The organism is Actinophytocola sp. (assembly GCF_009379765.1).
In the GTDB taxonomy this organism is placed as follows: domain Bacteria; phylum Actinomycetota; class Actinomycetes; order Mycobacteriales; family Pseudonocardiaceae; genus Actinophytocola.
Genome location: NZ_WHTD01000023.1, coordinates 1 through 56,816, shown reverse-complemented (window position 1 = coordinate 56,816; position 56,816 = coordinate 1). Strand labels below are relative to the sequence as shown.

Annotated in this window: 50 protein-coding genes, 1 tRNA gene and 5 pseudogenes (1 of these 56 running past the window's edge); 22 read left to right on the top strand and 34 right to left on the bottom strand. The window is 71.1% G+C overall.

Going from position 1 to position 56,816, the window contains the following annotated elements; all coding sequences use genetic code 11:
- A protein-coding gene (locus tag GEV28_RS09920) for a VOC family protein (protein WP_291410923.1) crosses the window boundary here: on the top strand, positions 1–552 show its 3' portion. The gene continues 363 nt to the left of window position 1, outside the view; 552 of the gene's 915 nt are visible here — the last part of the coding sequence; its start codon lies off the left edge, out of view; the stop codon is at positions 550–552.
- Between the two features lie 573 nt (positions 553–1,125).
- On the opposite strand, the gene GEV28_RS09915 is transcribed toward GEV28_RS09920, so the two are convergent.
- Entirely contained in the window at positions 1,126–2,082 is a 957-nt protein-coding gene (locus tag GEV28_RS09915; protein ID WP_291410922.1) for a YafY family protein, read from the bottom strand.
- Positions 2,083–2,145: 63 nt separating this feature from the next.
- Here GEV28_RS09915 and GEV28_RS09910 point away from each other — a divergent pair, with 63 nt between their 5' ends.
- Positions 2,146–3,294, top strand: a complete 1,149-nt coding sequence (locus GEV28_RS09910; protein WP_291410920.1) for an epoxide hydrolase family protein — start codon at positions 2,146–2,148, stop codon at positions 3,292–3,294.
- Positions 3,295–3,318: 24 nt separating this feature from the next.
- Positions 3,319–4,431: a winged helix DNA-binding domain-containing protein gene (locus GEV28_RS09905; protein WP_367115076.1), complete on the top strand. Its 1,113-nt coding sequence runs from the start codon at positions 3,319–3,321 to the stop codon at positions 4,429–4,431.
- A 17-nt stretch (positions 4,432–4,448) separates the two neighbouring features.
- Here GEV28_RS09905 and GEV28_RS09900 read toward each other — a convergent pair whose 3' ends face one another.
- Complete coding sequence (locus GEV28_RS09900) at positions 4,449–5,729, bottom strand: FAD-dependent monooxygenase (protein ID WP_291410918.1); 1,281 nt, start codon at positions 5,727–5,729, stop codon at positions 4,449–4,451.
- A 69-nt stretch (positions 5,730–5,798) separates the two neighbouring features.
- Between GEV28_RS09900 and GEV28_RS09895 the strand changes: the two genes are divergently transcribed.
- Complete coding sequence (locus GEV28_RS09895) at positions 5,799–6,383, top strand: TetR/AcrR family transcriptional regulator (protein WP_291410916.1); 585 nt, start codon at positions 5,799–5,801, stop codon at positions 6,381–6,383.
- A 352-nt stretch (positions 6,384–6,735) separates the two neighbouring features.
- Here GEV28_RS09895 and GEV28_RS09890 read toward each other — a convergent pair whose 3' ends face one another.
- On the bottom strand, positions 6,736–7,527 hold the full coding sequence (locus GEV28_RS09890; protein WP_291410914.1) for an SCO1664 family protein: 792 nt from the start codon (positions 7,525–7,527) through the stop codon (positions 6,736–6,738).
- A gap of 1 nt (position 7,528) precedes the next feature.
- Positions 7,529–8,101, bottom strand: coding sequence for a DUF3090 domain-containing protein (locus GEV28_RS09885; RefSeq protein WP_291410912.1), 573 nt, complete (start codon positions 8,099–8,101; stop codon positions 7,529–7,531).
- 118 nt (positions 8,102–8,219) lie between these two features.
- On the opposite strand from GEV28_RS09885, the gene GEV28_RS09880 reads away from it, so the two are divergent.
- Both GEV28_RS09880 and GEV28_RS09875 read left to right on the top strand, forming a co-directional pair.
- Complete coding sequence (locus tag GEV28_RS09880) at positions 8,220–10,157, top strand: prolyl oligopeptidase family serine peptidase (RefSeq protein WP_291410911.1); 1,938 nt, start codon at positions 8,220–8,222, stop codon at positions 10,155–10,157.
- Entirely contained in the window at positions 10,154–11,065 is a 912-nt protein-coding gene (locus GEV28_RS09875; protein WP_291410909.1) for an LD-carboxypeptidase, read from the top strand. The genes GEV28_RS09880 and GEV28_RS09875 overlap by 4 nt, the downstream gene beginning before the upstream one ends.
- Positions 11,066–11,223: 158 nt before the next feature.
- Here GEV28_RS09875 and GEV28_RS09870 read toward each other — a convergent pair whose 3' ends face one another.
- The gene (locus GEV28_RS09870) at positions 11,224–12,009 is read right to left on the bottom strand and encodes an MBL fold metallo-hydrolase (protein WP_291410907.1); all 786 of its coding nucleotides are present in this window, start codon (positions 12,007–12,009) and stop codon (positions 11,224–11,226) included.
- 67 nt (positions 12,010–12,076) lie between these two features.
- On the opposite strand from GEV28_RS09870, the gene GEV28_RS09865 reads away from it, so the two are divergent.
- Positions 12,077–13,357 (top strand): aminotransferase class V-fold PLP-dependent enzyme, encoded by a 1,281-nt coding sequence (locus tag GEV28_RS09865; RefSeq protein ID WP_291410905.1) that lies wholly within the window; start codon positions 12,077–12,079, stop codon positions 13,355–13,357.
- Positions 13,358–13,470: 113 nt separating this feature from the next.
- Here GEV28_RS09865 and GEV28_RS09860 read toward each other — a convergent pair whose 3' ends face one another.
- Together GEV28_RS09860 and GEV28_RS09855 are read right to left on the bottom strand one after the other, a co-directional pair.
- Positions 13,471–14,286 (bottom strand): metalloregulator ArsR/SmtB family transcription factor, encoded by an 816-nt coding sequence (locus GEV28_RS09860; RefSeq protein ID WP_291410903.1) that lies wholly within the window; start codon positions 14,284–14,286, stop codon positions 13,471–13,473.
- A gap of 99 nt (positions 14,287–14,385) precedes the next feature.
- Positions 14,386–15,324, bottom strand: coding sequence for a LysR family transcriptional regulator (locus GEV28_RS09855; RefSeq protein WP_291410901.1), 939 nt, complete (start codon positions 15,322–15,324; stop codon positions 14,386–14,388).
- 85 nt (positions 15,325–15,409) lie between these two features.
- Between GEV28_RS09855 and GEV28_RS09850 the strand changes: the two genes are divergently transcribed.
- Entirely contained in the window at positions 15,410–16,738 is a 1,329-nt protein-coding gene (locus GEV28_RS09850) for an aspartate aminotransferase family protein (RefSeq protein ID WP_291410899.1), read from the top strand.
- 22 nt (positions 16,739–16,760) lie between these two features.
- On the opposite strand, the gene GEV28_RS09845 is transcribed toward GEV28_RS09850, so the two are convergent.
- Both GEV28_RS09845 and GEV28_RS09840 read right to left on the bottom strand, forming a co-directional pair.
- Complete coding sequence (locus GEV28_RS09845) at positions 16,761–17,816, bottom strand: winged helix DNA-binding domain-containing protein (RefSeq protein ID WP_291410897.1); 1,056 nt, start codon at positions 17,814–17,816, stop codon at positions 16,761–16,763.
- A 157-nt stretch (positions 17,817–17,973) separates the two neighbouring features.
- Positions 17,974–18,135: pseudogene (locus GEV28_RS09840) on the bottom strand (epoxide hydrolase N-terminal domain-containing protein); the annotation flags it as partial.
- A 62-nt stretch (positions 18,136–18,197) separates the two neighbouring features.
- On the opposite strand from GEV28_RS09840, the pseudogene GEV28_RS09835 reads away from it, so the two are divergent.
- Positions 18,198–18,919: pseudogene (locus tag GEV28_RS09835) on the top strand (helix-turn-helix transcriptional regulator).
- Between the two features lie 21 nt (positions 18,920–18,940).
- On the opposite strand, the gene GEV28_RS09830 reads toward GEV28_RS09835, so the two are convergent.
- From GEV28_RS09830 to GEV28_RS09800, 7 genes are all read right to left on the bottom strand, one after another.
- The gene (locus GEV28_RS09830; RefSeq protein WP_291410895.1) at positions 18,941–19,477 is read right to left on the bottom strand and encodes a GNAT family N-acetyltransferase; all 537 of its coding nucleotides are present in this window, start codon (positions 19,475–19,477) and stop codon (positions 18,941–18,943) included.
- Complete coding sequence (gene mptB / locus GEV28_RS09825) at positions 19,477–20,988, bottom strand: polyprenol phosphomannose-dependent alpha 1,6 mannosyltransferase MptB (protein WP_291410893.1); 1,512 nt, start codon at positions 20,986–20,988, stop codon at positions 19,477–19,479. The genes GEV28_RS09830 and mptB (GEV28_RS09825) overlap by 1 nt, the downstream gene beginning before the upstream one ends.
- A complete protein-coding gene (mptB, locus tag GEV28_RS09820) occupies positions 20,978–22,498 on the bottom strand; it encodes a polyprenol phosphomannose-dependent alpha 1,6 mannosyltransferase MptB (protein WP_291410891.1) in 1,521 nt (506 codons plus the stop codon). Before mptB (GEV28_RS09820) ends, mptB (GEV28_RS09825) begins: the two co-directional genes overlap by 11 nt.
- Before the next feature lie 136 nt (positions 22,499–22,634).
- Positions 22,635–23,252: a DUF6461 domain-containing protein gene (locus tag GEV28_RS09815; RefSeq protein ID WP_291410889.1), complete on the bottom strand. Its 618-nt coding sequence runs from the start codon at positions 23,250–23,252 to the stop codon at positions 22,635–22,637.
- A 9-nt stretch (positions 23,253–23,261) separates the two neighbouring features.
- Positions 23,262–23,879, bottom strand: a complete 618-nt coding sequence (locus GEV28_RS09810; protein WP_291410888.1) for a NucA/NucB deoxyribonuclease domain-containing protein — start codon at positions 23,877–23,879, stop codon at positions 23,262–23,264.
- Positions 23,880–23,946: 67 nt separating this feature from the next.
- Positions 23,947–24,144, bottom strand: coding sequence for a DUF397 domain-containing protein (locus tag GEV28_RS09805; RefSeq protein ID WP_291410886.1), 198 nt, complete (start codon positions 24,142–24,144; stop codon positions 23,947–23,949).
- A 21-nt stretch (positions 24,145–24,165) separates the two neighbouring features.
- The gene (locus GEV28_RS09800) at positions 24,166–25,038 is read right to left on the bottom strand and encodes a helix-turn-helix transcriptional regulator (RefSeq protein ID WP_291410884.1); all 873 of its coding nucleotides are present in this window, start codon (positions 25,036–25,038) and stop codon (positions 24,166–24,168) included.
- Between the two features lie 153 nt (positions 25,039–25,191).
- On the opposite strand from GEV28_RS09800, the gene GEV28_RS09795 reads away from it, so the two are divergent.
- Positions 25,192–25,473 (top strand): hypothetical protein, encoded by a 282-nt coding sequence (locus GEV28_RS09795; RefSeq protein WP_291410882.1) that lies wholly within the window; start codon positions 25,192–25,194, stop codon positions 25,471–25,473.
- Positions 25,474–25,477: 4 nt separating this feature from the next.
- On the opposite strand, the gene GEV28_RS09790 is transcribed toward GEV28_RS09795, so the two are convergent.
- From GEV28_RS09790 to GEV28_RS09775, 4 genes are read right to left on the bottom strand one after another with little or no spacing between them, the layout of a single operon-like run.
- Positions 25,478–27,103 (bottom strand): ABC transporter ATP-binding protein, encoded by a 1,626-nt coding sequence (locus tag GEV28_RS09790; protein WP_291410881.1) that lies wholly within the window; start codon positions 27,101–27,103, stop codon positions 25,478–25,480.
- Positions 27,104–27,106: 3 nt separating this feature from the next.
- Positions 27,107–28,009: an ABC transporter permease gene (locus GEV28_RS09785; RefSeq protein WP_291410879.1), complete on the bottom strand. Its 903-nt coding sequence runs from the start codon at positions 28,007–28,009 to the stop codon at positions 27,107–27,109.
- A complete protein-coding gene (locus tag GEV28_RS09780; protein ID WP_291410876.1) occupies positions 28,006–29,031 on the bottom strand; it encodes an ABC transporter permease in 1,026 nt (341 codons plus the stop codon). The genes GEV28_RS09785 and GEV28_RS09780 overlap by 4 nt, the downstream gene beginning before the upstream one ends.
- An 8-nt stretch (positions 29,032–29,039) precedes the next feature.
- Positions 29,040–30,923: an ABC transporter substrate-binding protein gene (locus GEV28_RS09775; protein WP_291410874.1), complete on the bottom strand. Its 1,884-nt coding sequence runs from the start codon at positions 30,921–30,923 to the stop codon at positions 29,040–29,042.
- Positions 30,924–31,023: 100 nt separating this feature from the next.
- On the opposite strand from GEV28_RS09775, the gene GEV28_RS09770 reads away from it, so the two are divergent.
- Entirely contained in the window at positions 31,024–31,851 is an 828-nt protein-coding gene (locus tag GEV28_RS09770) for a M55 family metallopeptidase (protein WP_291410872.1), read from the top strand.
- 62 nt (positions 31,852–31,913) lie between these two features.
- Positions 31,914–33,215 carry a M20/M25/M40 family metallo-hydrolase gene (locus GEV28_RS09765; protein ID WP_291410952.1) on the top strand — a complete coding sequence of 434 codons (1,302 nt, stop codon included), beginning with the start codon at positions 31,914–31,916 and terminating at the stop codon, positions 33,213–33,215.
- A gap of 14 nt (positions 33,216–33,229) precedes the next feature.
- On the opposite strand, the gene GEV28_RS09760 is transcribed toward GEV28_RS09765, so the two are convergent.
- From GEV28_RS09760 to GEV28_RS09750, 3 genes and pseudogenes are all read right to left on the bottom strand, one after another.
- Positions 33,230–33,961: an N-acetyltransferase gene (locus tag GEV28_RS09760; protein ID WP_291410869.1), complete on the bottom strand. Its 732-nt coding sequence runs from the start codon at positions 33,959–33,961 to the stop codon at positions 33,230–33,232.
- A pseudogene (locus tag GEV28_RS09755) lies at positions 33,954–35,811 on the bottom strand (ABC transporter ATP-binding protein). Before GEV28_RS09755 ends, GEV28_RS09760 begins: the two are co-directional and overlap by 8 nt.
- 57 nt (positions 35,812–35,868) lie before the next feature.
- Positions 35,869–36,720, bottom strand: coding sequence for a hypothetical protein (locus GEV28_RS09750; RefSeq protein WP_291410867.1), 852 nt, complete (start codon positions 36,718–36,720; stop codon positions 35,869–35,871).
- 73 nt (positions 36,721–36,793) lie between these two features.
- Between GEV28_RS09750 and GEV28_RS09745 the strand changes: the two genes are divergently transcribed.
- A complete protein-coding gene (locus tag GEV28_RS09745; protein WP_291410865.1) occupies positions 36,794–40,096 on the top strand; it encodes a GH92 family glycosyl hydrolase in 3,303 nt (1,100 codons plus the stop codon).
- A 72-nt stretch (positions 40,097–40,168) separates the two neighbouring features.
- Here GEV28_RS09745 and GEV28_RS09740 read toward each other — a convergent pair whose 3' ends face one another.
- The 4 genes from GEV28_RS09740 to GEV28_RS09725 all read right to left on the bottom strand — a co-directional run bounded on the left by GEV28_RS09740 (position 40,169) and on the right by GEV28_RS09725 (position 43,635).
- A complete protein-coding gene (locus GEV28_RS09740; protein WP_291410863.1) occupies positions 40,169–40,849 on the bottom strand; it encodes a hypothetical protein in 681 nt (226 codons plus the stop codon).
- A gap of 131 nt (positions 40,850–40,980) precedes the next feature.
- Entirely contained in the window at positions 40,981–41,670 is a 690-nt protein-coding gene (locus tag GEV28_RS09735; RefSeq protein WP_291410861.1) for a histidine phosphatase family protein, read from the bottom strand.
- A gap of 30 nt (positions 41,671–41,700) precedes the next feature.
- A complete protein-coding gene (locus GEV28_RS09730; RefSeq protein WP_291410859.1) occupies positions 41,701–42,540 on the bottom strand; it encodes an undecaprenyl-diphosphate phosphatase in 840 nt (279 codons plus the stop codon).
- A gap of 45 nt (positions 42,541–42,585) precedes the next feature.
- Entirely contained in the window at positions 42,586–43,635 is a 1,050-nt protein-coding gene (locus GEV28_RS09725; protein WP_291410857.1) for an LLM class F420-dependent oxidoreductase, read from the bottom strand.
- A gap of 103 nt (positions 43,636–43,738) precedes the next feature.
- On the opposite strand from GEV28_RS09725, the gene GEV28_RS09720 reads away from it, so the two are divergent.
- From GEV28_RS09720 to GEV28_RS09700, 5 genes are all read left to right on the top strand, one after another.
- Entirely contained in the window at positions 43,739–44,716 is a 978-nt protein-coding gene (locus tag GEV28_RS09720) for an aldo/keto reductase (protein ID WP_291410855.1), read from the top strand.
- Positions 44,717–44,801: 85 nt separating this feature from the next.
- Positions 44,802–45,497: a carbonic anhydrase gene (locus tag GEV28_RS09715; RefSeq protein ID WP_291410853.1), complete on the top strand. Its 696-nt coding sequence runs from the start codon at positions 44,802–44,804 to the stop codon at positions 45,495–45,497.
- 113 nt (positions 45,498–45,610) lie between these two features.
- Positions 45,611–45,796 (top strand): hypothetical protein, encoded by a 186-nt coding sequence (locus GEV28_RS09710; protein ID WP_291410851.1) that lies wholly within the window; start codon positions 45,611–45,613, stop codon positions 45,794–45,796.
- Between the two features lie 229 nt (positions 45,797–46,025).
- Positions 46,026–47,036, top strand: coding sequence for a hypothetical protein (locus GEV28_RS09705; RefSeq protein ID WP_291410849.1), 1,011 nt, complete (start codon positions 46,026–46,028; stop codon positions 47,034–47,036).
- Positions 47,033–47,248, top strand: coding sequence for a DUF5703 family protein (locus tag GEV28_RS09700; protein ID WP_291410847.1), 216 nt, complete (start codon positions 47,033–47,035; stop codon positions 47,246–47,248). Before GEV28_RS09705 ends, GEV28_RS09700 begins: the two co-directional genes overlap by 4 nt.
- Positions 47,249–47,255: 7 nt before the next feature.
- Here the strand turns inward: GEV28_RS09700 and GEV28_RS09695 are convergent, their stop codons facing one another.
- Both GEV28_RS09695 and GEV28_RS09690 read right to left on the bottom strand, forming a co-directional pair.
- On the bottom strand, positions 47,256–47,819 hold the full coding sequence (locus GEV28_RS09695) for a DUF2231 domain-containing protein (protein WP_291410845.1): 564 nt from the start codon (positions 47,817–47,819) through the stop codon (positions 47,256–47,258).
- A gap of 229 nt (positions 47,820–48,048) precedes the next feature.
- Positions 48,049–49,383 carry a M20/M25/M40 family metallo-hydrolase gene (locus GEV28_RS09690; RefSeq protein WP_291410843.1) on the bottom strand — a complete coding sequence of 445 codons (1,335 nt, stop codon included), beginning with the start codon at positions 49,381–49,383 and terminating at the stop codon, positions 48,049–48,051.
- Positions 49,384–49,446: 63 nt separating this feature from the next.
- On the opposite strand from GEV28_RS09690, the gene GEV28_RS09685 reads away from it, so the two are divergent.
- Both GEV28_RS09685 and GEV28_RS09680 read left to right on the top strand, forming a co-directional pair.
- Positions 49,447–49,533 (top strand) — tRNA-Leu (locus GEV28_RS09685).
- Positions 49,534–49,784: 251 nt separating this feature from the next.
- Positions 49,785–50,165, top strand: a complete 381-nt coding sequence (locus tag GEV28_RS09680; RefSeq protein WP_291410958.1) for a hypothetical protein — start codon at positions 49,785–49,787, stop codon at positions 50,163–50,165.
- Here GEV28_RS09680 and GEV28_RS09675 read toward each other — a convergent pair.
- The 5 genes and pseudogenes from GEV28_RS09675 to GEV28_RS09655 form a co-directional block, all read right to left on the bottom strand.
- Positions 50,116–50,250 carry a hypothetical protein gene (locus GEV28_RS09675; RefSeq protein ID WP_291410841.1) on the bottom strand — a complete coding sequence of 45 codons (135 nt, stop codon included), beginning with the start codon at positions 50,248–50,250 and terminating at the stop codon, positions 50,116–50,118. The two genes, GEV28_RS09680 and GEV28_RS09675, sit on opposite strands and share 50 nt — an antisense overlap.
- 95 nt (positions 50,251–50,345) lie before the next feature.
- Positions 50,346–50,483, bottom strand: a pseudogene (locus GEV28_RS09670) (sulfite exporter TauE/SafE family protein); the annotation flags it as partial.
- Positions 50,484–50,633: 150 nt separating this feature from the next.
- Positions 50,634–51,075: pseudogene (locus tag GEV28_RS09665) on the bottom strand (nitrate reductase subunit alpha); the annotation flags it as partial.
- Positions 51,076–51,208: 133 nt separating this feature from the next.
- Positions 51,209–51,700 (bottom strand): hemerythrin domain-containing protein, encoded by a 492-nt coding sequence (locus tag GEV28_RS09660; protein WP_291410839.1) that lies wholly within the window; start codon positions 51,698–51,700, stop codon positions 51,209–51,211.
- On the bottom strand, positions 51,693–52,859 hold the full coding sequence (locus GEV28_RS09655) for an MFS transporter (RefSeq protein WP_291410837.1): 1,167 nt from the start codon (positions 52,857–52,859) through the stop codon (positions 51,693–51,695). Before GEV28_RS09655 ends, GEV28_RS09660 begins: the two co-directional genes overlap by 8 nt.
- 296 nt (positions 52,860–53,155) lie before the next feature.
- Between GEV28_RS09655 and GEV28_RS09650 the strand changes: the two genes are divergently transcribed.
- Together GEV28_RS09650 and GEV28_RS09645 are read left to right on the top strand one after the other, a co-directional pair.
- Positions 53,156–55,738 carry a multicopper oxidase domain-containing protein gene (locus GEV28_RS09650; RefSeq protein ID WP_291410835.1) on the top strand — a complete coding sequence of 861 codons (2,583 nt, stop codon included), beginning with the start codon at positions 53,156–53,158 and terminating at the stop codon, positions 55,736–55,738.
- Entirely contained in the window at positions 55,735–56,184 is a 450-nt protein-coding gene (locus GEV28_RS09645) for a hypothetical protein (protein WP_291410833.1), read from the top strand. Before GEV28_RS09650 ends, GEV28_RS09645 begins: the two co-directional genes overlap by 4 nt.
- Positions 56,185–56,816: the final 632 nt, after the last annotated feature.

The window sequence follows — 56,816 nt, the reverse complement described above, 5'->3', positions numbered from 1 at the left end:
CCGGTGGCCGCGCCCGACGCGCCCACCACCTTCAGCCATACGCTGCACCTGGAGGTCGCCGACGTCGACGGGGTCACCGAGAAGGCGCGGCGGCGCGGTGCCGTGGTGGAGCGGGAGCCGGTCGATCAGCCGTATGGCCGCGGCTCGGTGATCGTCGACCCGTTCGGCCACCGGTGGATGCTCCTCCGGCCGCCGGGCCGGGCCACCCGGGCGCGGCAGGGCGACATCGCGCACGTGACGATGGTCGCCGCCGACGCGGTCCGAGCGAAGGACTTCTACGAGGCCGTGCTGCAGGTGCCGTTCACCCCGGGCGCGTCGCCCGGCGCGTGGGGCGCGGAGGACGTCACCCCGCAGTTCGGCATGTGGTCGCCGCCGGACCAGGAGCCGCAGGTGGAGCTGTGCTACCGGGTCGACGACATCGCCGAGGCGCTCGACCGGGTCCGCGCGGCGGGCGGCACCGCGGCCGCCGCCGAGCGCAAGCCGTACGGCCTGCTCGCCGAGTGCGTGGACGACCAGGGCGCGCGGTTCCAGCTCTGGCAGCCCACGGACTAAACGTCATGCACCGGCCAACCGGAGTTGGTCCCACGCCGACTGCCGGGGTTGGAAACAGCGTCCATGACCATCGATCGAGGTGTCACCCGGCGGACGCTGCTGCGCGCCGGAGGGGCCGGGGCGGCATCGCCGCGGCCGGGCTCGCCCTGCCGGGCATCGCGCAAGCCGCTCCGGCCCTGGTGGGGCGGGCCCGGCCTGACGGTTTGCTCGACCAGCCAGGCGAGTGCTCCACCCGGAGTTGCTCACCCGAGCAAGCGAGCCTTCAGTCGGTGCTCACCATCCGGTAGGTGCCCCAGTCGAGCACGGTCTCCTTCTCGACCACCGCCGCCCGCCAACCGAGCCGCGCGTCGCGCGGGAGTTCGGGCAGGGCGCAGGTGCCCTCGGCGGCGAGGTAGTCGTGGCACTCGCCGTGCGAGGTCGAGGCAGGCGACGGCTCCGCGCTACCAGACCTACTACTCGATCTTCACCCGCGGCCAGCACATCCCGCATGTGCCCCAGGGTCTCGCCTACTGGGCCGACTACAAGGTCCAAACGATCCACCACGGACCGCTCGTCGAGCTCATCCCCTGACGGTCAGCCGCCCGCGGCCCGGCCGAACACGCCGGCGAGCACGCGGACCTGGTCGACCAGCTCCGGCGGCGAGAGCACCTCGAAGTCGAACCCGATCTGCGCGATGTAGATCGGGAACTCGGCGAGCGAGGGCCCGCCGACGTGCAGCAGGCAGGTGTGCTCGTCGACCGCCTCGACCACCCCCGACGCGGGCGACACCCGCTCGGCCGCGACCTCGGCCGGCGCGTGCAGCCGGATCGTGGCCTGCACCCTGTACGGCGCCGTGGAGATCGCGCGAGAGATGTAGCCGGCGACGTCCTCGGCCGGCGGGTCGCGTGGTGGGAAGCGCGGGCCGGGCGAGGGCGGGCCGGCGATCCGGTCCACCCGGAACGTGCGCCAGTCGGCCGGCTCGCGGTCCCATGCCAGCAGGTACCAGCGCCGTCCGGTGCACGCCAGCCGCACCGGCTCGACCAGCCGCCGCAACTCGGTGCCGTCGGCCCGGGCATAGCGCAGCCGCAGAGACTCGTGGTCCCGGCACGCCGTGGCCAGAATCGTCAGCAGCGACGAGTCGACGGTCGGGCCCCGTGCGGGCAGCGACACCGTCGAGGAGCCCAGCGCGTTGACCCGCCGCCGCAGCCGCGCCGGCAGCACCTGCTCGAGCTTCGCCAGTGCCCGCACCGACGTCTCCTCGATGCCGGAGATCGTGCCGTTCGCCGCGGTGCGCAGGCCGACGGCGACCGCGACCGCCTCGTCGTCGTCCAGCAGCAGCGGCGGCATCGCCGCGCCCGCCTCCAGCCGGTAGCCGCCGGCCGCGCCTGGGGTCGCGGTGACCGGGTAGCCGAGGTCGCGCAGCCGGTCGATGTCGCGCCGCACGGTCCGCAGCGTCACCTCGAGCCGCTCGGCGAGCTGGGTACCGGTCCAGTCGCGGCGTGCCTGCAGCAGCGACAGCAGCTTCAGCAGCCGCGCCGACGTCTCCCACATGCCAGAAATCATCGCAGAGAATGGTGACCGACCCTGTCACCATTGGTCGATAGCGTCCTTGTCATGACCAACACCGAGATCCGCCCGTTCCGCGTCGACATCCCGCAGGCCGACCTGGACGACCTCGACCGGCGCCTGGCCGCCACCCGCTGGCCCGACGAGCTGCCCGGCGTGGAGTGGACCTACGGCGTGCCGCTCGGCTACCTCAAGGAGCTCGCAGAGTACTGGCGGACCGGCTACGACTGGCGGGCGCAGGAGAAGCTGCTCAACGAGCTGCCCCAGTTCGTCACCGAGATCGACGGCCAGACCATCCACTTCGCCCACGTCCGCTCCCCCGAGCCGGACGCGCTGCCGCTGGTCATGACGCACGGCTGGCCCGGCTCGATCGTCGAGTTCCTCGACGTCGTCGGCCCGCTCGCCGGCCCCCGCGCGCACGGTGGCGACCCGGCCGACGCCTTCCACCTGGTGATCCCGTCGATGCCTGGCTTCGGCTTCTCCGGCCCCACCGGGGAGCCCGGCTGGCACACCAAGCGGATCGCGCAGGCCTGGGCCGAGCTGATGCGCCGCCTCGGCTACGACCGGTACGCCGCGCAGGGCGGCGACTTCGGCGCGATGGTCACCCCGGACCTCGGCCGGGTCGACGCCGAGCACGTCGTCGGCCTGCACGTCAACGCGGCCACGGTCGGCTTCATCCCGTTCGGCGGGGTGGACGAGGAGTCGCTGACCGAGGTCGAGAAGGCGCGCTGGGCCCGCCAGCAGCTGTACCAGAACGACGGCAACGCCTACTTCCAGCTGCAGGCCACCCGCCCGCAGACGATCGCCTACTCGCTCGTCGACTCGCCGGTCGGGCAGCTCGCGTGGATCGTGGAGAAGTTCAAGGAGTGGACCCACCCGGCCGCCGACCTGCCCGAGGCGTCGGTCGACCGGGACCGGATGCTCACCAACGTGATGCTGTACTGGCTCACCGGCACCGCGGGCTCGGCGGCGCGGATCTACCACGCGACCACGCACTCCGCCGAGTCGCCTTACCGCACCGAGGTGCCGACCGGCGTGGCCGCGTTCGCCGAGGACATCCCGATCCGCCGCTACGCCGAGGAGACCAACACGATCACGCACTGGAGCGACGTCGAGACCGGCGGGCACTTCGCCGCGATGGAGGTTCCCGACCTGCTGGTCGGCGACGTGCGAGAGTTCTTCCGTGGTCTGCGCTGACGGTCTGTGCTGAGGAGGGTGACGGTGACGGTGACGGTGCTGAGCCTGCGGGCGATCAACCGGGCGACGCTGGCCCGCCAGCTGCTCGTCGAGCGCGACACCCGTTCCGCCGAGGACGCGGTCGAGCACCTGGTCGGCATGCAGGCTCAGGCACCGTTCCCGCCCTACACCGGGCTGTGGACCCGCCTGGTCGACTTCCGGCCCGCGGCGCTGGCGGACGCGTTGCTCGAGCGGCGGGTGGTGCGGATCGCGCTGATGCGCGGCACGGTCCACCTGGTCACGGCGGCCGACGCGGGCTTCCTGCGCCCGCTGGTCCAGGTGATCATGGACCGGGACCTGCGGACCAACACCTTGCACGCGCGCAACCTCGACGGCGCGGACCTCACCAAGATCGCCGACGCCGCCCGGCTCGCGCTCGAGGAGAAGGCGCACACCGCGAAGGAGCTCGGCGAGACGCTGGCCGAACGCTGGCCGAACATCGTGCCGAGCTCGCTCGCGCACGTCGCCCGCGGGCTGCTCCCGCTGGTGCAGGTGCCACCGCGCGCGGTGTGGGGCCGCGCCGGGCAGACCGCGTACCGCACCTCGGAGCACTGGCTGGGCCGCCCGCTCGACGCGTCGCCCGACCCGGCCCGGCTGGTGCGGCGCTACCTCGGCGCGTTCGGCCCCGCCACGGTCAACGACATCCAGGCCTGGTCCGGGCTCACCCGGTTGCGCGAGGTGGTCGAGCCGCTGCGCCCGACCCTGCGGGTGTTCGCCGACGAGCAGGGCCGGGAGCTGCTCGACCTCCCCGACGCGCCCCGGCCGCCCGCCGACCTGCCGGTGCCGGTTCGGTTCCTGCCCGAGTTCGACAACGTGCTGCTGTCCCACGCCGACCGGACCCGGGTGATGTCCGAGGAGCACCGCAAGCGGCTGTTCGCCGTGAGGAACGGTGTCATTCCCGGCACGGTCCTGGTGGACGGCTTCCTGCGCGGCGCGTGGCGGATCACCAGACAACGCAAGGCGGCGACACTGACGATCACCCGGTGGGCGAAGGTGTCCAAGAAGGACACCGCGGCCCTGGTCCGCGAGGGCGCACGGATGCTCGAGTTCGCCGCGACCGACGCGGACACCCGCGACGTGGTCGTGACGGCCCTCTAACCTCGCGAGTCCAACACTCACGACCCGCGAGTCCAACGTTGCGGACCGCGCCCGCGTGGGTCCGGATGGGGATTGTGGTTGTGCACGGACAGATCAATCATGTGGGTGGGGCGATGGGGGTGGCGGAGCCAGTCGGGATTGTACTTCGGCAGTGCGTCGGATTTCCTGGCCTGTGTAAGACGTTCTATCGTGCCGAGGGCGCGCATCAGCGGCAGCCGGGCGATGGTGTCGCGAACTCGTCTGCCGGTGTCGGTCTTGGGCACCATGAGCCGGACGTTGGGTCCGATCTGCTGCTTCGTGCGGACGAGGGCGCGGTGGCTGTCCTGGTAGCGGGGGAATGCAACCTGATGGTCTCCTCCGGCTGCGGCGAGTTCCCCGGCGAGCCGGTACGCGCCGACCAGGGCCAGTTCCGCGCCCGCGCCTGAGGCTGGGGAGGCGCAGTAGGCGCCGTCGCCGGCCAGCGCGACCCGGCCGGCCGACCACGAGTCCATGTGCACCTGGCTCAGCGCGTCGAAGTAGAAGTCCGGATCGGCCAGTGCGGCGGCCAGCAGTTCCTTGATCCGCCAGGACGGTTCGCTCCCGAACACGTCGCTCACCAGGCGCTTGTGCTGCGCCACATCGCGGTGGTCGTAGGTCAGAGGGCCGGATCGGAAGATGAAGTATGCCTTGGCCTGGGCGTGGTTGCCGGACCGGTAGATCCCGGCCATCCTGCCCGGACGGGGGTTGTGCATCGTCACCCAGCGGTTCTCGCCCAGCGCCGCGTCGGTGTTGGCGAACGCGAAGTAGTGGTCCTTGTACCGGAGGAATCGTGACTCCGGGCCGAAGGCCAGCTTGCGGACCGTGGAGTGCAGGCCGTCGGCGCCGATGACCAGGTCGAAGCGGCGGGTGTCCGCGCGGTCGAAGGTGACAGTGACGCCGTTGTCGTCCTGTTCCAGGCGGCGGATGGAGTCGTCGAAGATGTACTCGACGTCGGTCGCCTCGTGCAGCAGCGCGACCAGGTCGTCGCGCATGATCTCGACCGCGCCGGGGTCCCGGGTGTCGATGTGGGCCACGCTCCGGTCGTCGGCGTCGACGAACTTCATGCCCATCACGTCGGTGGCCGCCGCCTGGACGCGCGGCATAATGCCCATCCGCTCGACCACACCCGACGCCATGTCCCGCACGTCGACCCCGTTGCCGCCGGCTCGCAATCCGGGGGCGCGCTCGACGACGGTGGGCTGGAAGCCGTACCGGGCCAGCCAGTGCGCCAGCGTCAGCCCGGCGATGCTGCCTCCCGAGATCAGAATCCGCTTGGTCATCTGGGGCTCCCTTGCGATAGAGTAAGTGAAATGAACATTCCACTTGACTATATGGAAGGACCGTTCCAGATGTCAACGTCGGGAGAGCGTGGCCGCAGGGCCGATGCGGTGCGCAACAGGCGGCTCGCGCTGGAGGCGACCACGGCGCTGCTGGCCGAGCCGGGCACCTCGCTCACCGTCGAGGCCATCGCCAAGAAGGCTGGCCTCGGGGCGGCGACCGTGGTACGTGCCTTCGGCGGTAAGGACGCGCTTCTCGACGCCGCCGTGTCCGGCCTGCTCGAACCCGTGGTCCAGCGCGCCAGGGACCTGCTGGAGGAGACCGATCCGGAACGAGCGCTACGCACGTTCCTCGCCGAGCTGATCGCCTTCCAGTCCGCGCACCACGCCATCAGCGACCAGTTGGACGGCCTGGACGTGCCCGCCACCACAGCGTTGCGGGCCACACTGGTTCGGGTCGTGTCGGAGATGATCGCCGGGGCACGGCAGGACGGCGCGATCCGCACCGACATCGATCCCGCCGCCACCACCGCCCTGGTCGGCCAGACCGCCTACGCGATCGCCCGATCACAACCCGCGTCCCAGGAACTCACCGACGCCTTCATCACCGTCATCATGGACGGCCTGCGCCCACCCGTCGCTCGCCAAGGTCGGTGAGACCAGGCGCTGGCACCATGCGGATCCGGCGCGTTGCGTGGCACTCATCGCTGCCCACCGACCACAACCCGGAGGTGACCACGGCGGGCGGTACGTCATACGGCGCGGCCGTGGATGACCGGTGCTTGTTCGCAGTGAGCGGGGTTCGGTGGGAGGGCCGCGCGTTGACCGTCAACGGGCACGGTGCGATGTGCAGGCCGGCTGGTGCCGATGTTCGATGTCACAAATAGGTCACCAAATGCGTATTAGCCTTCCGGACCGCCGAGTCCCCCGTTCGCGCGCCGCGAACGTCGAACTCGGACCACCCGAGTGTTGGACTCGCGGTACCCGAGCGTTGGACTCGCGGGCGTGGCTAGAAGGCGGGCCAGGGGATGGCCCGGTAGTCCGCGCCCGGGGTGGGGAACTCGGCGGTCCGCTCGAGCTCGTCGAGCCGCGCGCCCAGGGCGCGGATCTCCGCGCGGGTCAGGTGCTCGGCCAGCGACTCGGCGAGGGCCGGCATCGCGGCGCGCAGGGTGCCCAGCATCTCCAGGACGTCCTCGGGGAGCGGCTCGCCGACCCAGCCCCACAGCACGGTCCGCAGCTTGTGCTCGGTGTGCAGGCAGATGCCGTGGTCGACGCCGTAGACGTTGCCGTCGGTGCCGTGCAGGACGTGGCCGCCCTTGCGGTCCGCGTTGTTGATCACCACGTCGAGCGCGGCCATCAGCCGGATGCTCGGGTGGTCGGAGTGCGCGAGCACGGCAGGCTCGCCGAAGCGGTCGTGCGCGCGCAGCACCCGCCGCCAGCCCTTCGGCACGTCGTCCGGGCCGATGACGTCGACGAGGTCGTCGCCCTCCTTGGTGTCCACCCACAGCTGCACCATCCCGGGACCGAACGGCCCCGCGCGCAGCACCGTCGGCGGGACCAGATGCAGCCCGGTCGCCTCGGAGACCAGGTAGGCGCCGACCTCCCGGCCGGCGAGCGTTCCGTCCGGGAAGTCCCACAACGCCCGTTCGCCGGACACCGGCTTGTAGACGCAGTGCGCGACCTCGCCCGCACCGCTGATCGCGCAGAACAAGGTGGCGTTGGACGCGTCCACCAGCCGACCCTCGACCTCGATGCGACCGCGGGTGAGCAACTCGGCGACGGCCGGATCGGACGGGAACAAGTTATTCCGTCTCGTCCTCGGTGCGCCGGTACCCGTTCTGCCGCGGGCACACGTGCCCGGCCGGGTCCAGCGGCTCGCCACACAGCGGGCACGGCTTGCGGCCGGCGTTGATCACCCGGTCGGCTCGCTCGGCGAACGCCCGCGCCCCGGCCGGGGTGAGGAACACCCGCACCGCGTCCGGGCCCTCCTCGGTGTCGTCGAGCACGACCGACTCGTCGACCTCGCCCTCGGTGATCGCGAGCAGCTCGATGACCACCGCGCGGGTCTCGGAGTCCCAGCCGAGCCCCATGGTCCCGACCCGGAACTCCTCCTCGACGGGCACCGTCAGCGGGCCGGCGTCGACCTGGTCGTCGGGCGTCTCGTCCGGGAGGTCGGCCCCGAAGCGCCGGTGGACCTCCTCCAACAGTGATCCGATGCGCTCGGCGAGCACGGCCATCTGCTGCTTCTCCAGCGTGACGCTGATGGTCCTCGCGCTCTCCGAGGCCTGCAGGTAGAACGTACGGTCGCCAGGTTGACCGACCGTCCCGGCGACGAACCGATCGGGCTGGCGGAACACATGAATGACACGAGCCATGGCACCTCCGACCCTACGGCAACAACAAAGTCGAGCAGGCCTGTTCCCCCCAGGCCGACGTGTTGGCGCCACGTTATCGGAGGTCACCTTCGGCGGCCGACCGGTTAGGGTTGCCCGCGTGGTGAAGATCGCACAGTTCGGGACCTGGGAGTCACCGTTGGGTGCCGCGTCGGTGGCGGCGTCGGGCGGTGAGCCGAAGTGGGTCGACGTGCACGGCGGCCGGGTCTGGTGGGCGGAGACGCGCCCGACGGAGGCCGGCCGCGTCGCGTTGCTCCACGAAGGACCGGACGGTCACCCGGTCGAGGTGCTGCCGGCGCCGTGGAACGTCCGCAACCGGGTGCACGAGTACGGCGGCCGGCCGTGGACCGTGCTCGACAGCCCGGGCGGCGAGCTGGTCGTCTTCACCAGCTGGGCCGACCAGCGGCTCTACCTCCTCGAGGTCGGCGCGCCCAGTGAGCCGCGGCCGATCACCCCGGCGCCCGATCGGCACCACGGTGTCCGGTATGCCGACCTCTCCCCCGGGCCGGACGGCTCGGTGCTGTGCGTGCGCGAGACGGTCACCGGCGACGGGCCCACCGACATCCACCGGGACCTGGTCGCGATCCCGGTCCACGGCGATCCCGACGGCGGCGGGGCCCGGGTGCTCGTCGCGAGCCACCGGTTCATGACCGGCCCGCGGCTCTCGCCGGACGGCACGCGGGTCGCCTGGATCGGCTGGGACCACCCGCGCATGCCGTGGGACGGCGCCGAGCTGTGTGTCGCCCCGCTCGCCGGCCCCGGTGCGTACGAGGTGCTCGCCGGGGGGCCGCGGGAGAGCCCGTGCCAGGTCGAGTGGGAGTCGCCGGAGTCGTTGCTGGCACTGTCCGATCCGGACGGCTGGTGGAACCTGTTCCGCATCGGGCTGGACGGGTCGCGCCGTAACCTCGCGCCGTGCGCCGAGGAGCTGGGCGGGCCGCTCTGGACGGTCGGCGCGCGCTGGTTCGCGACCCTGGGCGACGGCCGGTACGCGATCCTGCGGTCCGGCCGGCTCGCGGTGCTCGACGAGAACGCCGCGACGGTGACCGATGTGGACACCGACCGGACCATGTGGACACCGGACGTCGCGGTGCTCGACGGCGCGATCGTGTCGGCGGCCGGCGGGCCCACCCGGGACCTCGCCGTGGTCAAGCTCGCCGGTGGCGCGCTGACCACGCTGACCGCCGAGCGCACCGGCCTGCCGGACGAGACGTACCTGCCGGTGCCCGAGGAACGGCTGTTCGCGGGCCCGGACGGCCGCCAGGTCCCGGCGCTCGTGTACCCGCCGACCAACCCCGACTTCGCCGGGCCGGACGGTGCCGCGCCGCCCTACCTCGTGTACGTGCACGGCGGGCCGACCGGCAAGGTGCGCGGCACGCTGAACCTCGAGATCGCCTACTTCACCAGCCGCGGCTTCGGTTACGCCGCGGTCAACTACGGCGGCTCGGCCGGCTACGGGCGCGAGTTCCGCGAGTCGCTCAACGGCGAGTGGGGCGTGGTCGACGTGCACGACTGCGCCGCGGTCGCCACCGCCCTCGCGGAGGAGGGCTCCGCGGACGGCACGCGGCTGGCGATCCGGGGCGGCTCGGCGGGCGGCTGGACGTCCGCCGCCTCGATGACCACAGTGGACACCTACCGGTGCGCCACGATCATGTACCCGCTGCTGGACCTGCTGGGCTTCGCCGACGAGACGCACGACTTCGAGTCGCGCTACCTCGACGGCCTCGTCGGCACACTCCCCGAGCACGAGGCCCGGTACATCGAACGGTCGCCCATGAACCGGCTGGACCGGCTCGCCGGCCCGGTGCTGTTGCTGCAGGGGCTCGAGGACCAGGTGTGCCCGCCGGAGCAGGCCAACCGGTACGTCGCGGCGCTGGACGGCAGCGGCGTGCCGCACGCGTACCTGACGTTCGAGGGCGAGCAGCACGGGTTCCGCCGCGCGGACACCGTGACGGCAGCGCTGGAGGCCGAGCTTTCCTTCTACGGCCAGGTGTTCGGGTTCGCCACGCCCGGGGTGCCCGTGGTGGAGCTGCGCCGGTGACCCGCACGCGGCCCGCGCGGCTGAAGCCCGGGGACACCGTCGCGGTCGTCGCGCCGGCCGGGCCGGTGCCCGCCGAGCCCCTGGACGCCGGCGTGGCCGTGTTGCGGGACTGGGGCCTGCGGGTCGAGGTGGGCAAGCACGTGCTGGACCGCCACCCCGACGTGCCCTACCTCGCCGGGCACGACGCGCACCGGGTGGGCGACCTGCAGCGCGCGTGGTGCGACCCGGACGTCGCCGCGGTGATCTGCGCGCGCGGCGGCTACGGCGCGATGCGGATGGTCGACCTGCTCGACTGGGACGCGATGGCCGAGGCCGGGCCGAAGGTGTTCACCGGGTCGAGCGACATCACCGCGCTGCACCAGGCGATCGGCGACCACCTCGACCTGGTGACCGTGTTCTCGCCGATCGTCGCGGGCGAGTCGTTCGACCCGACCGCGCAGAAGTACCTGCGCGCCACCCTGTTCGAGCCGGAGTCGATGCTGTCGCTGACCGGCCCCACGGTGGCGACGATGAACCACGGCACCGCGACCGGCCCGGTGGTCGGCGGCAACCTGAGCCTGCTGTCCTCGTGCGTCGGCTCGTCGGCCCGGCCACCCGACGACGCGATCGTGTTGCTGGAGGACGTCAACGAGGAGCCCTACAAGGTGGACCGGATGCTCACCCAGCTGTTGCGGGCGGGCTGGTTCACCGGGGTGTCCGGCATCGCGCTGGGCTCGTGGACCGGCTGCGGCGAACCGGCCGAGGTGTACGCCGTGCTGGCGGACCTGCTGGGCGGCCTCGGCATGCCGACCGTGTGGGACCTCGGCTTCGGCCACGTCCCGGCCCAGCTCACCATCCCTCTCGGCGTGGAGGCCACGTTGAACGCGGACGCCGGCACCCTCACCCTGACCGAGCCGGCCCTGGTCTAGTGTCGCGTGACCCTGAAACCTTTACGCCGCTGCGGCCAACGCGGCCCCTGGCCGCGTTGGAGAAAAACCCAAGTACACCCAGTACGAGCGACTTTCCTCCGCCTAGCCAGGAACCACGTGGATCCACAGCGGACGCAAAGGAACAGGATCACGCGACACTAGGCAGGTCCCAGCGGGTTCGTGGTCTCGTCCACAACCTGATCGGCGCTGAACACACCGACCGCGACTCCGAGTATCGCGACAACCCGGTCCGCTGTTGAGATGTTGCCCGGATCAACGGCCGCGCCGGTGACGACCGGGCCGCCGTGGCCGATGCAGGCGGTCTCCACGTCCAGGGCGGCCATCCGGTGGAAGCTCTCGAGCTGCTGGTCCTCGTCCTGGTTGAACACGCCCAGTATCACCACGCCGTCCGGGGTCGTGCCGATCGTGTCGCCGGTGAACAGGACCCGCGGCTCCGGCAGGTACACCGCGACGCTGCCCGGCGTGTGGCCGGGGATGCTCAACACCCGTGCCCCGCCGCCGAAGTCGAGCTCGTCGCCCTCGTGCAGCAGAACGTCCACCGTGGTCGGTGGGGTCGACGCGAGGCCCAGCGAGCTGATCTGCTCCCACAGGTGCGCGTCGAACTCGGTGACCACCGGTTCCGGCCGCGGCGTCTCGCCGGTGACGAACGGCGCGTCGGCCTCGTGCACGTGGACCGGGGCGCCGTGCCAGGACCGGACTTCCTCCGCGGCGCCCGCGTGGTCCTCGTGGCCGTGGGTGATCACGATCCGCTCGACCGCGGAGGGCGCCAGCCCCAGGCTCGCCAGCGCCTCGGCGATGGCCGCGGCCGAGCCGGGCACACCGGTGTCGACCAAGGTCACAGCGTCACCGTCGCGCCACAGGTACAGCTGGCCGAACTCCACCCGCACCATGTACAGGCTCGGCCGCAACTCGGTGATCTCCATGCACCCCACGCTAGTGGGGCGCGCCGAACCCGCCCGCGGTTTCGCTGTCAGCACATACGATCGCGGGATGGACCCGATACGTCGGCGCAGTCTGCTCACCGCCGGACTCCTCGGGGCCGGCGCGGCCATGGCCGGTTGCACGACCGAGCAACCAACCAGGGGTGAGGCGCCGCCGGGCGGGTCGACCGAGTTCGACCCGATGGACTGGGACGACGTCCGTGCGCAGTTCCCGCTCGACCCCGACCTCGTCCACCTCGCCGCGTTCGTGCTCGCCACGCACCCCAAGCCGGTCAGCGAAGCCATAAGCCAGCACCGGGAGGGGCTCGACAAGGACACCGAGCACTACGTCCAGGCGCACCACGGCGCGGAGGACGAGGTCCGCCGAGCCGCCGCCGAGTACCTCGACACGCAGCCCGCGAACATCGCGCTCACCGACAGCACCACGATGGGTCTCGGCATCCTCTACTCCGGCCTGAAGCTGCGTCGGGGCCAGGAGATCCTGACCACCGAGCACGACTTCTACGCCACCACCGAGGCCCTGCGCCTCGCGAGCGAACGGTCCGGTGCCACGGTCCGCCGCGTCCGGCTCTACGACGAGCCGGCCACGGCGAACGAGACCCAGATCGTCGACCGGCTCCGCGCCGCGATCGGCCCGCGCACCAGGGTGGTCGCCGTGACCTGGGTGCACTCCGGCACCGGCGTCCGGCTGCCGGTCCCGGCCATCGGGCAGGCGGTCGCCGAGGCCAACGCCGGCCGCGCGCCCGCCGACCGGGCACTGCTGTGCGTGGACGGCGTGCACGGCTTCGGCGCGGTCGACGCCGACATCGACGACCTGGGTTGCGACTTCCTCGCCACCGGCACCCACAAGTGGCTGTTCGGGCCGCGTGGCACGGGCCTGCTGTGGGGCCGTTCGTGGGAGGCGCTCGCCGCGCTCATCCCGACGTTCTCCGGCGGCGCCAACCCCGGCGCGGCATTCACCCCCGGCGGCTACCACTCGTTCGAGCACCGGTGGGCGGCCCGCGAGGCGTTCGAGTTCCACCAGCGGATCGGCCGCGGCCGGATCGCCGCCCGCATCGCCGAGCAGGCGAGCCAGCTCAAGGAGGGTCTCGCCGGCATCGACGGGATCCGGCTCGTCACCCCCACCTCCCCCGACCTGTCCGCCGGGGTGGTGTGCTGCGAGGTGTCCACTATGGACGCATACGCCGCGACGGCGACGCTGCGCGCGGACCACCGGATCGCCGCGAGCGTCACGCCCTACGCCCAGCGGTACCTGCGGTTCGGCCCGAGCATGGTGACCACCCCCGAACAGATCGACCGCACGATCGAGGCGGTCGGCACGCTCGTCTAGTACTACAGGGCTAGATCAACTTCTGCCGGCCCGAAGCTCGCTGGTCACGGTCGTGTCCGGTGGTTGGCTCCCCGGGCATTGCCGCAGGTCGCGCGAAGATCTGTCCCTGTAGTCTAGACGGGTTCCGGCAGCGGCGCGCCGGTCTCCAGCAGCGTCTTCATGCTCGCGACCAGGTGTGGCCAGCCGCCGCTCTGCTCGAGCCGGCCGCTCACCGCGCGGTACATCTCGGTCTCACCGGCGAAGCCGTCGTGGGTGACGGTGAGCTTCACGACCGGCCCGGCCTCCTCGATGTCGAACGCCACCCGGGTCCGCGGCTCCTGGACCAGCTCGGCGAACTTCTCCGCCGACCAGCCGAACAGCTCGGCGTGCTCGGGCTGGTAGTTGTGCCAGCTGTAGGCGAGGCGCCGGTGCGGGTCGGACTCGAGCACGACCTGCCCGTGGTCCTTGGCGGCCTCGTCCGGCGCGTAACGCAGCAGCACCGGCGAGCCCACCCGCCAGTCCGACTCGAGCTCGAGGCCGCCCCAGTACCGACGGGTGAACGCCGGGTCGGTGAGCGCCTGCCAGAGCCGCTCGGCGGTCGTGTCGATGAACGTGGTGTAGACGAACACGGGGTTGCCCATCGGTTCCTGCTCCAATGCTGTCTTGAGGTCGGCCAGCGCGTGCACCCGGTCCCGGTCGTACCGGTGGATCCAGCGCTGCGCGATGGCGTTGATCGGCTCCGCGTTGAGGTGGTGCAGCTTCTCCCGGCCGCGCCACACGGAGGTGACGAGGTTGGCCTCGGCGAGCACCGCGAGGTGCTTGCTCACCGACTGCCGGGCCATGTCCAGACCGGCGCACAGCTCACGCAGGCTCTGCCCGTTGCGCGCGTTCAGCCGGTCCAGCAGGCGCCGCCTGCTCGGGTCGGCCAACGCTCGGAACACCTCGTCCATACACCCACCTCGACATGCAGCCATTTGGCTGCCTAAATATAGGCAGCCAAATGGCTGCATGTCAACGCGGTGCTCAGCCGGCTGCCGAAAGAGGTGTCCTCACGGGGGCGCGGGCCGGCCACTCCGAGAGCCCGTTCTCGGCCCTGTCAGCTCGGCCGGCACCGGCAGCCGGCGCACCGTTTCGAGCACCAGGTTGACCGCCGCCCGCGACCGCGCGCCGCGCCGGATCACCGCCGTGATCGTGCGGGTGACGGCCGGGGTCAGCTCGCGCGTGGCGACCCGGTAGCGGGGATCGACCGCGAGCGCGGGCAGCAGCGCGACCGACAGCCCGGCCTCGACGTGCTGCAACGTCATCATGTAGTTGCTGAACCGGCAGACCACCCGCGGCTCGAAACCCGCCTGGCGGCACAGCCGGGTCGCGAGGTTCGCCATGTAGGACTGCGGCATGTCGAACGCCCAGGGCTCACCGGCGTGGGCGGCGAGGTCGGCCGGGCCGCGCCCGGCCGACTCCGGCGGCACGACGAGCACGATCGGGTCGGTGGCCAGCGGGACGATGTCGACGTCCGGGCCCAGCGGCAGCTCGACGAAGTCCGGCGTGGTGATGATCAGGTCGGCGTCGCCGACGCGCAGCGCCGGGATGCTCTCGTGCGGTTCCAGCTCCAGCAGTTCGACGTCGACGTGCGGATGCGTGCGCGCCAGCTCGGTCACCGCCGGGACGGCGAGGGTGTGGATCGCGCTCTGGAACGCACCCAGCCGCACGAGCCCGGCCGGTTCCTCACCGAGGCCGCGCAGCTCCGCCTCGACGGTTTCGATGTGGTCGAGGATCGCCCTGGCCCGCCGCGCCAGGATCAGCCCGGCGGGCGTGAGCCGGACCCGGCGTCCGGTGCGTTCCAGCAGCTGGGTGTGCGTTTCCGCCTCGAGGACCGCGAGCTGCTGGGACACGCTCGACGCGCTCAGGTTGGCCGCTTCGGCGACCGCGCGCACCGTGCCCAGGGTGTCCAGCCGGCTCAGCAGCCGCAGCCGCCACGGGTTCAGCATGCGTCCATTGTTGTACGGCTCTGCCGAACAGCACGCTCGGAATCGTGAGATGGACGTGGCGCTCGGGCGGTCCTAGCTTCGAAGCATGGCTGCTCCGACCACCGCATCGCCGTCCACCGAGTTCTGGGCCGACGCCGGACGGCACCTCGTCCGCTACGGTGGCGAGTTCACCCCCGAGATCATCGACCGCGCCGCCGGGAGCTTCCTCTACACCGAGGACGGGCGCCGCATCCTCGACTTCACGTCCGGCCAGATGAGCGCGATCCTCGGCCACTCACATCCGGAGATCGTCGACACCGTGCGGCGCCAGATCGGCTCGCTGGACCACCTGTTCAGCGGAATGCTGAGCCGCCCGGTCGTCGATCTGGCCCGGCGGCTGGCCGAGACGATGCCCGCGCCGCTGGCCAAGGCGCTGCTGCTGACCACCGGCGCCGAGTCGAACGAAGCCGCGATCCGGATGGCGAAGCTCGTCACGGGCAAGCATGAGATCGTGTCGTTCGCGCGGTCGTGGCACGGCATGACGCAGGCCGCGGCGAGCGCGACGTACAGCGCGGGCCGCAAGGGCTACGGCCCGTCCGCACCGGGCAACTTCGCTATCCCGGCACCGAACTCCTACCGGCCGGACTTCACCCACGCCGACGGCTCGCTCGACTGGCGGCGTCAGCTCGACTTCGGGTTCGACCTGATCGACGCCCAGTCCGTGGGCAGCCTGGCCGCGTGCATCGTCGAGCCGATCCTGTCCTCGGGCGGCGTCCTCGAGCCGCCGCCGGGCTACTTCGCCGCGCTGCGGCAGAAGTGCCGCGAGCGCGGGATGCTGCTGATCCTCGACGAGGCCCAGACCGGGCTCTGCCGCACGGGCACCTGGTACGCGTTCGAGCGCGACGGCGTCGTCCCGGACATCCTGACGCTGTCGAAGACGCTCGGCGCCGGCCTGCCGCTGGCGGCGGTGCTGACCAGCGCCGAGATCGAGCAGGAGGCGCACGACCGCGGGTTCCTGTTCTTCACCACACACATCTCGGACCCGCTGGTCGCGGCGGTCGGCAACACGGTGCTCGACGTCCTGACCCGCGACCGCCTCGACGAGCGCGCGCGCCGGCTCGGCGGGTTGCTGCGGCACGGCCTCGAGCGGATCGCCCACCGGCACGACGTCGTCGGGGACGTCCGGGGCCGGGGCCTGCTGGCCGGACTCGAACTGGTCGTCGACCGGGACACCAAGGAGAGCTCCGACGAGCAGGGCGCGGCCGTCACCCGCCGCTGCCTCGAGCTCGGCCTGCACATGAACATCGTCCAGCTGCCGGGCATGGGCGGGGTGTTCCGGATCGCGCCGCCGCTGACCGCGACGGAGGAGGAGCTGGCGCTGGGCCTGGAGATCCTGGACCAGGCCATCGCCGACACCTCGGCCGAGCTGTCGTGAGTGGAAGGACAGCAGTGGTGCATCACCGCAACGTCAGCGTCCGGTCGAGGTCCGGGGCGGCGAGCTCGAGCAGCCGGGTCGCCTCCGCCGCCACCTCGTCTTGGTCCACACGCGACAGTCGCTCGAACAGCTCGACGGTCAGCGTGGCGGAGTCCTTGGCCCAGCGCAGCTTCCACGTGCCGCGGACCGTCCCGTCCACGAGCACGGTCGGGTGGATCATCGAGCCGACGCAGATCCGCCTGCGGTACTCGTCAGGCATCAGCCGGGTCCGGTCGGCGTAGGCGATGACCAGGTTGTCGAACTCCGGCAGCAGCCGCACCGGCGCCGGCGTGTCCGGGTCCGGGTAGGTCTGGCCGGGCAGGTCGTACCGGTCGCCGGCGCGCACGAGGTCGGTCATCCCGTCGACGACCTCGGTCAGGCCCGGCACGCCGGACCACGTCTGCACGTCCTTCACCGTCGCCGGGCCGTAGCCGGTCAGGTAGCGGCGGACCAGCCGCGCCGGGTCGAGCCGGGTGTCGAGCGGGCGGCCCAGCCACTCGGTCGCCAGCGTGAACGGGGTCGTGCCGCCTCGCCGCCACGTGCCGCTCGGCGGCGGGTGCACCACCGGCACCAGCGCCTGCACCGACCACGCCAGCGGGTCCGGCGCCACCGACGGCCACCGGCGGGCCAGCTCGTCCCGCAGCTGCGGCCGGGTCAGCGTCCGGCCGGCCAGCAGCGACTCCCCGACGGAGGCCAGCTCGGCCAGGTCGACGCCGGCCATGATCCGGCCGAACGAGGCTCGCTGCGCCCGCGCCAGCGTCGGCGCCACCAGCGGCCGCAGCCAGCCGTAGTCCTCCCCCAGCACCAGGTGCTGCGTCCCGCGCAGCACCGACGAGCGCACCACCGTCCGGTCCGCCAGCAGGTCGGTCAGCGAGAGCTCGGCGAGCCGCGACCACAGGCCGAGGTACGGCGCGTTGACCGACTGCGCCTGCAGCCCCACCAGCCGCCGCACCGCGTCCACCGTGGACATCGTGGACCGGTGCAGCAGCAGCTGGCGGGACAGCGTCGCGCGGTTCAGGGCGCGGTCAGCGGTGGTCACCGAAGAACTCTCGCAGCTCGCCGGCCAGCAGGCGGGGCGTCTCCAGGCCCGGGAAGTGCCCACCTTGGTCGAACTCCGTCCACCGCGCGACCTCGCCGTTGGGGCCCAGCATCGAGCGGATCGAGCTGTCGCCGGCGAACACCGACACGCCGAACCGGGTCCGCCAGTACTCGGCGAGGTCCCGCAGGTAGTCCACCGGCACGCCGCGCTCCCAGCCCACCCCGGGCAGCGGGGTGGGCCAGCGGGTGGCGGCGAGGCGGGCGGCGAGGTCGTCCAGGTCGGCCTGCGGGATGTCGATGCGGAAGCTCTCGATGTTCATGGACCCAGGCTAGGAACCATTGCGGAACGGTTCGTTCCGCAATCGGGGCCAGAATGAAGGCCATGTTGGACACCTCGGCGCGGCTGCTGCGCCTGCTCTCACTCCTGCAGGCCCGGCGCGACTGGACCGGCCCGGTGCTGGCCGAGCTCGAGCAGGTGCTCCCCGCGCGGCTGCGGCACCGGGTGCACGCCCTGCACACCGCGACCGTCCCGGTGTCCGGCCGCGGTCCTACCGTCGACGCCGAGGTGCTCAGCACGCTCGCCGCGGTGTGCCGCGACCACGAGCGGCTGCGCTTCGACTACGCGAGCCACGAGGGCACCGAGTCGGTCCGGACGGTCGAGCCGCACCGCCTCGCGCACGCCCGCGGCCGCTGGTACCTCGTCGCGTACGACCTCGACCGGCGGGACTGGCGCACGTTCCGGGTCGACCGGCTGCGGCCCAAGATCCCGACCGGTCCCCGGTTCGCGCCGCGCGAGCCACCCGCCGGCGACCTCGCCGCGTACGTCGCCGCCACGCTCGGCACCGCGATGTGGCGCTACCGGGCCACCGTACGGGTGTTCGCCCCACCCGACGAGCTGGCGAGGAAGCTGCCGCCGGTGTCGAGCTCGTGTCGTCGACCGAGCACGAGTGCGTGGTGGCCGTCGGCTCGGACACCCCGCAGATGCTGGCCGTCTACATCGGACTGATGGACGCCGACTTCGAGGTGACCGGCCCGCCGGAGCTCCTGGTGCAGCTCGAGAGGCTGTCCACCCGCTACGCCCGAGCGGCAAGACCCCACCCCTGACGGAGCGAGCCAATGTTCCAGTCACCGCCTGAGTTCCCAGACCACGTCCACGCCGACCTCGCCCGACGTCAGCATCTCCCGGGGCGGGGTGCGGCGGGCGACCTCGGTGAAGCCCAGCCGCCGCGGGACGCCCTCGCTCGCCGTGTTCGCCGCGTCGTGCCAGATCTGCACCGCGTTGACCCTCGACAGCGTGAAAGCCACGCCCACCAGTGCGGCGGTCGCCTCCGTCGCGTAGCCCCTGCCGGTGCGCGAAGGGTGCAGCCAGTAGCCGATCTCCAGCGTGTTCGGGACCCCGTTGTTCGCCAACCCGCACGCGCCCACGACGGCGCCGTCGACGGTGATCGCGTAGCTGAACGCCTTGCCTCGCTCCCAGCTCGCCTGGGTGCCCGCCAGGAAGTCGGCCGCCGCGGTGCGGTCGTAGGTGCCGAGCGACCACGGCATCCACGGTCGCAGCGACGGCTGCGCGGAGACGACCACCCGCCGCAGCTCGTCGACGTCGGTGTCGCGCCAGCGGCGCAGCACGAGCGGGCCACGCCCGACCGTCGACGCGGGAGCCATCAGTCGCGCACCGGGCGGATCGCCCAACGCAGCGGATCCGGGCGGACCAGCGACACCGCGGCCAGCACGGACAGCGCGATCGCCAGGAACATCCACGGCCACACGTACAGCAGCGTCTCGCCGTCGGCCGAGTACGGCGCCACCATGAACGCCGAGACGCCCACGAACACGGCCAGCCGGCGCGGCTTCCACGGCAGGCCCGCGGCCAGTGCCAAGCCCCAGGTCAGGTACCACGGAAGCATCGTCGGCGACAGCAGCGCCACCGCGAACAGCGCGATCGCCGCGCGGCGCACCGCGTCCGGGCCGCCGTCGCGGGCCCGCCACCACTGCCGGACCACCACGTACAGCAGCAGCGCGGTGCCGAGGAGCCGGGTCACCGTGATCACCCAGTCCCGCGGCACGTCCACCGCGATACCGATGATCCCGTGCAGGACCTCCCCCGCCGCGGTCGGCACGGACAGCCAGTTCACCAGCCGGGAGGACGCGTTGAGCATCGTCACCCAGCCCAGGTCCACCCCCGCCAGCACGGTCACCGCCGCGAACACCGCGCCGAACACGGCCACCGCACCCGCGCACGCGCGGACGAAGGCACGCCACCGGGTCGAGGACAGGTGCCCGGCCCACACCCACACCAGGAACGGCAACGCCACCGCCGCGCTCGCCTTCACCGCGACGCCGAGGGTCACCAACGCGATCCCGGCGACGTGGTGGCGGTCGAGCACGAGCACCGCGCCCGCGGCCATGAACCCGATCATCATCAGGTCGTTGTGCGGCCCGCCGACCAGGTGCACCACGGTGAGCGGGCCGGCGAGCAGCATCCACGCGGCCACCGGGAGCCGGCCGCCGAGGTGGCGCACCAGGCCGGGCAGCGCCCACAGCAGCAGGCCCAGCCCGACCAGCTGGGTGAGCCGGGTGAGGAGCACGCCGGCCACGATGTCGGTGCCGGTGAGCCACACCGTGGCCTTGGTCAGCAGGATGAACAGCGGCCCGTACGGCGCGGGCTGGTCCTGCCAGAACGGGTGCACGTTCTCGATGAGCTCCGGCGAGTCGAGCACGGTCGGGCCCACGGTGAACGGGTCGAGCCCGGCCAGCGCGATCGCGCCCTGCGCGAGGTAGGAGTACACGTCCCGGGTGAACAGGGCCGGTGCCAGCAGCAGCGGCGCGGTCCAGCACGCGGCGGCGACCAGCACCGGGCGGGTCTCGTACCGGCGCGCGAGCACCCCGCGGCCCAGCCGCACCCACGCCCACACCATCAGCGCGAAGCCGACGTAGACGACGAGGGTGGCGAACATCCTGCCGTGCCCGTAGCGCAGCCAGGACAGCGCGTCCGCGGACATGACCGGGTCGTCGAGCACACCCGCCGCGGCCCCCATCCCGCCGAGGAGCAGCAGCACCGAGCCGACCGTGCCGAGGACGATCGTGCGGACCGGGGTCGTCGCCGGTTCGGCCGGTGCGGGGGCCTCGCCGGTGGCGCTCACGGTGTCGGTGGCCGTGCCGGTGTCAGCGCTCAACGCTCATTCCGACCGGCGTGAGCGGCTCGAGGTGCCGGTCGAAGACGTTGAGCGGGTCGGGTCGCAGCAGCGAGACGCCGGCCAGCACGGACACCCCGGCGGCCAGCGCGATGAACAGCCAGTTGTAGAGCAGGTCGTCACCGGCCGGGGTGTAGGTGAGCACCAGGAACACCGCGAGGGTGACCTGCACGGCGAGCTGGCGACGCTTCCACGGCAGCGCGGCCGCGAGCACGAAGCCCCAGGTCAAGTACCACGGCAGGGTGGCAGGCGACAGAATCGCGACGACCAGCAGCGCGATCGCGGCGCGCTTGACCGCGTCCGGGCCGCCGTCGCGGGCCCGCCACCACTGCTTCACCAGGATCACCAGCATCAGGATGCCGCCGACTACCCGCAGCGCGTTGACGAAGTACACCTTCGGCGTCTCGATCACCAGGCCGATCACGCCGTGGACGAACTCGCCGGCACCGGTCGGCAGCGACAGCCAGTTCACGATGGCGGTCGGCGCGTCGAGCGCGGCGATCCAGCCGAGGTCCACCCCGGACACGAACGTGGCCGCGGCGAAGGTGACGACGAAGATCCCGAGCGAGCACGAGCATGCGCGGACGAAGTTGCGCCACCGGGTCGAGGAAAGGTGCCCGGCCCAGACCCACACGAGGAACGGCAACGCCACCGCGGCGGTCGCCTTCACCGCGACCGCGAGGGTCAGCAGGACCATGCCGAGCACATGTCGTCGTTCGAGCATCATCGCCGTGCCGGCGGCGAGGAAGCCGACCATCAGCAGGTCGTTGTGCGGGCCGCCGATCAGGTGCACGACGGTCATCGGGCCGGCGATCGCGAGCCACAGCGCCACGGGCAGCCGACCGCCGAGGTGCCGCACCAGCGTCGGCATGGCCCACAGCAGCAGGCCGGCGCCGATCAGCAGGCCGATCCGCATCAGCAGCACGCCGGCGATCATGTTGGTCCCAGTGACCGAGATGACGCCCTTGGCGAGCAGGATGAACAGCGGCCCGTACGGCGCCGGGGTGCTCTGCCAGAACGAGTCGACGTTGTCCACCACCGGGTCGACGTCGAGGTTGCCCGGCCCGACCGTGAACGGGTCGAACCCGTGCAGCGGCAGCGTTCCGTAGGCGATGTAGAGGTAGGCGTCCCGGCTGAACACCGGCGGCGAGAACAGCATCGGGATGATCCAGCACACCGCCGCCACGAGCACCGGCCGCGCCCCGACCCGCCCGGCGAGCACGTGCCGGCCCAGCCGTACCCACGCCCAGACCACCAGCAGGAATCCGATGTAGAGGATGACCGTGGCGAGCATCCGCCCGTGGCCGTACCGGACCCACGACATCGCGCCGCGCCCCAGGATCGGGTCCTGCGCGAGGATCGCCCCGGCGCCCAGCGCGCTCACGAGGACCAGCAGGCTGCCGATGGTGCCGAGCGCGATGGTGCGCACCGGCAGCGGATGCGTGCGCCGCACACCGGATTCCGCGGGGTTCGCGTTGTCGACGGTGGTCACACTGCCTTCTGCGGACGGTTCGGTGGTGGTGAACATGGCGGCTTGAGATTACACAGGCTGGTTGGTCTGTTTGCCGCAACGGCCGCTTTTCGACCCACCGGGCGTGCCCGAGGCGCCACCACCGGTAGCGATCACGCTATGGGTGCTCCGCGTCAGGGACGTCACGGTAGAGCCAGTACGGATCCGGGATCCGGTACGTCGGCTGCGCGTCACGGAGCCAGGCTGGGTCCACCGCGACGCCGGTCTGCTGCTCCAGCTGCGCCATGCACGTCTGCCGGACCACCTCGATGTCCGTCGCCGGGCCAATTGCCCACCCCGGTCGGCGCTCCCACTGATCAGCCTCAGGTGCAGTCGGGTAGATCATCTCGAAGTTCGCGGTGACCGTGCCGTCAATGGCCTGAGTAACCAACCCGAACGCGTTGACGTTCCAATAAACGCTGAAGAATCGGCCGCCATCGGCCGAACAGCGGCGGGCGATCTCCGGGAAAGCGCCACTCCAGCCGTTGTTCTCGATCGCCACAACATGTTCGTTGTGCGTAAGGACTTGCAGGTAGAACTCGAGGTGATCAAGCTGGGGGCCGCGCAGCTCGTCCACGCCGGTGAACGTGACCTCGCCGATTGGCGCGGCCGGATCGCCGCCGTAGATCCGGAGCACCTCATCGATGGCGCGCCCCTCGACGACAGCCACGGTCCATGCTTCAAGCTGCTGATCCTTGACCCACCCGTACTTGCGGATCAAGTCATCGGACGCCATGCGGCTCTCCTAGCACGTGCCTTGGTCTCTCGCGACCTCGGTACCGGTAAATGGACCGGGCGCGACATGGTCCGGATTGCTGATGACCACCAGAAATCGCTCGCCATTCGGGGGGTACTGGCTAACATACAGACCTCCCTGACACTGGTTCTCCCGGGCAGGAACTTCCTCCGCTCGAGCGCCCGCGCCTCCCTCATCCGTGCTGGCCATTGGGTACTCGTCACATTGCCCGCCGTAGGTGCGCCGGAAATTCTGGCACGCTTTTCCGCGGTTCGCGTCCTGTTTTGCTCGGTTCATGGTGAGGACCGCTGGGTGGCCCGATTCCCAGGCCAGTTTCGTGTTGCGGGCAATAAAGGGAATTCTCGACGCGTCCACGATGAGGACACGCATGTCGCCACAGCGTTTCTCGTTGACGATGGTTTGGGTGGCGCAGACGGTGACCTGTGGTTGGGTCTCGGCGGCGATCATGAGGGTGGCGGGCGCCTCGCCCACGATGACGGCGTCGGTCGCGCCGGTGAGGTCGCTGATGATCGAGCCCACCGCATCGACGGCCTTCGGTGTGAAGTACACGCCCGCGCCGATGACCAGAGCCGTGACCAGCAGGCGACCGGTTGTCTTGGTGGCCATCAGCGAACCCCCCGATACTCACCGGCCGTGGCGCCACGGTGAGTATCGCAGGATCTACCGACAGCTACTAGACGTCGCGCTTGAGGGTGTCGAGGAGGGCGTCGAAGGCGGTGGGGCTGGTGTGGAGGACTCGGCCGTCGTCGCCGTTCTTGCTGTCGCGCAGCAGCGGCCCTTTCGGGCCGAACGCAACCTCCACGCAGTCGCCGCCGTTGCCGTTGCCACTGCCACCGCCACTACGGCTCGACTTGCGCCAGGTCAGTGCCATTGTCGTCACCTGTCATGAGCGTTACCGGCCAGTACCGGGAGCGAAGCCGCCCGCAACATCGAGAATGAGCGACCTGGAGGCCGGAAGGCTCAGTGCCGCGACCCGTTTCCGCTCCCAGCTCAGTCTATAGGGCTCGGTGTTGCTGATTCGATCCCGATAGACGCTGTCTCCCGGGCTGTCGATCTGTACGCGATCGGTGGTCGGGTCGTTGTCCAGCCGCATGAGCGTGAACGTGGTGCCGATGCCCGGGTACATGCCGGCGCTGGCCGGTTGGACCTGGATCTCGACGTTGGGCAGACCGGCGAGTTCGGCCAGGTGCAGCAACTGCTCATGCATGACCTCAGTGCCGCCGATCGGCATCCGCAGCGCCGTCTCGTGGACGATCGCGCGCACTTTCGGCGGCTTCGGCTGGGTGAGGATGGCCTGCCGGTCCAGCCGGATCCGCTTGAGCTTGTCGATCTCCTCCTGCGGCAGACTCTCGCCGGTGCCCTCGAAGAGCGCCTGCGTGTAGCGCTCGGTCTGGAAGTGCGCCGGGATGAGGTCGATGGTCACGATCAGCAGGTCGCTCGCCTCGGACTCGAGTTCCAACAACGCGCGGGTCTTGACGCTGAAGTACGCCGGGAACGTGCCGCGCTTGCCGCGGGTCTGGCGGGCCAGCTCCATCAGCGCGTCGCGCTCGTGATCGTCCAGGCCGTACTTCTCGGCGAGCACGCCGAGGTTGGCCCGGCTGATCGGCGCCTCGCCCTTCTCGATCCGGCCGATCGTCACCGCGCTCACGTCGATGAACTCGGCGGCGTCCTCGACCCGCTCGACGCCGGCCCGTTTGCGGAAGCTCCGCAGGGCGGCGCCGACCTCCCGCCGGTTGCTGCTCACAGACTTGCTCTTGCCCGCCATCCACCCCGACCTTTCGCTGAGAGGTTTCAAAGTGAACCTACTACGCAGAGTTCGCGCGCTGCCAGCAAGTTCACCCGGTCGGATGTGGGCCAAATTGAAGCTTCAGTAATAACCTGTGCTCGTCGGGGAGCATATCAACAGGAGGGTGGGCACATGAGGTACGGGTTCGTGCTGGCAGAGGAGCGCGGCGGCATCGGCGAGCTCAAGTGGGATCACACCCGCGCGGTGCTGGAGGTGTTCGGCACGGTGGCCGAACTGACGGCCCGGCTGCGGCCGTGGGCACTCGAGGTCATCACGTGCGAGCGCTACAGCGACGGCCGGTATTTCGCCTATCTCGTGGAACTGGACGACGACGGCGAGTTCGAGACCTATCTCGCGGTGGCGATCGAGGACGTCATCTGGTTCTACGAGCAGGAGTACGTCCCCGCGCCCTGACCGGTCACGCCGGAGCGGTGGTGGGCAGGGCGGCCAGCAGCGACCGGGTGTACTCGTGCCGCGGGTCGCGCAGGATCTCGTCCACCGGGCCCACCTCCACCAGCTCACCCTGGTACATCACGGCCACGCGGTCGGCGATGTTCCAGGCCAGGCCCAGGTCGTGGGTGATCACCAGGGCCGCCAGGTCGAGCTTCGCGCGCAGGCGCAGCAGCAGGGCCAGGATCTCGCCGCGCACCGAGGCGTCCAGCGACGCGACCGGCTCGTCGGCCACGAGCAGGTTCGGCTCCAGTGCCAGCGCCCCCGCGATCACCACGCGCTGGCGCTGGCCGCCGGAGAGCTGGTTGGGCAGCAGCGGCATGAACTCCTCCGGCGGGCGCAGCTCCGCCGCCTCGAGCGCGGCGGCCACGTGCTCGCGCTCGTCACCGGCGACCCGGTGGATGCGCAGCCCCTCGGCGACCGACTCGTACACCGAGTGCCGCGGGTTCAGCGCGCTCGACGGGTCCTGCAGCACCAGCTGCACCCGCCGCCGGTACGCCTTGAGCCCCCGGCTGGACGTCGGCACCGGCGTGCCGTCGTAGACGACCCGCCCGCCCGTGGGCCGCTGCAACCCCAGGATCGTGCGCGCGAGCGTCGTCTTGCCGGAGCCGGACTGGCCCACCAGCGCCACGATCTCGCCCCGCCGGACCTCCAGGCTCACCCCGGCCACGGCCCGGGTCACCGACCGGCCGCGGCCGTGGAAGTCCACCCGCAGGTCCTCGGTGCGCAGCAGCGGGTCGCCCCGCGCCGGCTCGGGCCGCGCGGGCAGGCCCAGCGGGCTGCTGGTGGCCGGCGCGTACCGGTACACGTCGTCGCCCACCGTGGGGAACGCCGCCGCGAGCGCCTTCGTGTGCGGGTGCCGGGGGTCGGCGATGATCGCCTTCGCGTCGCCCTCCTCCACCAGCTCGCCCTCGTACATCACGGCGAGCCGCTGGCAGGTGGACGCGAGCACGGCCAGGTCGTGGCTGATCATCACCAGCCCGATGTCCTGCCGCGCCACGAGGTTCGTCATCAGGTCGAGCACCTGGGCCTGCACGATCACGTCGAGAGCGGTGGTCGGCTCGTCGGCGATCACCAGCCGCGGCTCGCACGCCAGCGCCATCGCGATCATGACCCGCTGCTTCTGCCCGCCGGAGAGCTCGTGCGGGTAGGCCTCGCCCTTCGCGGTCGGCAGCTCCACCTGGGCCAGCAGCTCGGCCACCCGCTTGCGCACCGCCGCGGGCGACGGCTGCGTCGACGCGTGCAGCAGGATCGGCTCGGCGATCTGGTCCCGCACCCGGCGCACCGGGTTGAGCGCGTGCATGGCGCCCTGGAACACGACCGACGCGGTGGTCCAGCGCACCGCGCGCAGCCGGCCCCACTTCATCGTGCCGACGTCCTCGCCGTCGAGCAGGATCTCCCCGCCGATCTCGGCCGAGACGGGCAGCAGGCGCAGCACCGACATCGCGAGCGTGGACTTGCCGCAGCCGGACTCCCCCGCCAGGCCCAGCGTCTCGCCGGCGTTCAGCGACAGCGAGACGCCGCGCACGGCCTCGACGTCACGCGAGCCACTTCGGTAGCGCACGGTCAGGTCCTTCAGCTCCAGAAGCGGCATGCCTCAGCCCTCCCGCAGCCGTGGGTTCAGAACGGACTCCAGCGCCCGCCCGCACATGGTGAACGCCAGCACCACGATGCCGATCGCGATGCCCGGCGGCAGCAGGTACCACCAGGCGCCCGCGATGACCGCGCTGTCCAGCCACGCCGAGCGCAGCATCGACCCCCACGACGGGCGCATCGGGTCGGGGTCGCCGAGGCCGAGGAAGGACAGGGTCGACTCGGCCACGATCGCGCTGCCCACCGCGAGCGTCGTGTTGACGAACACCAGCGGCAGCACCGCCGGCAGCACGTGTTTGGTGATCACGTGGGTGTGCCCGCCGCCCAGGGCCCTGGACCGCTCGATGTAGGGCCGCGCCTCGATCGTCAGCGTCTGCGCGCGGACCAGCCGCGCCGCCGACGGCCAGGACGTCAGCCCGATCGCGAGGATGATCGTGCCGATCCCGCGCTCCATCACCGTGGACAGCGCGATGGCCAGCACCAGCGAGGGCAGCACGAGGAAGAAGTCGGTGACCCGCATCAGGCCGGCGGACACCCACCGGCCGTAGTGCGCGGCCAGGATGCCGATGATCGTGCCGATCGCGATCGACAGCAGGGTCGCCACGAACCCGACGGTGAGCGACACGCGGGCGCCCCACAGGGTCAGCAGCAGCACAGAGCGGCCCGGCCGGTCGGTGCCCAGCAGGAACTCCGCGCTCGGCGGCTCCATCCGGCCGCCGGTGGCCCTGGTGACGTCCAGGCCCTCGCGGTCGGTGAGCACCGGCGCGAGGATCGCGAGCAGCACGATGAGCACGAGCAGGCCCAACCCGAACAGGCCCGTGCGCTGCTCGGCGAACTGCTTCCAGCCCGCGGCGAACGCGGCCCCGCGCCTGCGCCAGGCGAGCGTGCGGGGAGACGGCGAGGTCATGAGGCACGCACCCGGGGGTCGAGGACGCGGTAGAGCACGTCCGCGAGGACGTTCATGGCGATCACCGCGCCGGCCAGCACGATGAACGTGCCCTGCAGCAGCGGCAGGTCCCGCACCCGCAGCGCGTCATAGGTCAGCAGGCCGAGGCCCGGCCAGGAGAACACCGTCTCCACGGTGACCGCGCCGGCGATCACGAAGCCCAGGTGCAGAAACACCAGCGTCACGGTCGGCAGCAGCGCGTTGGGCACCGCGTGCCGGCGGCGCACCAGGTCCTCGCGCAGGCCCTTGGCGCGCGCGGTGGTCAGGTAGTCCGCGCCCATCTCCTCCAGCAGCGAGGAACGCATGACGAGCTGGTACTGCGCGTAGATCACCGCGACCAGGGTGATCGTCGGCAGCACCATGTGGTGGGCGATGTCGACGGCCTGGGAGAAGAAGTCCGGTGGTGTGTCGGAGAAGACGAGCCCGGCGGTCGGGAAGAGCCCGCTGGTGGCCGCGAGGAGCAGCATGCCGAGCCAGAAGGTGGGCGTGGACCACAGGGTCAGCGCGATGCCGGTGGAGATCCGGTCGAACCGGCTCCCCCGCTGCCACGCCGACCGGGTGCCCAGCCACAGCCCCAGGGCGACCGCGATGATGGTGGCGACGCCGACGAGCAGCAGCGTCGGCCACAGCCGCTCGCCGATCTTCTGCGAGACCGGCACGTTGAAGATGTAGGACTGCCCGAGGTCGCCGTGCAGCAGCTTCCACAGGTAGTCGCCGAACTGCGCGAGCAACGACTTGTTGAGCCCGAGCCGGTCCTCCAGCTCCGCGATCATCTCCGGCGAGGCCGGCCGGCCCCGGGTCATGGTCTGCACGACGTCGCCGGGCAGCACCCGGAACAGCAGGAAGCCCAGCACGATCACCAGTGCCAGGCTGACCAGACCGCCGCCGATCTTGGTCAGCACATATCGGACGGCTCCGCCACCACGGGTGGGTGGCGGAGCCTCCGCTAGTGCCTCCTCGGTCGGGGTGAGGATGTCCGACACGAAACTCCCTATTCGCGATCTTCAGCGGTCTTGCGCCGGCCGCGGGCGAACAGCAGGCCGCCGACCAGCAGCACCACGACGACACCGCCGACGATGCCGAGGACCAGGCCGGTGTTGCCGCCGTCGTCGGCCGCCGCGTCCGTGGTGTCGGCGCCGGTCGCCGTGTTCTCCCCGTTCTCGCCGTAGACGGGCACCGGACCCTCACCCTTGGGCGTGGCGCCGTAGTAGCCCCAGTAGCCCTGCTGGTTCATGATCACGCCGCCGTCGGCGGGCTGCAGCGGGAAGCCCTCGAAGGCGTCCTTGCGGTAGGCCTCGAGCGCGTTGTCGTAGCCCAGGATGACGAGCGTCGCCTGGTCGTAGAGCCGCTCCTGCATCTGCTTGACCAGCTCGACCCGCTTGTCCCTGTCGAACTCCTGCAGCTGCTTGGCGTAGAGGTCGTCGTACTCCTCGTCGCACAGGAACGAGTCCGGTGTGCCGCCCTTGCCGTCGGCGTTGGGCCGGTTCGCACAGGTCTGCAGCGACAGCACGAAGTCCGGGTCCGGGTTGGCGTTCCAGCCGGAGAACGCGAGGTCGAACTCGCCACGCGTGGTGTCCTCGTTGACCTGGGTGTCCGACACCGGCTGCAAGGTGATGTTGATGCCGATGTCCTTGAGCCAGCCCTTGATGAACGGGCCGCCGGTCTCGTCGAGGTTGGACTCGGCGTGGGCGAGCAGCCGCAGGTTGAGCGGTTTGCCTCCCTTGTCCAGCCGGATGCCGTCCGGACCCTTCTTGTAGCCGGCCTCGTCGAGCATCTGGTTGGCCTTGTCGAGGTCGAAGTCGCGCTGCACGTCGTCCGGCGGGGTCCAGGCGTAGTCCGTGAAGACCGGCGGGATGTAGCCCTTGGCCTCCTCGGCGTAGCCACCCCACACCTTGTCCACCAGCGTCTTGGAGTCGATCGCGGTGGCGATGGCCTGGCGCAGCTTGACGTCCTTGAGCGCCGGGTTGCCGTTGCCGATCGGCTTGCCGTCGTTCGTGGCCGCGCCCGGGTTGATCACGACCTCGTTGAACCGGCGGTTCTGGGCGTTGTTGAGCTCGATGTTCGGGTCGCCCTGGAGCGCGTCGAACTGGGTCGGAGTGAGCCGGTTGATCAGGTCGACCTGGCCGCTCTGCAACGCGGTGACCGCGGCGTCGGCGTTGCGGTAGTAGATGAAGTGCAGCTCGTCGATCTTGGGCTTGCCCCGCCAGTAGTGGGGGTTGGCCTTCATCTTGGTGAACTGCGCCTCTTTGAACTCCGTGACCGTGAACGGCCCGCTGCCGACCATCGGGAACTCCGGCTCGGCGCCGATGTCGGTCATCTTCGACCAGACGTGCTCGGGCACGATCGGGATGTCCAGTGCCAGCATCGTCGCCTGCGGGACCTTGGTCTTGATCACCAGGGTCGAGTCGTCCGTCGCCTCGACCGACTCCCACTGCTGGACGTAGCTGCCGTTCGCGGTGCGCGCGGTGTCGTCGTCGAGCATCTTGTTGTAGGTGAACGCGGGGTCCTTGGCGGTGACCGGCTCGCCGTCGGACCACTTCACCCCCTGGCGGATCTTGAAGGTCCAGGTGAGCTTGTCATCCGACGTCGTCCAGCTCTCGGCGAGGCTGGCCTCCGGCGACTGGTCCTTCTGGCTGTAGACCGTCAGGTAGTCGAACGCGGTGCGCAGGATGTCGGTCCCCGTTCGGGTGATGCTGATGAACGGGTTGAGCGAGTCGATCTCCTGGGTGACGCCGACCCGGAGCAGCTTGGTGTCCTGGGCGCCCTCAGCCTTCGCGGCCGGGCGGTCCGCCGCGCCGGCCGGGGCCGCGAAGGGCACCGTGACCAGGGCGGACACGAGAAGTGTGATACCGAGCGCGACACGCCTCGATCTCACGATGATCACCTCTTCCTGATAGTTGAGAGGAAGTAACCACTTATGGGTTGAAAAAGTCAATGAGTGTCGGCGACGTGTACCAAGCCGTAACGTGAACCCTGTGCGGATCATGATTTCAGCCGACATGGAAGGCGCGACGGGCGTCACGTGGACCGCGGACGTCGAGGTCGGGACCGAGCAGTGGCAGCGCTTCCGGAAGATGTTCACCGGGGACGTGAACGCCTGCGTCGAGGGGCTGTTCGCGGGCGGCGCGACCGACGTCCTGGTGAACGAGGCGCACTCGTCGCAACGCAACATCCTGCTCGAGGACCTCGACCCGCGGGCGCGGATGCTCACCGGCAGGCACAAGCCGCTGTCGATGATGCAGGGCATCGACTCGGGCGTGGACGGCGTGGTGTTCCTGGGCTACCACGCGGCCGCCGGCGTCGAAGGTGTGCTGTCCCACACCTACCTGCCGAACCAGATCACCGGGGTGTTCCTGGACGGGGTGCGGGCGAGCGAGGGCCGGCTCAACGCCGCGCTCGCCGCCGAGCACGGCGTGCCGGTGCTCCTGGTCACCGGCGACGACCTGACCTGCGAGGACGCGGGTGAGTACGCGCCGGACGCGCGGAGCGTCGCGGTGAAGGAGTGCGTGTCCCGCTACGCCGCGATCTGCACGCCGCCCGCGGTGACCGCGGCCGCGATCACCGAGCAGGCGCACCTGGGCATGGCGAGGGCCGGCCGGTTCGCCGGATCGGCGAGCGGGCACCGTATCGAGGTGGAGTTCGACGCGGCGCACCTGGCCGCGGCCGCCGCGGTGGTGCCGACGGTGGACCAGCTGGAGGTGCGCCGGGTCGGTTTCGACGCCGCGTCGATGACCGACGCGATGAAGGCGTTCAAGGTGGTCACCGCGATAGCCAGCGGTGCGGTGGAGGGCAGCTATGGGTGAGCCGCCCGAACGGAGCTTGTCGGAGTGAGCATCCAGACCGAACGGAGCTTGTCGGAGTGAGCATCGAGACCGTCGAGGAACTGTGCGCGCAGCTGATCAGGTTCGACACGACCAACCTCGGCGGCGGATCGTCGGAGGGCGAGCGGGAGGCCGCGGAGTTCGTCGCGTCGCACCTGTCCGCGGCGGGTCTCGCGCCCACGCTGATGGAGCGCTCGCCGCGGCGCAGCAACGTCATCGCGCGGGTGGCCGGGTCGGACCCGTCGCTGGCGCCGCTGCTGGTGCACGCCCACCTCGACGTGGTGCCCGCGGACGCCGCCGAGTGGACCGTGCCGCCGTTCGCCGGCGAGATCCGCGACGGCTTCGTGTGGGGGCGCGGCGCGGTGGACATGAAGGACATGTGCGCCACGCTGCTCGCAGTGCTGCACCGCTGGTCCTCGGAGGGTCGGGGGCCGCGGCGGGACATCGTGCTGGCGTTCGTGGCCGACGAGGAGGACACGGGCGCGTGGGGTGCCCACTGGCTCGTCGAGGAGCACCGGTCGCTGTTCGACGGCTGCGTCGCGGCCATCGGTGAGTCGGGCGGTTACACGGTCCGCGCGTCGTCCGCGGCCGGCGAGCCGGTCCGGCTCTACCCGGTGGCGACGGCCGAGCGCGGCACGGCGCACATGCGGCTCACCGCCACCGGCAGGGCAGGCCACGGCTCCCGCCGCAACGACGACAACGCGGTGGTCAAGCTGCTCGCGGCACTGCAGCGGCTGACCGCGCACGAGTGGCCGGTGGTGCTGACCCCCACGGTACGCGCGTTCTTCGAGCGGACCGGTGCCGCGCTCGGTATCGAGGTCGACCTGGCCGACGTGGACGGCACGCTCCGCCGCTTCGGCGCCGCGGCGAAGATCGCGGAGAACACGGTCCGCAACAGCACGACGCCGACGGTCCTCTCGGCCGGCTACAAGGTGAATGTCATCCCCGGCGTGGCGCACGCCGAGGTGGACACCCGGCTCCTGCCGGGCACCGAGGACGCGTTCCTCGCCGAGGTCGACCGCCTCCTCGGCCCGGACGTGCGGCGTGAGTTCGTTGCCCACCAGCGGGCAGTCCAAGCCCCGGTCGACGCCGAGTGGTTCACCGCGATGGCGGCGGCGATCGAGGCGGAGGACCCGGGCTCGGTGGTGGTCCCGTTCTGCATGGGCGGCGGCACGGACGCCAAGGCGTTCGCCGGCCTGGGCATCGACTGCTACGGCTTCGCCCCGCTGTGGCTCCCGGAGAACTTCGACCACAGGCTCATGGCCCACGGCGTGGACGAACGCGTCCCGGTGGACGGCCTCCGCTTCGGCGCCAACGTCCTGGACCGCTTCCTGTCCACGACCTGACCCGCGAGTGCTGGTCAGGGGGTGGGTTGGGTGCGGTAGTGGTAGCGGGCCGCCTCGGCGAACCCGGCCCGCGCGTACAGCGCCCGCGCGCCCGAGCTCTCCGCGCGCACCTGCAGCCAGCAGTGTCGGACGCCCTCGGTCGCCGCGTGTGCGAGCAGGCCGCGCAGCACCACCGAACCCAGGCCGCGCCGCCGGGCGCCGGGGCGGACCGCCATGCAGTACAGGCCACCCCAGTCGTCGACGGTGGCGAGCCGCGCCACCGCGGCCACCGTGCCCTCGGACCGAACGGTCCCGTACAGCGCCGGTCCCGCGGTGAGGATCCACCGGGCCACGTCCCGTGCCGCGTCGTCGCCGCGGCCGTCGACCGCCCACCACAGGTCCATCCACTCCTCGTCCGGTTCCGCCGCGACGGCCACCGGCACGCCGTCGGGAAGCAGATCCAGCACCTGCGCGACCGATGCCACCTCGACCGTCGTCGGCGAGCCGTACCGGTACCCCCGCGCCGCCAGCACGGAGTCCAGGTCGGCCGGGTGCACCGACGGGCCCAGCTGGAAGACCGCCGGCAGGCCGTGCGAGCCGTACAGCCGCTCCACCCGCGACAGCGCCGTGCCGACATCCGGCGGGGCGGCCAGCGGTGCCACCGAGTTCGCCCGCTGCGTCACCCCACCCGAGATCCGCGCCACCCACCCGGACACGTCCACTTCGGACAGCGCGGGCCAGCCGCGGCGCATCAGCTCGTCAAGCACGCACGCCCCCCGGCTCCGCCGCGAACTGCGTCCGGTACAGCTCGTCGTAGCGCCCGCCCGCGGCCAGCAGCGACGTGTGGGTGCCGCGCTCGACGATCCGGCCGTCCTCGATCACCAGGATCAGGTCCGCCGCCCGCACCGTCGACAGCCGGTGTGCGATCACCAGCGCGGTCCGCCCGGCCAGCGCCTCGGTCAACGCCGCCTGCACCGCCGCCTCCGACGTGTTGTCCAGGTGCGCCGTCGCCTCGTCCAGGATCACCACCCGCTGCCGCGCGAGCAGGAGCCGCGCGATCGTCAGCCGCTGCCGCTCCCCGCCGGAGAGCCGGTACCCGCGCTCCCCCACCACCGTGTCCAACCCGTCCGGCAGCGACGACACCAACGAGTCGAGCCGGGCCCTGCGCAGCGCCGACCACAGCTCGTCCTCGGTGGCCGACGGCCGGGCCAGCAACAGGTTCGCCCGCACCGACTCGTGGAACAGGTGCCCGTCCTGGGTCACCAGCCCCACGGTGTCCCCGCAGCGACCCGAACGACAGGCCCCGAACGTCCACACCGGACAGCCGGACCGCACCGGAGTCCACGTCGTACAGCCGCGGCACGAGCGAGGCGATCGTCGACTTCCCCGCCCCCGACGACCCGACCAGCGCCACCACCTGCCCCGGCTCCACCCGGAACGACACGTCGTGCAGCACCTCGACCCCGCCGCGCTTGTCGAGCTTCGCGACCTCCTCCAGCGACGCCAGCGACACCTTGTCCGCCGACGGGTAGCCGAACGACAGCCCGTCGAGCTCCACCGACACCCCGCCCTCCGGCACGGTCACCGGCGAGTCGGCCTCGACGATCAGCGGCCGCAGGTCCAGCACCTCGAAGACCCGCTCGAACGACACCAGCGCGCTCATCACCTCCACCCGCGCGCTCGCCAGCGACGTCAGCGGCGCGTACAGCCGGGTAAGCAGCAACGCCAGCGCCACCACCGCGCCCGGCTCGAGCGACCCGACCAGCGCGAAGTATCCGCCGAACCCGTACACCAGCGCCAACGCCAGCGCGGAGACCAGGGTCAGCGCCGTAATGAAGATCGACTGCACCATGGCGGTCCGCACGCCGATGTCCCGCACCCGCCGCGCCCGCAGCGCGAACTCCGCCGACTCCTCGGCCGGCCGCCCGAACAGCTTCACCAGCGTCGCGCCCGGCGCCGAGAACCGCTCGGTCATCTGCGTGCTCATCACCGCGTTGTGGTTGGCCGCCTCCCGCTCCAGGCGCGCCAGCCGCGCACCCATCCGCCGCGCCGGCACCACGAACACCGGCAGCAGCACCAGCGTCATCAACGTGATCTGCCAGGACACCCCGAGCATCACCACGAGCGTCAGCGCCAGCGTCACGAGGTTGGCGAGCACCCCGGACAGCGTGTTGCTGAACGCGTTCTGCGCGCTCACCACGTCGTTGTTCAGCCGCGAGACCAGCGCGCCGGTCCGGGTCCGCATGAAGAACGCGATCGGCATCCGCTGCACGTGGTCGTACACCGTGGTGCGCAGGTCGAGGATCAGCCCCTCACCGATGCTGGCCGACAACCACCGCGCGACCAGCCCGAGCGCGGACTCCGCCACCGCGATCACCGCGATCAGCACGGCTATCACGACGACGACCCGCAGCGGCTCGGCATCGACGATGGCGTCCACCACCCGGCCGGCGAGCACCGGCGTGGCCACCGCCAGCACCGCGGTCACCACGCTCAGCAGCAGGAACCAGCCGAGCATCCGCCGGTGCGGCCGGGCGAACCCGCCGATCCGGCGCAGCGTCGCCACGGCGAACGGCCGGCGGTCGTCGGTGGCGTTCATCGTGTTGTACAACGACATCCACGCGGTCGTCTCCATGTCCATGCCGACAAGGTAGGAGGTCGACCGAGGTCGAGGTCAAGCGAGTTGCGGCGGCAGCCCGGTCGGGTTCAGGTCCGGCAGCACGCCCGAGGACCACAGGGTCACCACCGACGGCCGCAGCACCGCCACCACCTGCTCGACCCCGTCGGACCCGAGTGGGGAGAGGGCGCCGCTCCACGCCCGCTCGTCGGTCGCCACCTCCACCGACTCGAGCAGGTCGGCGCCCGCCTCGGTGAGCGTCCCGTCGGCGGCGAGCAGCCCGCGCGACCGGAGCCCGTCCGCCGCGGCGGCCCACGCGTCCTCGGACCAGCCGCGCACCGTGCGCATCAGCCGGTCCGGGAACTTCCCGAGGCCGACCTGCAGCAACAACGCCTCCAGCCCCGACACCCCGGCCGTCAGCAGCGCCGCGACGTGCCCGTCGCCGCGGTGCTCGCGCAACGTCGTCGCCAGCTGCCACAACGCGGCGACCGGGTCCTCCGGCAGCGGCAGCTCCGCGTTCGCCGCGTACAGCGCCCGCCCGGTCGCGTCGGCCGACGCCGCCACCGGCGCCAGCGCGCCGACCGCCTCGGCACACGCCTGCTCGGACACCCCTACCTTCCGCAACACCGCCACCGCCACCTCCGAGCGGGCCGCCAAGCACCGCGCCGGGGTGGTCCGCGACCACGCGTCGGGCACCGCCTTGGCCACCATCGACGGCTCGAACCCGGCGAACGTGGCGACCACCGCACCCGCCCCGACCGGCCCGAACGGCGCCGCCCGGAACGCGAAGTAGGTCATCCAGAAACCCCGCAGGCCGAGGCCCTTTCCGGTGTCCCGGACCTCCGGGGCGAAGTACACGACGTCGTGCAGTGGCTCCAGTGCGGTCCACAGTCGGCGGGCCGGGTGCATGGGTGCCTCCTTCGGGGTCTCTAGGATCATGCGCCACCGGCGGCAGTCCAACCCTGTGAGGAGCGTCGCGGAAATGAGTGCTCGGGGCTTCTTCTCCTCGTTCGAGAACGTCGATCCCCCGCTGACGTGGATCGACGTCGTCGACATCGGCCGGGACAACCGGCCGAGATCCGACGGCGCGACCATGAGCACCCGGGAGGGCGGTGGCCCTGGCAAGCCCTACACCGGCAAGGTCGGCGTCGGGTTCACCGGCATCCGGGCGCTGCGCTACCAGGGCTCGCACACCGGCCGCGAGGCCGCGCACGTGGTGAACAAGCTGTTCCTCGTCGACATGCTCGTCGCGCGGGACACCGAGCTCTCCTACGTGATCCATCCCGACCTGCTCGGCGACGACCTGCGCCACCCGAGCACGTTCGTGGCCGTCGACCTGGCCTTCGACGACGGCACGCTGCTCTCCGAGCTCGGCGTCACCGACCAGCTCGGGTTCTCGCTGACGCCGCGCGCGCAGGGCGAGTCCAAGGCGCTCGCGCCCAACCAGTGGAACCACCGCTCGGTGCGGATCGGCGCGGTCGCCGAGGGCAAGGTCGTCGTCAAGGTGCTGCTCGGCTACGAGAACACGACCGGGCCCGCGGAGTTCGCCGGCTGGGTGGACGACATCGCGATCGCCGACAAGCCGAGGCCCGAGTCGCGCAGGCCCGCCGAGTACGTCGTCACCACCCGCGGCAGCAACTCGACCAAGGGGTACTCGCGCGGCAACACCTTCCCGGCGACCGCCGTGCCGCACGGGTTCAACTTCTGGACCCCGGTCACCGACGCCGGCCGGTTGGACTGGATCTACACCTACCAGCGGGCCAACAACGACCGGAACCTGCCGGCGCTGCAGGCGCTGTCGGTGAGCCACCAGCCCAGCCCGTGGATGGGCGACCGGCAGACCTTTCAGGTGCTGCCCTCGAACGCGGTCCGCAGGCCCCGGGCGGGCCGCCGCGCCCGCGCGCTGACCTTCCGGCACGCCAACGAGATCGCGCTGCCGCACCACTACGGCGTGCGGTTCACCAACGGCATCCGCGCCGACGTCGCGCCGACCGACCACGCGGCGCTGCTGCGGTTCACCTTCCCCGGCGAGGACGCCAACCTGATCTTCGACAACGTCAACCGGCGCGGCCGGCTGACCCTGGACCCGGTGGGCGGCACCGTGTCCGGCTACACGGACGTCCGAAGTGGACTGTCCGCCGGCGCGACCAGGATGTTCGTCCACGCCACCTTCGACCGGGCGATCGCCGCCAGCGGCAAGCTCTGGCGCGGCCTGTCCCGCAAGGTCTCCGGCTACCTGCGGTTCGAGCCCGACCCGGCCGGCCGGACCGTCGTCACGATGCGGGTCGCCACCTCGCTGATCAGCGTGGCGCAGGCCAAGCGCAACCTGTGGCAGGAGATCGCGGACGAGGACACTTTCGAGACCGTCCGCGAGCGCGCGGCGCAGGCGTGGGACGCCCGGCTCGGCCGCGTCGAGGTCGAGGGTGCGACCGAGGACCAGCTCGTCACCCTCTACTCCAACCTCTACCGGCTGCACCTCTACCCCAACGGCATCCACGAGAACACCGGCACCGAGGACCGGCCGACCCTGGCCTACGCGAGCCCGTTCGTGGGCCCGGCCAAGAAGAACACGCCCACCCAGACCGGCGCGGTGCTCGTGCCCGGGCGGGCGTATGTGAACAACGGGTTCTGGGACACCTACCGCACCACCTGGCCGGCCTACGCGCTGCTCGACCCCGCCCACTGCGGTGAGCTCGTCGCCGGGTTCCTGCGGCAGTACCAGGACGGCGGGTGGACCGCGCGCTGGTCCTCTCCCGGCCACGCCGACCTCATGACCGGCACCAGCTCCGACGTCGCGTTCGCCGACGCCTACCTCAAGGGCGTGCGCGGCTTCGACGTCCAGGTCGCCTACGAGGCCGCGGTGCGCAACGCCACCGTCGCCCCGCCCTCGGGCGCGGTCGGCCGCAAGGGCCTCCGCCGGTCGGTCTTCCTCGGCTACACGCCGACCTCGACCGGGTCGGGCCTGTCCTGGACGCTCGAGGGCTGCGTCAACGACTTCGGCATCGCGCAGCTCGCCCAGGCGCTCGGCGACAAGGAACAGCACGAGTACTTCATGGACCGGGCGCTGAACTACGTCCACTCGTTCGACCCGAGCACCGGCTTCTTCCAGGGGCGCAAGGAGAACGGCCGCTGGCGGCACTCGGCCAACTCCTACGACCCGCGCGCCTGGGGCGGGGACTACGTGGAGACCAACGGCTGGAACACCGCGTTCAGCGTGCCGCACGACGGGGCCGGGCTCGCCGCACTCGTCGGCGGCCGGACCGCGCTCGGCACGAAGCTCGACGAGTTCTTCACCACCCAGGAGACCGGCCGGGCGCGCGGGAGGTACTGGCGGTCGATCCACGAGATGGCCGAGGCCCGGGACGTGCGGATGGGCCAGTACGGGCACAGCAACCAGCCCTCGCACCACATCCCCTACATGTATGCCTACGCCGGGATGCCGTGGCGCACCCAGGAGAAGGTGCGTGAGGTGCTGGCCCGGCTCTACACCGGCAGCGAGATCGGCCAGGGCTACCTCGGCGACGAGGACAACGGCGAGATGTCGGCGTGGTGGCTGTTCGGCGCGCTCGGGTTCTACCCGCTGCGGGTCGGCAGCCCGGACTACGTGATCGGCTCGCCGCTGTTCCGCAAGGCGACCGTCACGCTGGCCAACGGCAACGAGATCGTGGTCAACGCGCCGAACAACAGCCCCACGAACGTCTACGTGCAGGCCCTGCGGGTCAACGGGTCGTCCTACGACAAGGCGTACCTGCCGCACGCGCTGGTCGCGAACGGCGCCGTGCTCGACTTCCAGATGGGCCCCGAGCCGACCGACTGGGCCGGCGGGGTGGAGGCGCTGCCGCCGTCGATCACGACCGCCGACGCGCCGCCGCGGACGATGGTCGACATCACCCGTGCCGTCGACGGGCACGCGGAGGGCAGCGAGGGCGTCAAGGTGGCGGCGCTGTTCGACGACACGAGCCGCACCCAGGTCGTGTTCAAGACGCCGACCGCGTGGGTGGGCTTCCGCATGTCCGGCGACGAGGGCGCGACCGTGCGGTACTACACGCTCACCTCGGGCACCCGCCAGGACGACCCGCGCAGCTGGACACTGCGCGGATCGACCGACGGCGAGGACTGGGTCGTGCTGGACGAGCGGACGCGGGAGACGTTCCCGTGGCGCCGGCAGACCAGGGCGTTCGCGGTGGCCGACCCGGGCGTGTACACCCACTACCGGCTGGACATCACGGAGAACACCGGCGCGCCGACGGTCACCCTCGCCCAGTTGGAGCTGCTCGCCCGCTGAGGCTGAGGGAGCCCGCCGCCGCCCCACGGCAGTGTGGTCGTGGCTTGCCGAGCGCCCCCAGCCCCGGTGGAATCAGGCGGCGCGACCGCTCTTGTACCGCACGTACTCCTTGTTGGCGGCGCTGAGCGCCATGGCCAGCGCGATGATCGGCATGACGATCAGGATCAGCGGCACCAGCGGGCTGCCCTCGTTCGTGACGATGCGGATCAGCCAGTAGACGCACAGCACGATCTGCAGGCCGACGCTGACGAGGAACAGGTTCGCGGCCGAGCCGCCCAGGACCTTCACACCACCGGCGATGAGCAGGCCGACGCCGATGAGCTGCACGATCGAGACGGCCCAGAACTCGCCGAGCGCGCCGCTCAGCGCGATGCCGCCGGCCGTCTCCTCCGCGCCGTCGGCGAGGTCCTGGAGCGCGGCGAGCGCGATCATCAGGATGCCGGTGGTGATCAGCGTGATGCCCGCCTGGACGAACGCCAGCACGGCCGCCGCCGTGGTACCACCCGGACGGCCGACCGGGCCGCCGCCGTACTCCTGGGGCGCGGCCGGCATGCCGCCGTAGCCCTGCTGGTAGCCCGGCGCCTGCGGGGCCTGCGGAAAGCCGCCGCTACCCGGGTACTGCTGCTGCCCACCCGGCTGCTGGAAACCACCGCTGCCGGGATACTGGCCGCCGGGCTGGCCCTGGCCGCCGGGCTGACCCTGGCCGCCGGGCTGACCCTGGTCGCCGGGCTGCTGGCCGTATGGCTGTGTCATCACAACTCCTCGAAGGTCCGCCGCGGCGGAGCACAAATGGTGACCAGATATTGGCACAGTCGTCGGACGTTCCTCGGTGGTTTCACCCAGATCGTGAGGGGTGTCGGAAACCTGTCACGCGGAGCGACCGGTCACCCCCCCGGCACGGCGTCGCCGGCGGGCGGTTCGTCGGCGGCCGGTTCCGCCTCGCGCGGCACGATGCTGGCCAGCTCGCCCCCGTTGTCATTCATCCGGAGCACGAAGGGCCTGGTCTCGGTGTACTGGACCACGGAGACCGAGGCCGGGTTCACGACGATGCGCTGGAAGGTGTCGAGATGCTGGCCGAGCGCGTCGGCGATGATCGCCTTGAGGACGTCGCCGTGGCTGCACAGGAGCCACACGGCCTTCGGTCCGTGGGCGGCGGATATGCGCGCGTCATGCGCCCGCACCGCGGCCACGGCCCTGGTCTGGACCTGCGCGAGGCCCTCGCCCTCCGGGAACACCGCGGCCGACGGGTGCTGCTGGACCACCGACCAGAGCGTCTCCTTGAACAGGGTCTTGAGCTCCCTGCCGGTCCAGGCCCCGTAGTCCACTTCGGACAGGGAGTCCTCGGTGACCGGCGCCAGGTCGCGTGCCTTCGCCAGCGGCGTGACGGTCTGCTGGCAACGCAGCAGCGGCGAGCACACGATCTCGGCGAGCGGCACCTGCGCGAGGCGGTCCACCAGCGCGTCGGCTTGCTTGCGCCCGCTCTCGTCGAGCTCCACCCCCGGTGAGCGCCCGGCGAGGACGCCGGAGCCGTTGGCGGTGGAGCGGGCATGTCTGAGCAGTACGACGGTGGCCACGGCGTCGACCCTACGGTGCGGCCCGGACGGTCACGGCTCGAGGACGTTGCCGAACAGCAGCCCGAACAAGGCCAAGCCGATGACCACCCGGTAGATGCCGAACCCGTTGATGCTGTGCCGGGCCACGAACCGCAGCAGCCACGCGACCGAGGCGTAGGCGACGACGAACGACACCACCGTGCCGACGATCAGCGGCGCCGCGCCGACGCCCGCCCCCATCGCGTCCTTGAGCTCGTAGATGCCCGCGCCGGTGAGCGCCGGGATCGACAGGAAGAACGACAGCCGGGTCGCGGTGACCCGGTCCAGGCCGAGCAGCAGCGAGGTGGAGATCGTCGCGCCGGAGCGGGAGAAGCCGGGGAACAGCATCGCGAGGATCTGCGAGGAGCCGACCAGCATCGCGTCGGCGAACGTGACCTCCTTCTCGCCGCGCTTCTGGGTGCCCAGCCGCTCGGCGAGCCACATGACCCCGCTGCCGACGATCAGCGAGCCGGCCACGATCCACAGCGACGCGAGGGGGCCCTTGATCAGTGACTGGGCGAGGATGCCGACGACGACGATCGGGATGGTGGCGAAGACGATCCACCAGGCGAACTTGTAGTCGTGCTCGGCGCGGGCCGCCGGGTTGACCAGGCCACGCCCCCAGGCCCGGGCGAGCCGGACGATGTCGCCGAAGAAGTAGACCAGCACGGCCGCGATCGCGCCGACCTGGATCACCGCGGTGAACCCGACGACGGCCGGGTCGTCCACGGGGATGTCGAGGAACCCCTCGGTGATCTTGAGGTGGCCGGTCGAGGAGACCGGGAGGAACTCGGTGAGCCCTTCGACGACGCCGAGAATGACCGAGTCAAGGACACTGATCGTGGTTGTCAAGAACTGTCCTCGTCATCAGGTCGGCGAGCCGGGCTCACCACCCGGTCAGTCGCCGACACCTGCCTTGTCCAGAGCCTCCACCGCGACGCGCAGGGCCGCGATGCTGTGCTCGAGATCTTGCAGCACCGGGGAAACCGTCAACGTGGTGACCCCCGACTCGGCGAGCTTCCGCATCTGCTCGGCGATACGTTCCCGCGGTCCGAGCAGCGACGTCGAGTCGATGAAGCCCAGCGGCACCTTCGCCGCGGCGCCCGCGTAGTCCTTCGCGAGGTACAGGTTCTGCACCTCGGCCGCCTCCGCCTCGTAGCCCATCCGGCAGGCGAGGTTGTTGTAGAAGTTCTGCTCGCGGCTGCCCATGCCGCCGACGTAGAGCGCCGAGTACGGCCGCACGGTGTCCGCGGCGGCCTTCCAGTCGTCGCCGACCACGAGCGGCGAGGTCGGCACGACGTCGAAGCCCTCGAGCGTCTTGCCCACCTTCTCCCGACCCTGCCGGATCAGCTCGAGCGACTCGTGCGCGTACTCCGGGGAGTAGAAGATCGCGAGCCAGCCGTCCGCGATCTCACCGGTCAGCCGCAGGTTCTTCGGGCCGATCGAGGCGAGGTAGATCGGGATGCGATCGCGCACCGGGTGCGCGGTGAGCTTCAGCGGCTTGCCCGGCCCGTCCGGCAGCGGCAGCGTGAAGTGCTTGCCCTGGAAGGAGACCCGCTCGCGGCGCAACGCCTGCTTGACGATCTCCACGTACTCGCGGGTGCGGGCGAGCGGCTTGTCGAACTTGACGCCGTACCAGCCCTCGGACACCTGCGGTCCGGACACGCCCAGGCCCAGGCGGAACCGCCCGCCGGAGAGCGTGTCGAGGGTCGCGGCGGTCATCGCGGCCATCGTCGGCTGCCGCGCGGGGATCTGCAGGATCGCGCTGCCGACGTCGATCCGCGACGTGTGCGCGGCCACCCACGCGAGCACCGTCGGCACGTCGGAGCCGTAGGCCTCGGCGGCCCACGCGACCGAGTACCCGAGGCGGTCCGCCTCCTTGGCCAGCTCGAGGTTGTTGGCGTCGTTGCCGGCGCCCCAGTAGCCCAGGTTCAGTCCCAGTCGCATTCGCTGACCTTACCGATAGTTGGCTCAGTGCCAACTGTGGTCGCGGCCACGCGTTCGGGGAGTCTGCCAGCGAGAACGGGAGCTCCCGCTTAGTCTTCCCCGGGTGGAGCAACGACACCTCGGGCACAGCGGGCTGCGCGTGTCCAGGATCGGTCTGGGGACCATGACCTGGGGCCAGGACACCGACGCCGACGAGGCCGCCAGCCAACTGGTCGCGTTCGCCGACCTGGGCGGCACCCTGGTGGACACCGCCGACGTCTACAACGACGGCGAGGCCGAGCGCATCCTCGGCACGCTCCTCGACGACCTCGTGCCGCGGCAGGACGTCGTACTCGCCACCAAGGCGGTGGCCCGCCGCGACGAGGGGCCGTTCGGCGGCGGCGCGTCCCGGGGCGCGCTGCTCACCGCGCTCGACGGGTCGCTGCGCAGGCTCGGCGTCGACCACATCGACCTGTGGCAGCTGCACGCGTGGGACCCGGCGGTGCACATCGAGGAGACGCTCGCGGCCGTGGACGCGGCGGTGACCAGTGGCAAGGTCCGCTACGCCGGTGTGTCGAACTACAGCGGCTGGCAGCTCGCCACCGCCGCCACGATCCAGCGGTCGAAGCCGTTCGGCGCGCCACTGGTGAGCACGCAGATGGAGTACTCGCTGCTCGAGCGCGGCCTCGAGCGGGAGGCCGGCCCGGCGGCCGACCACCACGGGATCGGCCTGCTGGCCTGGGCGCCGCTCGGTCGGGGGGTGCTCACCGGCAAGTACCGCGCGGCGACGCCGGCCGACTCGCGCGGCGCGACCACCCACTTCGGGCCCTACGTCGAGCACCACCGCAACGAGCGCGCGGCGCGGATCGTGCAGGCCGTCGTCACCGCGGCCGACGGGCTCGCCACCTCTCCCCTGTCGGTGGCGCTGGCCTGGGTGCGCGACCGGCCCGGGGTGGCGTCCGCGGTCGTGGGCGCGCGGGACACGGGCCAGCTGCTCGGCTCGCTGGTGTCCGAGGAGCTGACGCTGCCGTCCGCGATCCGGGCGGCCCTGGACGACGTGAGCGACATCGAGCTCGGCTATCCGGAGACCCGGCTCAGTTGACGCTCCGTGAGGGTGGTTACGCCGTTCGGCTGATCGTCGGTTCGACCACTCGCCAAGATCGCAAAGCGTCGGAATTGTATGTTGTATGAAGTATGCGAACTTGAGCCGTCGCTCGCTGCTGGCCATCGGCACCGCCGCCGCGGCGGGCGTCGTCGTCGGCGCCTCGGCCCCCGCCGTCGCCGCCCCTGCTCGTGCGACCGGTGACCCGTGGGCCCGGCTGGTCGCCGGCAACGCCCGCTTCGCCGCCGGTCGGCAGGCCCACCCGCGCCAGGACCCGGCCTACCGGCGGAGCCTGGTCGCCGGCCAGGAGCCGTTCGCCTGCGTGGTCGGCTGCGCGGACTCCCGGGCGCCCGCCGAGCTGCTGTTCGACCAGGGCCTCGGCGACCTGTTCACCGTCCGCGCGATCGGCGAGATGCTCGACGACGGCGTCGTCGGGAGCATCGAGTACGCCGTCGAGCACCTGCACGTGCCACTGGTGGTGGTCCTCGGTCACGCCGAGTGCGGCGCGGTGAAGGCGGCGATCGACCTGGTCCGGGGCACCAGTGAGGTCACCGGCTCGGTGAGCACCGTGGCGCGGGCCGTCGAGGCGACCGTGCGCGCCACGCCGCCGCAGCCGACCGAGCGCGAGTTCGTCGCAGCGTGCGTCCGCAACCAGGCGCTGCGGGTGGCCGAGGAGCTGCCCCGCCGCTCCCCCACGATCGACACCGCGGTCACCGAGCACGGCGTCCACGTCGTCGCGGCCGTCTACGACCTCGGGAGCGGCCTGGTGCGGCGGCACTGACGAGGAGAAGCAACCGGATCGCCCGGCGGTCCCGTCCAGTCGGCACGAGCCAGGACGCCGACGACGACGGCACTCCCCGGTCGCCGCTGCTGTCGGCCGTCGCGGTGCCGACCATGGTCCTCGGCGCGCCCGAGGACGGCTGGAAGGAGCGCGCGCCCGACACCACGACCCGGCTCGACGACCACATCGAGCGTCATCCCGACCGGTTCGGCGCGACGTGGATGGCGCACGCCGCCGCCTGGAGGTCCTCGTCGTCGGCGTGGTCACCGGCGACCTCGACGAGCACGGCGATACCGTGATCAGCACCGCCGGGCTCGGCCTGCCGAACCCGCGGCCGTCGTGACCGTCCCGATCCGCCCGCTGCGCTGACACGCCGTAGTCGGCCCCCGCCCGCCGAGACCCCGAAACAGGGGTTAGCGTCCCGGCCGGTATTGGAGCATGCTGGAAGGAACGTCCCAACGGCGTGACGCAGGGTGTTCGGCCACCGTGCGGCACACCGTCCCGGGCCGGCGGACGTGTCGGAGGTCGATGTTGCGTCGCATGATGGCCGTGGTGCTCGTGAGCTGTGCCGCGGCGGCGGGTTGCTCCTCAGGGGAGCCCAGCGACGAGTTGATGGTGTCGGACAACCCGACCGCGGCCACCGCGGCTCACTCGCCCACGGCGTCGGTGAAGCCCGCCGGCACGGTGAGCGCGCTGCCCGGCACCCCGACCTCGATGGTGGTCGACGCCGAGCACCGGCTGCTCGCGGTCGCCGTCGACGAGCCGCCGTCCGTGCTGCTCTACCGGCTCGACACCGACGCCCTCGCCGACCCGACCCGGGTCGCGCTGCCCGGCCCCGCCGACACGCTCTCGCTGGCCGGCCCGGACGGTCCGCTGCTCGCCGCGTCCGGTTCGGCCGGTCAGCTCGTCCGGATCACGCTCCCGGACGGGACGACCACGAAGGCGCCGATCCGCGGCGAGCCGGTGAGCGCCGCGTCGCTGGGCGACCGGACCCTGGTGGCGGTTCGCGACCGCAAGGCCGTCGCGGTCCTCGGCGGCGACAAGGTCTACCGGATGATCTCCGGCGGCCTCTACAGCGCCGACCAGGTGCTCTCCACCGGCAAGAACGCGGTCGTGTTCGACCGGCTGCGCAACGCCCTGTTCGAGCTCGACGTCTCGGCGGGCACCGTCGACGAGGGGCTGCGTACCGGCGAGGGCGCGACCAACGCGGTGACCGACCGGTTCGGCCGGGTCCTGGTCGCCGACACCCGCGGGGGCGCGCTGCTGGCGTTCTCGCTGGACCCGCTGCTGATGCGGCAGCGATACCCCGTCGACGGCGCGCCGTACGGGCTCGCCTACGACGCGAAGCGGGATCTCGTGTGGGTGACGCTCACCGGCACGAACGAGGTAGTCGGGTTCGACGTGGCGGACGGGCAGCCGGAGGAGAAGTTCCGCTTCCCGACGGTCGAGCAGCCCGACACCGTGGCCGTGGACCCGGACAGCGGGCGCGTGGTGGTCGCGTCCGCGACTGGAAAGGGAATTCAGGTGATTGCAGTATGAGTGCAGACGGGGTGATCGACGGGGACTGGGAGTACCGGCCGTTGCGACTCCCGCCCGGAGTGTCGCGGCGCGCGGCGGCCACGCAACTGTCCATCCACGCCGAGTTCGCCGGTTGGGAGCTGTCGAACGTGCGGCTCTACTCGGACGGAAGCCGACGGGTGCTGCTCAAGCGTCGTCGTACCGTCGGCCTCCTGCCCGGACTGAGCACGTAGCTCCCGCTCACCCGCCGTTCGCGGGCGGGTTCTTCTCGACGAAGTCCCATACGAGGCGCGCCCCGGCGTCGCCCACGCGGTAGACATGGATGCCGGTGCCGACCGCGAGGCCCACCGTGGCCACGATCGCCACGAGCATGGCGACCGTCTGGCTGGTGGCCTTCCTCGTGGCGGTCGCGACCGCCACTCCCCCGTCCGCCGGCTCGTCCGCGGGCTCGGCCTCCACCTCGGCGGCCGCGCGGCGCTCGGCCATCGTGTGCAGGACCATCAGCGCGGTCACCGCCACGAACAGGGCCAGCGCCCACCAGACCATCAGGTTGCCGAGCTCGGCGTGTCGCTCGATCCCCGAGTTGGTGCCGATCCGGGCTTCCAGCTTGGTGCCGCTGTTGGTGGCGATCGGCGCCAGGATCGTGCCGACCGCCGCGGCCGCGACCGCCAGCCAGCCGAACCGCTTGCGGACCCAGGGCCAGATCGCGGTCAGGATCGAGCCGAGCACGGCGACCGGCAAGAGGACCACCACGAAGTGCACGATGAGCGGGTGCAGTGGGAGTCCGCCGATGAATTCGGGCACGATTCCTCCGGTTGGTCCTGTATGTCCGAACTAGACGGGCATGTCGAGTATCGCCCCCCATGGGCACCGGAGAGTACGCGCCAAAGTCGGAAAAGGTTCAACTACCTCTCAGCAAGTCGCCGATCGGTACGAAGATCCACGGCACGATCCGCGCCGGCGCCTCGAGCGGGAGCATGTGCCCCGGTCCGGCAACGTCACCACGTGGACGTGCCGGGGATCCGCCGTTCGGTCAGCAGGTGCGCAGGAACCGGTCGAGGACCCGAGTCCCGAACCGGACCGCGTCCACCGGGACGCGCTCGTCGACCCCGTGGAAGAGCGCGGTGAAGTCGAGGTCCGGCGGCAGGCGCAGGGGTGCGAACCCGAAGCATCGGATGCCGAGGGTGTGGAACGCCTTGGCGTCCGTGCCGCCCGAGAGCACGTACGGCATGGTCCTCGCGCCGGGGTCCTCGCTCTGAACCGCGGCCGTCATCGCGTCGACGAGCGCGCCGTCGAAGGTCGTCTCGACGGACGGGAGGTGCGTGACCCACTCGCGTTCCACGTCGGGCCCGAGGATCTCGTCGAGCTCCCGCTCGAAGGCGGTCTCCCGGCCCGGCAGGACCCGGCAGTCCACAACGGCCTCGGCGACGGACGGGATGACGTTCGCCTTGTAGCCGGCCGTGAGCATGGTCGGGTTAGCGGTGTCACGCAGCGTGGCCCCCACAACCCGCGCGAACGGTCCGAGCTTGGCCACGGAACCGGGAAGATCATCCTCATCGAACTCGAGCCCGGTGAGCGCCGTCATCGACTCGAGAAAGGCGCGCACGGAGTCGGTGACGACCACCGGAAACTGGTGCGCCCCGAGCCGGGCCACGGCCGCCGCGAGCTTGGTGACCGCGTTGTCGTCATGAAGCATCGACCCGTGCCCCGCGCGCCCCCGCACGCGCAGCCGCATCCAGGCGATCCCTTTCTCCGCGATCTCGATCGTGTAAGCCCGCAGGTCGTCCGCGAGCGTGATCGAGAAACCCCCGACCTCCCCCACAGCCTCGGTAACTCCGTCGAACAAATCACGCCGATTGTCCACAAGCCATTGCGACCCGAGAGCCCCGCCGGCCTCCTCATCGGCAACGAACGCGAACACGAGATCCCGAGGCGGCACGACCCCGTCCCGCTTGAACCGCCTCGCGACCGCCAATGTCATCCCGACCATGTCCTTCATGTCGACCGCGCCGCGCCCCCAGATGTACCCGTCCTGGACGGCCCCGGAGAACGGATGAACGGACCACTCGGTGGGATCAGCGGGCACGACGTCCAGATGCCCGTGCACCAGCAGTGCCCCCCGGTCCCGATCGACCCCAGGAAGCCGAACGAAGACGTTCCCGCGCCCCTTGGCCCCGGACTCGAGATAGGTGACCTCGTAACCGACCTCGGAGAGCTTCTCGGCCACGTACTCGGCAGCGACGCGCTCCCCAACAGTGGTGTCCGGCTCGCCGGTGTTGGTGGTGTCGATCCGGATGAGCTCACTCGTGAGCTGAACGGCCTCGTCCTGGGCCAGCGTGGTGGTGTCGATCGGTTCGTTCACCAGCACTTCCTACCATTGCGACGCCCCGTTACGCCGAGCCCGAGACGTCCAGTACGCTGTGCCCACCTGGTCCGAGTGGCGGAATGGCAGACGCGCTAGCTTGAGGTGCTAGTGCCCGACAAGGGCGTGGGGGTTCAAGTCCCCCCTCGGACACCACTCTTCGCGACATCTCGCGCAACTGGTGAAATCACACCGACCGGCCAATTGCCCCAAACCATCGGATGCTCGACGTGTTCCGTCCTTTGGCTTCTGCCCCAGCGGGGCGAGCAGGGCACACGTGCAAGATCTCGTCGTAGTGAGGGTCCGGAAGGCAACATCGGCGGTCGTTGCAGGAGGTGCAGGGAGTAGAGAACGCCTGACGACCCCGCCGTCACAGCAAGGTCGTCGGCTGGACCGCCCTCTCCCCAATGTCCGCCCGCGAGTGCCATGCGGACGTCGCCAAGAGCTCCATCCACGTCACAGTCGGCGACCGCGGCCGTGGCATCGGCAAAGCCTTCATCCGCCACCAGGCGACTGCCGCCGACGACGCCGACCTGTGGACCCTCCAAACCGCCATCTTCGCTGAGAACCGCGCCAGCATCGCCCTCCACCCACCGCCGGCTACCGCACCCGTCGGCATCCGCGAACGCATCGCTTACTCAACGGCACCTGGCCACGACACCGTCCTACTCGAACGCCGCACCAACATCGTCAGCCGCCCTCGCCTGGTGACCGGATCTCACCCTCGTGCCATCGGCGCTACCTCAGCGGCTGAGCACGCGGTTCGCGGAGCATCGCCACGGCGGTGACGAGCATCATCACGACGAAACCGGCGAGCAGCCAGGTGCCGGGGATGAACGCGGCGAGCCGGCCGCCGCCGTAGGCGCCGGCCATGGCGGTGGCGCTGAACAGCAGCCCGGTGCGCCAGCCATCCGGCCGGCGCGAGCGTGCGGGATCGCACCCAGCGCGCTGGTGACGCCGACGACGAACAGGGACATCGCGATGGCCTGCTTGGCGTCGAGCCCGGCGAGGTAGACGAGGATCGGGACGGTGAGGATCGACCCGCCGCCGAGCACACCGAGGGCGACCCCGATGAGCACGGCCGCAGCGAGTGTGAGGACCAGCATGGCGCTCAGCCCGTTCGGTGGTGAGCGCGGCCACGACGGTCTGGAACGTCGCGCGCGGGCCGCGGTTGTAGGGCAGCTTGGTGAGCAGCATGCCCATCAGGCAGGTGTTGGTGAGTGCGGCGACGGTGAGCCCATCGCCGATGAGCGCGGCTCCGGATCCTCCACAATGGACGCCCAGGCGAGTACCGGGTCACCGTGCGGGCCTTGGCCTCCCGGTACATCTCCAGCAGCACACCCCGCACGTAGGGATAACGCACCCGGGTGGGTGAGTAGGTGTATCAGGAGAACGCCGCACCGAGGGGACAGCCGCGCGGCTCGTACTCCGGCCGGTCCGGCCCCACCGACGGGTAATCGGTCTGCTGCTCCTCCCACGTGATGATCCCGTCCTTGACATACACCTTCCACGAACACGAACCCGTGCAGTTCACCCCGTGCGTCGACCGCGCCACCCTGTCGTGACTCCACCGGTCCCGATAGAACTCATCGGCCTGCCGCCCACCGATCTGGTGCAACGTCCGCAGATCATCGGAACCTCGGCACGGGTGAAGAACCGCCGGGTACGCACCAAGGCGTCGACCAATTCGCTGTCCAGTCCGCTTTTCCCGCGGGTGGTTCGGTTTCAGTGCTCACGACGACAGCTCCTCCTAGCAATCGCGGGGGCAAGATTGATCGACAGGGCTATTTGCGACCCTAGTGGCCTACCGACGCGGCCGCAGATCGTTGACTCACGGTGTGCGCGTCGGTGTCTGTGTCGGCGCTGGTGTCACGGTCCCGACCTGGGCGCGGATGGCGTCGACCGCCTCCCAGTCGGCGGCGTCGAGGTTGGCCAGGGCGGCGGGGAAGACCCCGTCCTGCTCAGCCAGGATGTGCTCGCGCAGCACCCGCATGGCGGCCGTCAGCCGTACCGGCCAGGCCGGATCAGCCGGTACTCCGTCGGCGGCCTCGGCGAGGATTGCCTCGATCCGCCGGTGCTGGGTGGTCAAGCTGGTGACGTGGTCACCGAACTCGGCGGCCAGGGGCGGGAACAGGCCCTGTTCTTCCACTGCGGTGTGTGGGCCGAGCACCGCGGCGATCCGGCGAGCCACGGCCGCCATGCCGGCGACGTCGCCGACGGTGTGCGCGGCCCGCACCCGGCTGACCAGGGTGACCACCTCGTCGTGCTCACGGCTCAGCTCGGCGATCGCATCCAGTGCCTGGCAACCGCGGTACTCACACATGCTCCGCCCCAGCGGCACGGCGCACCGCGGTCGCGGTAAACACCAGGGCGGCGAGCGCGACCACGGCCAACGCGGCCAGCCCCAGCGCGTAGGACGCGAACGCGCCGTACAGGGCGCCCATCACCAGCGGCGGCACGAACCCGCCCAACCCGCCGGCCGCGCCGACAACCCCGGTGACCGAGCCGACCTTGTTGCTCGGGGTGAGCTTGGCGACCAGCGCGAACACCGCGCCACTGCCGGCGCCGAGCGCGGCGGCCATGGTCAGGAACGCGATCGTGCCCAGCGGCATCAGGTCCGGGGTGAACGACTGCACCGCCGCGTCGACGGTCACCACGGCGAGCGAGGCGACCAGTACCCGCACGGGCCCGAACCGGTCGGACAGCCAGCCGCCGACCGGGCGCATCACGACCGCGAGCACCACGAACCCGGCCATCCGGTTGGCCGCGTCGGCCTGAGTCAGCCCGTAGGCGGTCTTCAGGTACGCCGGCAGATAGACCGAGAACGCGACGAACCCACCGAACGCCACCGCGTACAGCGCCGACGCCTGCCACGTGATCGGCAACCGCGCGGTGTCCGCCAGGCGCTTGCCCACCGACTCGGTCGGCACCACCCGTCCCGGCGCGTCCCGCAACCACAGCGCCGCGACGACCGCGTACGCCGCGAGCACCACCGCCGTCACCACGAACGGTGTCGCCACACCCCACCCGTCGACCAGCTTGACCGTGGTCAGCGCGCTGATGGCCGTGCCACCCATACCCGCGCCGAAGATCCCGATCGCCAGTCCACGCCGCTCGGGCGGGAACCAGGCGGTGACGAACGGCACCCCCACCGCGAACGCGGTACCGCCCACACCGAGGAAAAAGCCGCCCACGAGTAGCGCGGCCAGCGAGGAATGCCCGAGCAGGCCGAGGAACAGCACCGGCACGATCGTCACCGCCGACACCACCGAGAACATCACCCGCCCACCGAACCGGTCGGTCAACGCGCCCACCGGGATCCGCCCGACCGACCCGACCACCACCGGCACCGCGACCAGCAACGCCTGCTGAAACGCACTCAGTCCAAGGTCGTCCTTGAACAGCGGCCCCAACGGGCTCAGCAAGGCCCACGCCCAGAAGTTCACCGCGAACCCGACCGTGGCCAGGCTCAGCATCAGCATCCGGCGGCCGGTGGTTGGCCGACTGGTGTCCGTGGACAACTCTGATGTCCGCAGGCTCATCGCAGCTCCCTCGCCCGTCGTCTGATGTGTGGTGGTCATGGTCATCCCGACTCGTCGTCGCACGCTGGTTCACCTCCAAGCGGGTGAACACGTCCAGCATCGCGAGAGTCCCCACGGCCGGACAGCGATCAACGGCCCTCGTCCGGAGGGACCAACGTCCCTAGCCGGTACCACGATCGGCGGGGTTCCCTCGGTGGCGTGAACGAAATAGGCACTCACACCACCGGGGTGCGTCCATGACACAGTTCGTCGACCTCACTCCCCCAACAACACGCCCAACGGCGCGGCGGCGCGGCGGCCCACGAGGACCGGTGTTCGTGTGGGCCAACGCCGCGGTGCTCGGCTGGCTCGCCGTCGCCATCGTCCTGCTGGCCACGCACGACACGCTGGGTCTGCCGAGTTGGCTGGCACTGCACGCGCTGTTGCTCGGCGCGGTCACCAACGCAATCGTGATCTGGTCGGAGCACTTCGTCGTGGCACTGTGCCGCGTCCCGGGGCCGCCGCCCCGCCGGCTCGCGCTCGGGTTGACCGCGCTGAACGTGTTCGTCACTGCCGTGCTGGTCGGCGTCACCGCCGGTATCGCGGTGCTCAGCGGGATCGGCGGCGCCGGGGTGGCGGTGATCGCCGCCGTGCACACCATGCACCTGCTGCGGATGCGTAAGGCCGCGTCGTTCGGGCGGTTCGGCTACCTGATCAGCTTCTACAGTGCGGCGAGCGCCGCGCTGCTGGCCGGAGCCGTGCTCGGGGCCCGGCTGGCGGTGGGCGCTGGCCAGTGGTATTCCCGACTGTGGTCCGCGCACGTCCATGTCACGCTGCTGGGCTGGGTCGGGTTCTCCGTGCTGGGCACGCTGTTCACCCTGTGGCCGACCACTCTCGGCACCCAGATCGCCGACGGCACCGCGGCGGCCGCGCGACGCTCGCTGCCGACCCTCGCGGCCGGGCTCGCGCTCACCGTCGGCGGCATGCTCGCCGCCAACCTGTGGCTGACCGTCGCCGGCCTGGCGTGCTACGCGGCCGGTGTCGCCGTCGTGGCGGTCCCACTGGTGCGCGCCGTCGGCACGCGCCGGCCGGCCGGGCCGGCGGCGTGGATGCTGGCCGCCGCCACCGGCTGGCTCGGCGTCGCGGTGGTGTTCGACGCCTTCCGGTTGGCCCTCGCCGGGTCGGTCGACGCCCTCCCGGACATCCTCGGCACGGTGCTGCCCGTACTCGTGCTCGGCTTCACCGCACAGGTGCTCGTCGGGGCGCTGACCCAACTGCTGCCTGTCGTGCTGGGCCGAGGACCGGCCGAACACAAGGCCATCGCCGAGACGCTGGCCGGCGGTTGGCGGGTCCGTGTGGTGCTCGCCAACGTCGCGGTTCCCCTCGTCGCGGTCCCGGCGACCGAACTGTCGCTGATCGGATGGGCGCTGGGTGCCCTCAGCGTCGGCGCCTTCGTCGTGCTGGCCCTGCGAGTCGCGGTCCCCGTGGCCGTGCGCGGCGCACTCACCACCGGCGCGACCACTCGCACGACGACTGGCACCGGCACTGTCACCGGTGTCGTCACCGGGCTGGCCGTGGTGGTGCTCGCCGTCGCTCTGGCCACCAGCGGACAGACCACCGACCAACCGGTCCCCGGCGACGCACGCACCGTCGACGTGACCCTCAGTGACATGCGGATACGACCGGCCATCGTCGAAGTCGAAGCGGGCACCCGGCTGGTGCTGCGCGTGACCAACCACGACGCGATGCCGCACGACCTGCGCGGCGACAACGGCCAGCACACACCCCGGTTGCGACAGGGCGAGACCGCCTTGCTGGACCTCGGCGAGATCAGCGGCGACCGCGAAGCGTGGTGTGCCGTGGCCGGGCACCGCGCCGCCGGCATGACCATGACCATCCGGGCCCGTGGCGGGCACCAGCACACTCCAACCGACACCACGAACAGCGATGCCGGGACGCCGGCCCTGGACCTGGCCGCCGACCCGTCACCAGGCTGGACGGCCCACGACCCCCGGCTCGCACCACCGACCGGGACTGTCCACCGCGTCGAACTCCGCGTCACCGAACAGAACCTCGAGGTAGCACCGGGCGTGCGTCAGCGGCGATGGACCTTCGCCGGCACGGCGCCCGGCCCCACCCTGCGTGGACGGGTCGGCGACCGGTTCGAGGTCACCCTGATCAACGACACCGACATGGGCCACGGGATCGACTTCCACGCCGGCGCGCTGGCCCCGGACCAGCCGATGCGCACCATCGAGCCCGGCGAGCGGCTGGTCTACCGGTTCACCGCGACCCATGCCGGCGCCTGGCTCTACCACTGCAGCACCATGCCCATGTCCCAACACATCGCGAACGGCATGTACGGCGCGGTCATCATCGACCCACCCGGCCTGCCCTCCGTCGACCACGAGTACCTGCTGGTCAGCTCCCAGCTCTACCTCGGCACACCCGGCAGCGACAGCCAGGTCGAGAAGATCCGCACCGGCGAGCCGGACGGGTGGATGTTCAGCGGCATGGCCGCCCAGTACGACCACGCCCCACTCACCGCCGGCCCCGGGCAACGAGTCCGGATCTGGCTGGTCAACGCCGGACCGGGCGACACCACCGCCTTCCACGTCGTCGGCGCCCAGTTCGACACCGTCTACCGCGAAGGCGCCTACCTGCTGCGACCCACCGACGCCGCCGGTGGCGCCCAGGTCCTCGACCTCGCGCCCGCTCAGGGCGGGTTCGTCGAACTGTCCTTCCCCGAACCCGGCCACTACCCGTTCGTCGACCACGACATGCGCCACGCCGAGAACGGCGCCCACGGCCTGTTCACCATCACCGAGCCACCCCGATGATCGACATCTGGACCATCGTGCGGTTCCTGCACGTCCTCGGCGCCATCATCTGGGTCGGCGGACAACTCACCATCACCATCGTCCTGCTACCGCCCGTGCGACGCATGCTCTCCACGACCGACCGCGCCGGCCTGCTGCGCACCGTGGGCAAGCGCTTCGCGCTCATCACCATGGCGGTCTTCCTGCCCAACCAGATCACCACCGGCGTCCTGCTCGCCTGGCAACACGGCGTCACCTGGGCCGCACTCCTCCAACCCGGCTACGGCCGCGTCCTGGCCGCCAAACTGCTCCTGTTCACCCTCGTCATGGTCGCCGCCACCCTGCATGGCATCGCCCAGGCCAAACACCAGCCCGGCAAAGCCAGAGCAGCCTCGATCACCGCACTGATCGGCTCACTCGGCGTCATCCTGCTCGCCACCGCACTCGCCGAAGGAAACGCGGGCTGACCGCACGAGGACCGAATAATTCGTTGGCGTGACACGACCGCCACTAGTTCGGTCAAGAGAAAATTGATCGTCAGTCGCCCCGGATATCAGCAACACTCGGCGGCGGTCGCCACCTGACGTTGAGGAGTGATCGGCTATGACCGCCGCGGCCACGGTTGACGCTGATATGCATGTGTTCACCGCCCCGCTCTATTCGCTTGGGAGATTACGCACCGGTGCAATGCCCGCTGCCTGCACTGCTACCCGGCATCCGGGCCGGCGGCTGACTGTTCGGCGGATCTGACCACCGACGAGGCTGTGACGTCATCGACCAACTCGCCGACGCCGACGTGGTCGTACTGGCCTTCTCCGGCGGGGAGCCGATGATGCGGCAGGACTGGCCGGTGCTGGTGCGCCGGGCGTCGGCCGTGGTCTGTCGGTCGATGTCACAGCCACCTCGCCCTCGCCACGGCCCGTGACCCCGTCCGGCGGTCACGTACCTGACGTGTGTTCTTAGGGCTCGTAGTAAAATAACTTGGGTTTTGGTCTCGGGGTGTTTATGGTCTGTGCTATGAGCCTGGTCATGGATTCTCTCGAACGCCGCTATGACGCGGTCAAGCCGCATCTGACTGAGCGGCAACGTCGGGTCTGGC

Bases quoted from the DNA above. Each gene is read 5' to 3' on its own strand.
- GEV28_RS09915 (WP_291410922.1), bottom strand. From the start codon at position 2,082: ATGTGGGAGACGTCGGCGCGGCTGCTGAAGCTGCTGTCGCTGCTGCAG.
- GEV28_RS09910 (WP_291410920.1), top strand. From the start codon at position 2,146: ATGACCAACACCGAGATCCGCCCGTTCCGCGTCGACATCCCGCAGGCC.
- GEV28_RS09900 (WP_291410918.1), bottom strand. From the start codon at position 5,729: ATGACCAAGCGGATTCTGATCTCGGGAGGCAGCATCGCCGGGCTGACG.
- GEV28_RS09895 (WP_291410916.1), top strand. From the start codon at position 5,799: ATGTCAACGTCGGGAGAGCGTGGCCGCAGGGCCGATGCGGTGCGCAAC.
- GEV28_RS09885 (WP_291410912.1), bottom strand. From the start codon at position 8,101: ATGGCTCGTGTCATTCATGTGTTCCGCCAGCCCGATCGGTTCGTCGCC.
- GEV28_RS09870 (WP_291410907.1), bottom strand. From the start codon at position 12,009: ATGGAGATCACCGAGTTGCGGCCGAGCCTGTACATGGTGCGGGTGGAG.
- GEV28_RS09865 (WP_291410905.1), top strand. From the start codon at position 12,077: ATGGACCCGATACGTCGGCGCAGTCTGCTCACCGCCGGACTCCTCGGG.
- GEV28_RS09860 (WP_291410903.1), bottom strand. From the start codon at position 14,286: ATGGACGAGGTGTTCCGAGCGTTGGCCGACCCGAGCAGGCGGCGCCTG.
- GEV28_RS09855 (WP_291410901.1), bottom strand. From the start codon at position 15,324: ATGCTGAACCCGTGGCGGCTGCGGCTGCTGAGCCGGCTGGACACCCTG.
- GEV28_RS09850 (WP_291410899.1), top strand. From the start codon at position 15,410: ATGGCTGCTCCGACCACCGCATCGCCGTCCACCGAGTTCTGGGCCGAC.
- GEV28_RS09830 (WP_291410895.1), bottom strand. From the start codon at position 19,477: ATGGCTCCCGCGTCGACGGTCGGGCGTGGCCCGCTCGTGCTGCGCCGC.
- GEV28_RS09815 (WP_291410889.1), bottom strand. From the start codon at position 23,252: ATGGCGTCCGATGACTTGATCCGCAAGTACGGGTGGGTCAAGGATCAG.
- GEV28_RS09810 (WP_291410888.1), bottom strand. From the start codon at position 23,879: ATGGCCACCAAGACAACCGGTCGCCTGCTGGTCACGGCTCTGGTCATC.
- GEV28_RS09805 (WP_291410886.1), bottom strand. From the start codon at position 24,144: ATGGCACTGACCTGGCGCAAGTCGAGCCGTAGTGGCGGTGGCAGTGGC.
- GEV28_RS09800 (WP_291410884.1), bottom strand. From the start codon at position 25,038: ATGGCGGGCAAGAGCAAGTCTGTGAGCAGCAACCGGCGGGAGGTCGGC.
- GEV28_RS09795 (WP_291410882.1), top strand. From the start codon at position 25,192: ATGAGGTACGGGTTCGTGCTGGCAGAGGAGCGCGGCGGCATCGGCGAG.
- GEV28_RS09790 (WP_291410881.1), bottom strand. From the start codon at position 27,103: ATGCCGCTTCTGGAGCTGAAGGACCTGACCGTGCGCTACCGAAGTGGC.
- GEV28_RS09785 (WP_291410879.1), bottom strand. From the start codon at position 28,009: ATGACCTCGCCGTCTCCCCGCACGCTCGCCTGGCGCAGGCGCGGGGCC.
- GEV28_RS09750 (WP_291410867.1), bottom strand. From the start codon at position 36,720: ATGCACCCGGCCCGCCGACTGTGGACCGCACTGGAGCCACTGCACGAC.
- GEV28_RS09745 (WP_291410865.1), top strand. From the start codon at position 36,794: ATGAGTGCTCGGGGCTTCTTCTCCTCGTTCGAGAACGTCGATCCCCCG.
- GEV28_RS09740 (WP_291410863.1), bottom strand. From the start codon at position 40,849: ATGACACAGCCATACGGCCAGCAGCCCGGCGACCAGGGTCAGCCCGGC.
- GEV28_RS09725 (WP_291410857.1), bottom strand. From the start codon at position 43,635: ATGCGACTGGGACTGAACCTGGGCTACTGGGGCGCCGGCAACGACGCC.
- GEV28_RS09715 (WP_291410853.1), top strand. From the start codon at position 44,802: ATGAAGTATGCGAACTTGAGCCGTCGCTCGCTGCTGGCCATCGGCACC.
- GEV28_RS09710 (WP_291410851.1), top strand. From the start codon at position 45,611: ATGGTCCTCGGCGCGCCCGAGGACGGCTGGAAGGAGCGCGCGCCCGAC.
- GEV28_RS09705 (WP_291410849.1), top strand. From the start codon at position 46,026: ATGTTGCGTCGCATGATGGCCGTGGTGCTCGTGAGCTGTGCCGCGGCG.
- GEV28_RS09700 (WP_291410847.1), top strand. From the start codon at position 47,033: ATGAGTGCAGACGGGGTGATCGACGGGGACTGGGAGTACCGGCCGTTG.
- GEV28_RS09680 (WP_291410958.1), top strand. From the start codon at position 49,785: ATGTCCGCCCGCGAGTGCCATGCGGACGTCGCCAAGAGCTCCATCCAC.
- GEV28_RS09675 (WP_291410841.1), bottom strand. From the start codon at position 50,250: ATGGCCGGCGCCTACGGCGGCGGCCGGCTCGCCGCGTTCATCCCCGGC.
- GEV28_RS09660 (WP_291410839.1), bottom strand. From the start codon at position 51,700: ATGTGTGAGTACCGCGGTTGCCAGGCACTGGATGCGATCGCCGAGCTG.
- GEV28_RS09655 (WP_291410837.1), bottom strand. From the start codon at position 52,859: ATGCTGATGCTGAGCCTGGCCACGGTCGGGTTCGCGGTGAACTTCTGG.
- GEV28_RS09650 (WP_291410835.1), top strand. From the start codon at position 53,156: ATGACACAGTTCGTCGACCTCACTCCCCCAACAACACGCCCAACGGCG.
- GEV28_RS09645 (WP_291410833.1), top strand. From the start codon at position 55,735: ATGATCGACATCTGGACCATCGTGCGGTTCCTGCACGTCCTCGGCGCC.